General features: G+C 63.6%; 54 protein-coding genes and 1 tRNA gene (2 of these 55 cut by a window edge). 26 read left to right on the top strand and 29 right to left on the bottom strand.

Going from position 1 to position 55,621, the window contains the following annotated elements:
• Positions 1 to 2,358 carry the 3' portion of an error-prone DNA polymerase gene (locus NKJ40_RS14070; protein WP_352466532.1) on the top strand. The gene continues 951 nt to the left of window position 1, outside the view, so 2,358 of the gene's 3,309 nt are visible here — the last part of the coding sequence; its start codon lies beyond the left edge, outside the window; its stop codon occupies positions 2,356 to 2,358.
• Positions 2,359 to 2,447: 89 nt separating this feature from the next.
• Here NKJ40_RS14070 and NKJ40_RS14075 read toward each other — a convergent pair whose 3' ends face one another.
• From NKJ40_RS14075 to NKJ40_RS14090, 4 genes are all read right to left on the bottom strand, one after another.
• Positions 2,448 to 2,687, bottom strand: coding sequence for a Trm112 family protein (locus NKJ40_RS14075; protein WP_292665009.1), 240 nt, complete (start codon positions 2,685 to 2,687; stop codon positions 2,448 to 2,450).
• Between the two features lie 82 nt (positions 2,688 to 2,769).
• Positions 2,770 to 3,441: an LON peptidase substrate-binding domain-containing protein gene (locus tag NKJ40_RS14080; protein WP_292665010.1), complete on the bottom strand. Its 672-nt coding sequence runs from the start codon at positions 3,439 to 3,441 to the stop codon at positions 2,770 to 2,772.
• Positions 3,442 to 3,604: 163 nt separating this feature from the next.
• Positions 3,605 to 4,597 (bottom strand): thioredoxin, encoded by a 993-nt coding sequence (trxA, locus tag NKJ40_RS14085; RefSeq protein ID WP_352466533.1) that lies wholly within the window; start codon positions 4,595 to 4,597, stop codon positions 3,605 to 3,607.
• A gap of 85 nt (positions 4,598 to 4,682) precedes the next feature.
• Positions 4,683 to 5,180 carry a prolyl-tRNA synthetase associated domain-containing protein gene (locus NKJ40_RS14090; protein ID WP_352466534.1) on the bottom strand — a complete coding sequence of 166 codons (498 nt, stop codon included), beginning with the start codon at positions 5,178 to 5,180 and terminating at the stop codon, positions 4,683 to 4,685.
• Positions 5,181 to 5,411: 231 nt separating this feature from the next.
• Here NKJ40_RS14090 and NKJ40_RS14095 point away from each other — a divergent pair.
• The 3 genes from NKJ40_RS14095 to NKJ40_RS14105 all read left to right on the top strand — a co-directional run bounded on the left by NKJ40_RS14095 (position 5,412) and on the right by NKJ40_RS14105 (position 7,640).
• Positions 5,412 to 5,486: transfer RNA gene (locus NKJ40_RS14095), tRNA-Gly, on the top strand.
• A 385-nt stretch (positions 5,487 to 5,871) separates the two neighbouring features.
• Positions 5,872 to 6,210: a hypothetical protein gene (locus tag NKJ40_RS14100; protein WP_292665306.1), complete on the top strand. Its 339-nt coding sequence runs from the start codon at positions 5,872 to 5,874 to the stop codon at positions 6,208 to 6,210.
• A 191-nt stretch (positions 6,211 to 6,401) separates the two neighbouring features.
• Complete coding sequence (locus NKJ40_RS14105; protein ID WP_352466535.1) at positions 6,402 to 7,640, top strand: M24 family metallopeptidase; 1,239 nt, start codon at positions 6,402 to 6,404, stop codon at positions 7,638 to 7,640.
• A gap of 9 nt (positions 7,641 to 7,649) precedes the next feature.
• Here the strand turns inward: NKJ40_RS14105 and NKJ40_RS14110 are convergent, their stop codons facing one another.
• The gene (locus NKJ40_RS14110; protein WP_352466536.1) at positions 7,650 to 8,522 is read right to left on the bottom strand and encodes a helix-turn-helix domain-containing protein; all 873 of its coding nucleotides are present in this window, start codon (positions 8,520 to 8,522) and stop codon (positions 7,650 to 7,652) included.
• 106 nt (positions 8,523 to 8,628) lie between these two features.
• Here NKJ40_RS14110 and NKJ40_RS14115 point away from each other — a divergent pair, with 106 nt between their 5' ends.
• The 6 genes from NKJ40_RS14115 to NKJ40_RS14140 all read left to right on the top strand — a co-directional run bounded on the left by NKJ40_RS14115 (position 8,629) and on the right by NKJ40_RS14140 (position 16,967).
• Positions 8,629 to 9,900 carry an extracellular solute-binding protein gene (locus NKJ40_RS14115; RefSeq protein ID WP_352466537.1) on the top strand — a complete coding sequence of 424 codons (1,272 nt, stop codon included), beginning with the start codon at positions 8,629 to 8,631 and terminating at the stop codon, positions 9,898 to 9,900.
• Positions 9,901 to 10,107: 207 nt separating this feature from the next.
• The gene (locus tag NKJ40_RS14120) at positions 10,108 to 10,968 is read left to right on the top strand and encodes a carbohydrate ABC transporter permease (protein ID WP_023720572.1); all 861 of its coding nucleotides are present in this window, start codon (positions 10,108 to 10,110) and stop codon (positions 10,966 to 10,968) included.
• Positions 10,965 to 11,831: a carbohydrate ABC transporter permease gene (locus NKJ40_RS14125; RefSeq protein ID WP_352466538.1), complete on the top strand. Its 867-nt coding sequence runs from the start codon at positions 10,965 to 10,967 to the stop codon at positions 11,829 to 11,831. The genes NKJ40_RS14120 and NKJ40_RS14125 overlap by 4 nt, the downstream gene beginning before the upstream one ends.
• Before the next feature lie 8 nt (positions 11,832 to 11,839).
• Positions 11,840 to 12,937 (top strand): ABC transporter ATP-binding protein, encoded by a 1,098-nt coding sequence (locus NKJ40_RS14130; protein WP_352466539.1) that lies wholly within the window; start codon positions 11,840 to 11,842, stop codon positions 12,935 to 12,937.
• 56 nt (positions 12,938 to 12,993) lie between these two features.
• Positions 12,994 to 15,027 (top strand): aldo/keto reductase, encoded by a 2,034-nt coding sequence (locus tag NKJ40_RS14135; RefSeq protein WP_352466540.1) that lies wholly within the window; start codon positions 12,994 to 12,996, stop codon positions 15,025 to 15,027.
• A gap of 140 nt (positions 15,028 to 15,167) precedes the next feature.
• Positions 15,168 to 16,967 (top strand): NAD(P)-binding domain-containing protein, encoded by a 1,800-nt coding sequence (locus NKJ40_RS14140; RefSeq protein ID WP_352466541.1) that lies wholly within the window; start codon positions 15,168 to 15,170, stop codon positions 16,965 to 16,967.
• Positions 16,968 to 17,102: 135 nt separating this feature from the next.
• Here the strand turns inward: NKJ40_RS14140 and NKJ40_RS14145 are convergent, their stop codons facing one another.
• The 3 genes from NKJ40_RS14145 to NKJ40_RS14155 form a co-directional block, all read right to left on the bottom strand.
• Positions 17,103 to 18,332 carry an amidohydrolase/deacetylase family metallohydrolase gene (locus tag NKJ40_RS14145; RefSeq protein WP_352466542.1) on the bottom strand — a complete coding sequence of 410 codons (1,230 nt, stop codon included), beginning with the start codon at positions 18,330 to 18,332 and terminating at the stop codon, positions 17,103 to 17,105.
• Between the two features lie 22 nt (positions 18,333 to 18,354).
• Positions 18,355 to 18,720 carry a RidA family protein gene (locus NKJ40_RS14150; RefSeq protein WP_352466543.1) on the bottom strand — a complete coding sequence of 122 codons (366 nt, stop codon included), beginning with the start codon at positions 18,718 to 18,720 and terminating at the stop codon, positions 18,355 to 18,357.
• A 349-nt stretch (positions 18,721 to 19,069) separates the two neighbouring features.
• The gene (locus NKJ40_RS14155) at positions 19,070 to 19,498 is read right to left on the bottom strand and encodes an Lrp/AsnC family transcriptional regulator (protein ID WP_352466544.1); all 429 of its coding nucleotides are present in this window, start codon (positions 19,496 to 19,498) and stop codon (positions 19,070 to 19,072) included.
• A 124-nt stretch (positions 19,499 to 19,622) separates the two neighbouring features.
• Here NKJ40_RS14155 and NKJ40_RS14160 point away from each other — a divergent pair, with 124 nt between their 5' ends.
• A complete protein-coding gene (locus tag NKJ40_RS14160) occupies positions 19,623 to 20,726 on the top strand; it encodes a saccharopine dehydrogenase family protein (protein WP_352466545.1) in 1,104 nt (367 codons plus the stop codon).
• A 166-nt stretch (positions 20,727 to 20,892) separates the two neighbouring features.
• On the opposite strand, the gene lpdA is transcribed toward NKJ40_RS14160, so the two are convergent.
• From lpdA to NKJ40_RS14180, 4 genes are all read right to left on the bottom strand, one after another.
• Positions 20,893 to 22,287 carry a dihydrolipoyl dehydrogenase gene (gene lpdA / locus NKJ40_RS14165; RefSeq protein WP_352466546.1) on the bottom strand — a complete coding sequence of 465 codons (1,395 nt, stop codon included), beginning with the start codon at positions 22,285 to 22,287 and terminating at the stop codon, positions 20,893 to 20,895.
• Between the two features lie 264 nt (positions 22,288 to 22,551).
• Entirely contained in the window at positions 22,552 to 23,919 is a 1,368-nt protein-coding gene (locus NKJ40_RS14170; protein ID WP_352466547.1) for a dihydrolipoamide acetyltransferase family protein, read from the bottom strand.
• 11 nt (positions 23,920 to 23,930) lie between these two features.
• Positions 23,931 to 24,944, bottom strand: a complete 1,014-nt coding sequence (locus tag NKJ40_RS14175; protein WP_352466548.1) for an alpha-ketoacid dehydrogenase subunit beta — start codon at positions 24,942 to 24,944, stop codon at positions 23,931 to 23,933.
• A gap of 2 nt (positions 24,945 to 24,946) precedes the next feature.
• Positions 24,947 to 26,179, bottom strand: a complete 1,233-nt coding sequence (locus tag NKJ40_RS14180; RefSeq protein ID WP_352466549.1) for a 3-methyl-2-oxobutanoate dehydrogenase (2-methylpropanoyl-transferring) subunit alpha — start codon at positions 26,177 to 26,179, stop codon at positions 24,947 to 24,949.
• Between the two features lie 458 nt (positions 26,180 to 26,637).
• On the opposite strand from NKJ40_RS14180, the gene holA reads away from it, so the two are divergent.
• On the top strand, positions 26,638 to 27,681 hold the full coding sequence (gene holA / locus NKJ40_RS14185) for a DNA polymerase III subunit delta (RefSeq protein ID WP_352466550.1): 1,044 nt from the start codon (positions 26,638 to 26,640) through the stop codon (positions 27,679 to 27,681).
• Between the two features lie 401 nt (positions 27,682 to 28,082).
• Here the strand turns inward: holA and NKJ40_RS14190 are convergent, their stop codons facing one another.
• The 5 genes from NKJ40_RS14190 to mnmE all read right to left on the bottom strand — a co-directional run bounded on the left by NKJ40_RS14190 (position 28,083) and on the right by mnmE (position 34,028).
• Positions 28,083 to 28,964 (bottom strand): ParB/RepB/Spo0J family partition protein, encoded by an 882-nt coding sequence (locus NKJ40_RS14190; protein WP_292659678.1) that lies wholly within the window; start codon positions 28,962 to 28,964, stop codon positions 28,083 to 28,085.
• A gap of 40 nt (positions 28,965 to 29,004) precedes the next feature.
• Entirely contained in the window at positions 29,005 to 29,805 is an 801-nt protein-coding gene (locus NKJ40_RS14195) for a ParA family protein (protein ID WP_352466551.1), read from the bottom strand.
• 33 nt (positions 29,806 to 29,838) lie between these two features.
• Positions 29,839 to 30,480, bottom strand: a complete 642-nt coding sequence (gene rsmG, locus NKJ40_RS14200; protein ID WP_352466553.1) for a 16S rRNA (guanine(527)-N(7))-methyltransferase RsmG — start codon at positions 30,478 to 30,480, stop codon at positions 29,839 to 29,841.
• A complete protein-coding gene (gene mnmG / locus NKJ40_RS14205; protein WP_352466554.1) occupies positions 30,477 to 32,366 on the bottom strand; it encodes a tRNA uridine-5-carboxymethylaminomethyl(34) synthesis enzyme MnmG in 1,890 nt (629 codons plus the stop codon). Before mnmG ends, rsmG begins: the two co-directional genes overlap by 4 nt.
• 333 nt (positions 32,367 to 32,699) lie before the next feature.
• Positions 32,700 to 34,028, bottom strand: a complete 1,329-nt coding sequence (gene mnmE / locus NKJ40_RS14210) for a tRNA uridine-5-carboxymethylaminomethyl(34) synthesis GTPase MnmE (RefSeq protein ID WP_352466555.1) — start codon at positions 34,026 to 34,028, stop codon at positions 32,700 to 32,702.
• A gap of 59 nt (positions 34,029 to 34,087) precedes the next feature.
• Between mnmE and NKJ40_RS14215 the strand changes: the two genes are divergently transcribed.
• Positions 34,088 to 36,106, top strand: a complete 2,019-nt coding sequence (locus NKJ40_RS14215; RefSeq protein WP_352466556.1) for a thioredoxin domain-containing protein — start codon at positions 34,088 to 34,090, stop codon at positions 36,104 to 36,106.
• Positions 36,107 to 36,272: 166 nt separating this feature from the next.
• Here the strand turns inward: NKJ40_RS14215 and rho are convergent, their stop codons facing one another.
• The 3 genes from rho to hemE all read right to left on the bottom strand — a co-directional run bounded on the left by rho (position 36,273) and on the right by hemE (position 39,281).
• Positions 36,273 to 37,538, bottom strand: coding sequence for a transcription termination factor Rho (gene rho, locus NKJ40_RS14220; RefSeq protein ID WP_023675925.1), 1,266 nt, complete (start codon positions 37,536 to 37,538; stop codon positions 36,273 to 36,275).
• 166 nt (positions 37,539 to 37,704) lie between these two features.
• Positions 37,705 to 38,250, bottom strand: coding sequence for a protoporphyrinogen oxidase HemJ (gene hemJ, locus NKJ40_RS14225; protein WP_502903708.1), 546 nt, complete (start codon positions 38,248 to 38,250; stop codon positions 37,705 to 37,707).
• Positions 38,251 to 38,252: 2 nt separating this feature from the next.
• Complete coding sequence (gene hemE / locus NKJ40_RS14230) at positions 38,253 to 39,281, bottom strand: uroporphyrinogen decarboxylase (RefSeq protein ID WP_352466557.1); 1,029 nt, start codon at positions 39,279 to 39,281, stop codon at positions 38,253 to 38,255.
• A 401-nt stretch (positions 39,282 to 39,682) separates the two neighbouring features.
• Between hemE and NKJ40_RS14235 the strand changes: the two genes are divergently transcribed.
• The 5 genes from NKJ40_RS14235 (at position 39,683) to dnaQ (ending at position 43,511) form a co-directional block, all read left to right on the top strand.
• Entirely contained in the window at positions 39,683 to 40,501 is an 819-nt protein-coding gene (locus NKJ40_RS14235) for a pyruvate, water dikinase regulatory protein (protein ID WP_292659665.1), read from the top strand.
• Positions 40,502 to 40,672: 171 nt separating this feature from the next.
• A complete protein-coding gene (locus NKJ40_RS14240; RefSeq protein WP_352466558.1) occupies positions 40,673 to 41,272 on the top strand; it encodes a Maf-like protein in 600 nt (199 codons plus the stop codon).
• Positions 41,265 to 42,107, top strand: a complete 843-nt coding sequence (locus tag NKJ40_RS14245; RefSeq protein ID WP_352466559.1) for a shikimate dehydrogenase — start codon at positions 41,265 to 41,267, stop codon at positions 42,105 to 42,107. The genes NKJ40_RS14240 and NKJ40_RS14245 overlap by 8 nt, the downstream gene beginning before the upstream one ends.
• Complete coding sequence (gene coaE, locus NKJ40_RS14250) at positions 42,104 to 42,706, top strand: dephospho-CoA kinase (protein WP_352466560.1); 603 nt, start codon at positions 42,104 to 42,106, stop codon at positions 42,704 to 42,706. The genes NKJ40_RS14245 and coaE overlap by 4 nt, the downstream gene beginning before the upstream one ends.
• Before the next feature lie 85 nt (positions 42,707 to 42,791).
• Positions 42,792 to 43,511, top strand: coding sequence for a DNA polymerase III subunit epsilon (gene dnaQ / locus NKJ40_RS14255; RefSeq protein ID WP_352466561.1), 720 nt, complete (start codon positions 42,792 to 42,794; stop codon positions 43,509 to 43,511).
• Between the two features lie 287 nt (positions 43,512 to 43,798).
• Here dnaQ and secB read toward each other — a convergent pair whose 3' ends face one another.
• Positions 43,799 to 44,299, bottom strand: coding sequence for a protein-export chaperone SecB (gene secB / locus NKJ40_RS14260; RefSeq protein ID WP_254817954.1), 501 nt, complete (start codon positions 44,297 to 44,299; stop codon positions 43,799 to 43,801).
• Between the two features lie 113 nt (positions 44,300 to 44,412).
• Positions 44,413 to 44,904, bottom strand: a complete 492-nt coding sequence (locus NKJ40_RS14265) for an FxsA family protein (RefSeq protein ID WP_352466562.1) — start codon at positions 44,902 to 44,904, stop codon at positions 44,413 to 44,415.
• Between the two features lie 198 nt (positions 44,905 to 45,102).
• Between NKJ40_RS14265 and NKJ40_RS14270 the strand changes: the two genes are divergently transcribed.
• From NKJ40_RS14270 to NKJ40_RS14285, 4 genes are read left to right on the top strand one after another with little or no spacing between them, the layout of a single operon-like run.
• Positions 45,103 to 45,810, top strand: a complete 708-nt coding sequence (locus NKJ40_RS14270; RefSeq protein WP_292659652.1) for a Tim44/TimA family putative adaptor protein — start codon at positions 45,103 to 45,105, stop codon at positions 45,808 to 45,810.
• A 23-nt stretch (positions 45,811 to 45,833) separates the two neighbouring features.
• A complete protein-coding gene (mltA, locus tag NKJ40_RS14275; RefSeq protein WP_352466563.1) occupies positions 45,834 to 46,940 on the top strand; it encodes a murein transglycosylase A in 1,107 nt (368 codons plus the stop codon).
• Positions 46,937 to 47,470, top strand: a complete 534-nt coding sequence (locus tag NKJ40_RS14280; protein ID WP_352466565.1) for a Smr/MutS family protein — start codon at positions 46,937 to 46,939, stop codon at positions 47,468 to 47,470. Before mltA ends, NKJ40_RS14280 begins: the two co-directional genes overlap by 4 nt.
• 24 nt (positions 47,471 to 47,494) lie before the next feature.
• A complete protein-coding gene (locus NKJ40_RS14285; RefSeq protein ID WP_352466566.1) occupies positions 47,495 to 47,863 on the top strand; it encodes a helix-turn-helix domain-containing protein in 369 nt (122 codons plus the stop codon).
• 9 nt (positions 47,864 to 47,872) lie between these two features.
• Here NKJ40_RS14285 and NKJ40_RS14290 read toward each other — a convergent pair whose 3' ends face one another.
• From NKJ40_RS14290 to NKJ40_RS14300, 3 genes are all read right to left on the bottom strand, one after another.
• Positions 47,873 to 48,490, bottom strand: a complete 618-nt coding sequence (locus tag NKJ40_RS14290) for a transglutaminase-like cysteine peptidase (RefSeq protein ID WP_292659644.1) — start codon at positions 48,488 to 48,490, stop codon at positions 47,873 to 47,875.
• Between the two features lie 212 nt (positions 48,491 to 48,702).
• Entirely contained in the window at positions 48,703 to 49,980 is a 1,278-nt protein-coding gene (locus NKJ40_RS14295) for a polyhydroxyalkanoate depolymerase (RefSeq protein WP_352466567.1), read from the bottom strand.
• Between the two features lie 246 nt (positions 49,981 to 50,226).
• On the bottom strand, positions 50,227 to 50,586 hold the full coding sequence (locus tag NKJ40_RS14300; RefSeq protein WP_352466568.1) for a septal ring lytic transglycosylase RlpA family protein: 360 nt from the start codon (positions 50,584 to 50,586) through the stop codon (positions 50,227 to 50,229).
• A gap of 305 nt (positions 50,587 to 50,891) precedes the next feature.
• Here NKJ40_RS14300 and NKJ40_RS14305 point away from each other — a divergent pair, with 305 nt between their 5' ends.
• A complete protein-coding gene (locus NKJ40_RS14305) occupies positions 50,892 to 51,077 on the top strand; it encodes a hypothetical protein (protein ID WP_352466569.1) in 186 nt (61 codons plus the stop codon).
• A 59-nt stretch (positions 51,078 to 51,136) separates the two neighbouring features.
• Here NKJ40_RS14305 and NKJ40_RS14310 read toward each other — a convergent pair whose 3' ends face one another.
• From NKJ40_RS14310 to tauA, 4 genes are all read right to left on the bottom strand, one after another.
• A complete protein-coding gene (locus NKJ40_RS14310; RefSeq protein ID WP_352466570.1) occupies positions 51,137 to 51,325 on the bottom strand; it encodes a hypothetical protein in 189 nt (62 codons plus the stop codon).
• Positions 51,326 to 51,344: 19 nt separating this feature from the next.
• Positions 51,345 to 52,211, bottom strand: coding sequence for an ABC transporter permease subunit (locus NKJ40_RS14315; RefSeq protein ID WP_352466571.1), 867 nt, complete (start codon positions 52,209 to 52,211; stop codon positions 51,345 to 51,347).
• Positions 52,208 to 52,981: a taurine ABC transporter ATP-binding protein gene (locus tag NKJ40_RS14320; protein WP_352466572.1), complete on the bottom strand. Its 774-nt coding sequence runs from the start codon at positions 52,979 to 52,981 to the stop codon at positions 52,208 to 52,210. Before NKJ40_RS14320 ends, NKJ40_RS14315 begins: the two co-directional genes overlap by 4 nt.
• 108 nt (positions 52,982 to 53,089) lie before the next feature.
• A complete protein-coding gene (gene tauA / locus NKJ40_RS14325; protein ID WP_352466573.1) occupies positions 53,090 to 54,103 on the bottom strand; it encodes a taurine ABC transporter substrate-binding protein in 1,014 nt (337 codons plus the stop codon).
• A gap of 97 nt (positions 54,104 to 54,200) precedes the next feature.
• On the opposite strand from tauA, the gene NKJ40_RS14330 reads away from it, so the two are divergent.
• The 3 genes from NKJ40_RS14330 to NKJ40_RS14340 form a co-directional block, all read left to right on the top strand.
• Positions 54,201 to 54,641: a hypothetical protein gene (locus tag NKJ40_RS14330; RefSeq protein WP_352466574.1), complete on the top strand. Its 441-nt coding sequence runs from the start codon at positions 54,201 to 54,203 to the stop codon at positions 54,639 to 54,641.
• Between the two features lie 147 nt (positions 54,642 to 54,788).
• Positions 54,789 to 55,241, top strand: coding sequence for an RrF2 family transcriptional regulator (locus NKJ40_RS14335; protein WP_352466575.1), 453 nt, complete (start codon positions 54,789 to 54,791; stop codon positions 55,239 to 55,241).
• Positions 55,242 to 55,290: 49 nt separating this feature from the next.
• Positions 55,291 to 55,621, top strand: partial view of an FAD/NAD(P)-binding protein gene (locus NKJ40_RS14340; RefSeq protein ID WP_352466576.1) — the 5' portion only. 1,016 nt of this gene lie beyond the right edge of the window; 331 of the gene's 1,347 nt are visible here — the first part of the coding sequence; it begins with the start codon at positions 55,291 to 55,293; its stop codon lies off the right edge, out of view.

The following is a 55,621-nucleotide window of genomic DNA, read 5'->3' on the forward strand; positions in this document are numbered from 1 at the left end:
CTGAACTACGCGCGCTATTTCCTGACCGTCTACGACATTGTCAAATTCGCCCGCAGCCAGAACATTCTCTGCCAGGGGCGCGGCTCTGCCGCCAACTCGATCGTCTGCTTCTGCATCGGCATCACCGAAGTCGGCCCGGACAAGATCGACACGCTTTTCGAGCGCTTCATTTCCGAGGAAAGAAACGAGCCGCCCGACATCGACGTCGATTTCGAGCATGAAAAGCGCGAGGAGGTCATCCAGTACATCTATTCCAAATACAGCACCAAGCGCACCGCGCTGGCCGCCGCCGTCGTCAGCTACCGAGGCCGCTCGGCGATGCGCGAAGTGGCCAAGGCGATGGGCCTGTCGGACGACGTCCGGAGCGCACTGTCCAGCTCGATCTGGGGCTGGTCAACCTCGGAGCTCGGCGAAAAGGAGACAAAGGCCGGCGGCCTCGATCAGACCGATCCATCGACAAGGCATGTGATCGAATGCGCCAACGAGATCATGGGCTTTCCCCGTCATTTGTCGCAACATGTCGGCGGTTTCGTCATCACCAGGGACCGACTCGACGAGATCGTGCCCATCGTCAAGACGGCGATGGACGAGCGCAAGATGGTCGAGTGGGACAAGGACGACCTCGACGCGGTGAAAATCCTTAAAGTGGACGTGCTGGCGCTCGGCATGCTGACCTGCCTGCAGCGCGCCTTCACCCTGCTCCAGGATCATTATCCGGAGGCGCGGGACGCGTATGGCCGGCCTTATGTGCTGGCCACTCTGCCGGCCGAGGACAAACATGTCTACGACATGATCTGCCGCGCCGACACGATCGGCGTCTTCCAGATCGAATCCCGCGCGCAGATGTCGATGCTGCCGCGGCTGCGGCCGAAAAGCTTTTACGACCTCGTCATCGAGGTGGCGATCGTGCGGCCCGGCCCGATCCAGGGCGACATGGTCCACCCCTATCTGCGCCGCCGGCAAGGCAAGGAAAAACCCGAATATCCCAAGCCGGAACTGGAAAAAATACTCGGCAGGACGCTGGGCGTGCCGTTGTTCCAGGAGCAGGCGATGAAGATCGCCATCGTCGCCGGCGGCTTCAGGCCGGGCGAGGCCGATGAACTGCGCCGCGCCATGGCGACATTCAAGCGCACTGGCACCATCGGCAATTATCGCAAGAGAATGGTCGACGGCATGGTCGCCAAGGGCTACGAAAAAGACTTCGCCGAACGCTGCTTCAAGCAGATCGAGGGTTTTGGCGAGTATGGCTTTCCCGAAAGCCACGCCGCCTCCTTCGCCCTGCTGGTCTATGCCTCCTGCTGGTTCAAGACCTTCTATCCCGACGTGTTCTGCGCCGCGATCCTGAATTCCCAGCCGATGGGATTTTACCAGCCGGCCCAGCTTGTCCGCGACGCGCATGACCACGGCGTCGAGATCCGCGAGGTCGACGTCAATTTTTCCGGCTGGGATTGCGCCTTGGAGCAATCGCCTTTCGATCCGGATCGTATCCTTGATCGCCATGCCCAGATGCGCGGCGTCATCCGGACCAGCCATGCCGTCCGGCTTGGCTTTCGCCAGGTCAAGGGCCTGTCGAAGGAGCGCATGGAAGCGTTTGTGTCGAGGCGCGGCGCCGGCTATGCATCCGTACGCGACGTCTGGCTGCGCTCGGGCCTCAACGTCGACGAGATCGAGAAACTGGCGCAGGCCGATGCTTTCCGCTCGCTTGGATTGAACCGTCGCGACGCTCTGTGGGCGGTCCGCGCGCTCGACGGCAAGAGTGCCGCCGAAAAGCTGCCGCTGTTCGACCAGCCGGCGATCCGCTTGCGCGATCTCGAGCCAGAAACCAGGCTCCCGACAATGCCGCTCGGCGAGCACGTCGTCCACGATTACCGCTCGCTCGGCCTGTCGCTGAAGGCGCACCCGGTCGCCTTCCTGCGTCAAAGGCTCGATCGGTCCGGCGTTACGCCCAATGCGCGCCTCGGCCAGGTGCGGGACGGCCGGCGCGTTTCGGTCGCCGGCCTCGTGCTGGTGCGGCAGCGGCCGGGCAATGGCAAGGCGATTTTCCTGACGCTGGAAGACGAGAATGCGGTCGCCAACATCATTTTCTGGGAAAGGACTTTCGACCGCTTCCGCCCCATCGTCATGGGCGCGCGTCTCATCCGCGTCACCGGCAAGCTGCAATCGGAATCGGACGTCATCCATATCGTCGCCGAGAAGGTCGAGGATCTGACGCCGTGGCTGTCGGTGCTGCTGGAAGAGGCAAGACCTGCGGACGAGCCTTCGAGCAGTGCGAACGAGGTTCCGCCGGGCAGCATCGCGCAAACGGAACTATTGGGAAAGGCAGAGAAGGTCATGCCCAAGGGGCGCAATTTTCAATAGGCCTCATCCTTCGTCAGAGCGCTGCTGCGGTGCTGAACTTTGATGCCGGCGGGACAGAGGGGGGTGCGAAAGATCGCTACAGACCGGCCTTATCCCGAGCCACCCAGGCGCGGCGGCGGTGGCATGGCATCATCTATGGCGATGACACGCGCCTCCGAGGGCAGCATGATCGGAATGCCGTCCCGCACCGGATAGGCAAGCTTTGCCACCCGCGAGATAAGCTCGCCGCGCTCCGGATCCCAGGCAAGCGGCCCCTTGGTCAGCGGGCAGGCCAGCAGTTCCAGCAGCTTGGGATCGACAGTCCTGTTCCCGTCACGTCCATCCGCCATTCGATCCATCCTTCCACAAGGCAATCGGTTAAGGTTTCGAGCGCGGACGTCCTTCTCCCCTTGTGGGAGAAGGAGGGCCAACCTACTGCAAACTCGAACCGAAATCCTCATTGTCGCGCGCCAGCGCCATTTCGGTGATGGCGATCAGCGTTTCGGCGCGTGTCTTCAGATCGGCCGCTTCGAGCAGCGCCTGTTTCTCGGCCGGCCCGTAAGGCGCCATCATCGACAGCGCGTTGACCAGCATGGCGTTTTCGGCGCGGCTGACGCTTTCCCAGTCGGCCTCCAGATCGTTGGCCTGCAGATAGGCGCGAAACGCTTTGAGCAGCGCCGGCCGGTCGATCTCGGCTTCTGCCTGGTCGTCGTCGAGATCGGTGAGAAAGGGTGCCAACCGGCACTGGCGGAACGGCGTCTTGACCGTGAGTTCCTGGACAATGCGGAACCGGCACACGCCCTGCAGCGAAATCAGGTAACGGCCGTCGCCGCTCTCGGACAGCGCAATGATGCGCCCGGCACAGCCGACATTGCAGAGCCCCGGCTCGCCGTCTGGACGCAGCGCGCCGTCGAGGCTGGGCTGGATCATGCCGATCAGCCGCGGCCCGGCAATCGCCTCGTCGACCATCTGCAGATAGCGCGGCTCGAAGATGTTGAGCGGCATGCGGCCTCCAGGCAGCAGCAATGCGCCCTCAAGCGGAAAGATCGGCATGGTCGACGGCAAGTCCGCAGCGAGCCGGTAATGCGCGTTTCCCGCCTGCACCTCAATCCTCCGATCGCTTTGTCAGGAAGCGCACCAAATCCGTCTCCTCCTGGCCGGCACAAGGCGCAACACCGGAAACCTGAAATCGAACGCCGTCCGGAAACCTAATCTGGCGCAGCCGCCGCCCACCGCAAGCCCGCGCGACAAAACAGTCTGCGCCGGCTCAGGAAAACAGCAGCGACGACAGTTTGCGCCGTGCCGACAGGGTTGCTTCGTCGGTCATGCCCCATGCCTCGAAGAGCTGCAGCAACTGGGTTCTGGCGCCGTCGTCGTTCCACGAGCGGTCGGCCTTGATGATCGCCAGCAGATTGTCGGCCGCCGCCATGCGATCACCCTTGGCGTTCTGGATCATGGCAAGCTCGAACCGTGCCTGGTGATCCCCGGGATTTTCGGCCAGCCGCCGTTCCAATTCCGCCGGATTGCCGAGTGCCGCGGCTTGTGCTGCGAGCGCCATCTTGGCGCGCAGCGCGGCGAGCTGGGGCGCATCCTTCTTCGCTTCCGGCGCCCGCGCCAGCACCGCCTCGGCACCTTCGGCATCGCCGGCCTCAAACAGCAGATCGCCCAAGCCGGCGATCGCCTCGATCGTTTCCGGCGCCTGTTCCAGGATGGCATCGTAAATGTCGGCCGCTGTCTGCACATCCCCGGCGTCGCGCGCCTCGGCAGCCGCGGCCAGCGCTTCGGTCACTTGCGGCGCGCCACCGTTCTTGCCGCCGACCTTCTGGATGAATTGCGTGATCTGGCTCTCGGGAATGGCGCCCATGAAGCCGTCGACCGGCTGGCCGTCCTTGAAGGCAATGACCGCCGGTATCGACTGGATGCCAAGCTGGCCTGCGATCGATGGATGGTCGTCGATGTTCATCTTGACCAGCCTGACCTTGCCGCCGGCGGCTTTCACCGCCTTCTCCAGCAGCGGCGTCAATTGCTTGCAGGGGCCGCACCATGGCGCCCAGAAATCGACCAGCACCGGTTGGCGGCGCGATTCCTGGATCACGTCGGCGGCAAATCCAGCGGTCGTTGTGTCCTTGATGACGTCGGCCGGCGCCTCCGCAAGCGCGACCTTCTCACGCGCGGCATCGGTGCCGCCATATTGCACAGTGGTGGCATACTGGCCGCCATTGCTGCCAAATGGGCCGCCAAAGGGGTTGCTATCGCTCATCTCATCGCCTTTCAGTCGCGCCGCCGGCCAAGGGACGGGCGCAACATCCTTCTTTAGAACCCGGTTTCAGTCACCCATGTGGCGATCATGCCGAGACTTTCAAGATAACAACATCATGTCCGGTTGCCTCGACGAATTTGACCAAGTCCGCGGCAGCGATGGACGTCGTCGCTTCGTTGGTCAGCGGGTGGGCATTGACCACCGCATGGCCCATCAGCTCCTCGTCCAAAACGACCTTGACCCTTTGCTCGGTATCGTTGATCAGCCCGAACACCGTGACCGCGCCCGGGACGACGCCGAGAAGCTCCATCAGCATCTCCGGCCGGCCGAAAGATACGCGGCCCGCAGCGCCGATCAGATGGTGGATCTGCTTGAGATCGACCACCGCCTCCTCGTCGACGCTGACCAGGAAGAAATTGTCCTTCTTGTCCTTGAGGAACAGGTTCTTGGTGTGGCCGCCGGCAATCTCGCCGCGCAGCGCCTGCGAATCGGCGACCGTGAACAGCGGCGGATGGCGCCGGGTCGATACCTCGATCCCGAGTCCGGCAAGAAAGGTGAAAAGTTCGGCTTCGGTCGTCGGCATCGGTCTTTCTTCTGATGGCCCGCTTTCAACGGCTTGTTCGGCTAACGCCGTTTACGGCCAATGATGCGGCCAAGACAAGCCCGTCGCGCAACGCGGGGGCGATTGCCTTGCGACGTCTCGCAGGATGGCTTGTCCGCATTGCCGGCGAAGCAAAAAGCCTGCGAATTCCCTGTTGCAATCGCCGCGCTCTTCAGCCATATAGGCGCGGCTTGCGGCCCAAAAGCCGCGCGAGCGGGTGTAGCTCAGGGGTAGAGCACAACCTTGCCAAGGTTGGGGTCGAGCGTTCGAATCGCTTCACCCGCTCCAATTTCTCTCAAGGGAAATCAAGCATCGAAAAGCCGCGGTTCGCCGCGGCTTTTTCGCATTTGGGCGGTTGAGGTCGCGGCGATTTCAAGCCTGCTAAAATGGCCGACATAGCCCGATCACCTCGCCCCCGTGGGATCGTACGCCAGCTTTGGCTGCTTAGGCGAAGCGAGTCTGTCGCTTTGCCACCTTGACCAGCACGCGTCTCCTTGCGGGAAGTAAGCTCCTGGGATTTCAGACTTTTGCGCGTCGATCCCGGACCAAGGTCCGTCTTGCAGAATGCTGTGTTTGGACAAAGCTTGTTAGATAGCGGGCTTCCACTCTGGAAAGTCCTGACGCTTTTCATCTGGAACCCATCCTGGCGGGAGGGCGACTCGAAGGAGGAACTATGAAAACGCGCACCTGTTTGTTCGCGACTGTAGCCGCTCTCACCCTTGTCGCGTCTCCGGTCCTCGCTGCTCCCGGCGGCAATGGCAATGGCAACGGCAATGGCGGCAGCAACGGTAACGGCGGAAACTCGGCCGGGGCCGGCTCGCAGGGACACGGAGCCGCCACCTCCGCCGCAGCCAAGGACAAGTCGACGACCGGAGTTGCTCATGCAATGGCGGTCGTTGCAACGACACCGGCCTCACCGCGGGCTACGCTGGCCTTGCAGGCAGCGCTGGATAGGAAGGCCGCGAAAGACGCGGCAGACACTGCCGACGACACTTCCGACGAAACCGAATAAGCTTTCGAAGCCGACAATTGTCGCGTTGAAAAGCCGCGGTTCGCCGCGGCTTTTTCGTTTCCCGTCCTGGCGTCGAACTCTCAAGGTGAACAGCGCTTCCAGAAAAAAGCTGCTCCACCGCGGCACTGAAGCTACGCTGAGGCCAAATGCCGCCGCGTCGGCATCGAATTCGATCGCACTGGAGGGAACCCATGACCGGCTTTGTCGACCGCGAGCGCGCAACAGACCTGATGCAGCGCGCCGGCATCGAGGCGCTGGTGCTTTGCGAGCCCGAGGCGTTCCAGTATGCCACCGGCGCCTGGATCGGCCCGGCCGGCCTGTTCCGGCGCGCCGGCGCCGGCTTCGTCGTCATCCCCAAGCGCGGCGACCTGCCGATCGGCGTCGTGGTGGCGGATTTCCAGGCTGCCCAGCTGCGCGCGGCGGCGCCCGATGCCGTCCTGCGCACGCATCCGATCTGGATCGAATCGGCGTCGCTTGAGCCGGCGACGGCCGACCGGCCCATTGCGCAGCGCATCGAGGCGGGCCTGGTTGGCCGCGCGCCCGGTTTTTCACGTCCGGCGACCTTCGAGCTTGCCCGCTCCGTCCGCGAGCTGAAAATGATCCTCGCCGAATTCGGGCTGGAGCGTGCAACGCTCGGCATCGAGCTGGATTTTGTCCCGGCCAGCGATTTTTCCGCGATGCAGGCGATGTTGACGGGGACTGCCCTGGTCAACGGCTCGCAGATCCTCGACAGGCTGCAGGCAATCAAATCGCAGAGCGAGATCGACCTTCTGCAGCGGGGCATCGTCCTGTCGGAAGCCGGCCTGTCGCGGCTGCAGCAGCATGCAGCGACCGGCATGCGTCAGTCTGAGCTGGTCGCGCTCTACCGGCAAGGCGTCGCCGATGCAGCCTCCGGGTCGTCGCAGCAAATCTCGACGGCGGAATACGTCACGCTGGGCGCTCGCCCCAAAAGCGCCGATGCGGTCGCCGCCGCCGGCGATCCGCTCAAGGCCGACATGGTCTGCAGCGTGAACGGCTATGCCTCCGACATGTCGCGGAATTTCACCTTCGGGCCACCGTCGCCCGAACAGGCCGAATTGCATGCGATAGCCGAACGCGCCTTCGCCGACGGGCTTGCCGCGCTCATGCCCGGAAAGCCGCTCGCCGCCGTGCATCGCGCCGCCAGCGAAAGCCTGGCGCGCCAGGGCCTGCGTTCCTATCGCCGCGGCCATTTCGGCCACAGCGTCGGCCATTCCGTATTTTCGGAGCAATGGCCATTCATCTCGGCCGACAGCGATGTCGTGATCGAAGCCGGCATGGTGCTGGCATTCGAGATCCCGCTCTACATCGACGGTCTCGCCAGCTTCAATCTCGAGGACCAGTTCCTGATCATCGGCAACGGGCCGTCGCCGATGAACCGCTTGCCGAGAAGCCTGGCTACTTTGGGCTAAATCCAGCCGTCACCTGGCGCCCGCCACGCCCCTGCGGAAATCCGACGGCGACATGCCGGCAAGCTTGCGGAATGACTTGTTGAAGGCGCTGAGCGAACCGAAGCCCGATTCCATGGCGACGCGCAGCACATTGGCGTCCTGATGCATCAGCAGCGCCTGCGCGTAGCTGAGGCGCAGCAAATTCACATATTCGTTGAGCGTCATGCCGGTCGATTTCTTGAAGATGCTCATGGCGTACTTGGGATGGATGTCGGCCGCCGCGGCGATGTCGACGCAATCGATCTCGTAGAGGAAATTCTCGGCGATGAAGTCGCACATGCGCCCGACATTGCGCAACGATTGCTGATCGAAGGGACTGCCTATCGCCTGTTCGACCGGGGTTTCGGGCACGAGCCGGTAAGGCTCGAAGCGCACCCGCTCCAGCCGCAGCAAAAGCTCGTTGACGGCATGCTCGGCCTTGACCGGGTCGCCGGAGCGGGCATAGCGGTTCCAGCGTTCGAAATTGTGGTCGTCCGACCGGTCGGTGGCGTCGGTCACCAGCGTCGCCCCCGTCATCAGCCTGTTGCGGACATCGACGGGCAAATGCAGCCGGAAGAAATGCACCAGCGGCAGATGCGCGCCGGCATAGATGGCATCGTCGGAGGCTTCGTCCATCTGGTGCGGCAGGCCGCCCCAGAACAGGCACATGTCGCCCGCAGAGAGGGAAAGCCCGTGTCCGTCCATGCGGTAGTGCACGGCGCCGCGCACGATGAAATTCACCTCAACCTGGGCGTGCCAATGTGGCTTGAGCATCACCAGGGGCTGGGTGTGGAACATCTGCAGCAGCAGCGGCAGGCCCTCCACGCTGCTGGCGCCGGGCTGGTAAAACGGCCTTTCCGGCATCTTACTTTCCGCTCATTTCTTATTCCCTTTGTCGCGGACAAGGCGTTCCCGAGGCCTAGTCTAGCCACGCTCGCAAACAGAGAGCAACTGAAATGGGAGGATTTCGATGCGCATAAAATTGACCTGCGCCGCGCTCGCGCTTGCCTTGGGCTCCAGCCCGGCCTTTGCGCAGTCCGGTGAAATCACGATCTGGAGCTGGAATATCGCCGCTTCGTCGCTGAAGGCCACCATAGCGGGCTTCAACAAGCAGTTTCCCGACATCAAGGTCACGGTCGAGGACCTCGGCAACCAGCCGACCTACGACAAGTCGATCGCCGGCTGTGCCGCCGGCGGCGAGGGGCTGCCGGACATCGTGACGATCGAGAACGGCGAAGCGGAAAACTACTGGAGCCAGTTCCCGGATTGCTTCGTCGACCTGCACACGCTCGGCTACACCGCGGAAGACCAGGCAAAATTCCCCGACTTCAAGCGCACCGAGCTCGAGGTTGACGACAAGGCCTATGCGATGCCGTGGGATTCCGGCCCGGTGGCGATGTTCTACCGCCGCGACTTCTACGAGAAGGCCGGCGTCGATCCGTCCTCGATCAAGACCTGGGACGATTTCATCGCCGCCGCCAAGAAGATCCAGGCCGCCAATCCCGGCGTCACGATGACCAACGCCGATTTCAACGGCGATTCCGAATTCTTCCGCATGATCTCCAACGAGCAGGGCTGCGCCTACTTCTCCGCCGACGGGCAATCGATCACCGTCAACCAGCCCAAATGCGTCGATGCCATGACCAAGATCAAGGAGATGAAGGACGCCGGCATCATTTCCTCTGCCGACTGGAGCACCAAGATCACCAACAACACCGCCGGCAAGGTCGCCACGCAGATGTATGGCGGCTGGTATGAAGGCACCGTGCGCACCGAATCGCCCGATGGGGCAGGCAAATGGGGCGTCTATTTGATGCCGAGCCTGACCGCCGACGGTCCGCGCGCCGCCAATCTCGGCGGCTCCTCGCTCGCCATCACCTCGGTGTCGAAGAACAAGGAAGCCGCCTACGCCTATCTGAAATACACGCTTGCGACGAATGAAGGCCAGATCACCATGCTGAAAGGCTTCGGCCTGGTGCCGTCGCTGATTTCGGCGCTCAACGACCCTTATGTCTCCGAAGGCCTGCCCTATTGGGGCGGCCAAGCCGTGTGGAAGGACATCCTCGGCACCTTGCCGAAGGTCGTACCCAGCCGCGGCACGCCGTTCCAGAGCGACGCCGAAATCATCATCCGCGCGGTGCAGACCAAATATCTGGCCGGCGGCTATCCCGACGCCAAGGCAGCGCTCGACGATGCCGCAAGCCAGATCGCCGCGGCGACCGGCCTGCCGGTCAAGTCGTGATCTGAAGGAGGCGGCTCCGAGCGCACGGCTCCCCTTCTCCCCTTGTGGGAGAAGGGGTCGCCGAAGGCGACGGATGAGGGGTGCTCCAGCTTGGCGCCGGCGGCACTCCGGCCATCACCCCTCAACCGTCTCGGCGCTACGCGCCGACCCACCTTCTCCCACAAGGGGAGAAGGCAAGAGACTTGAAAAGCAGAAAGGAGGAAAACGATGCGCTACCAGAACGCCACGGCGTATCGCTTTCTCGCGCCTTATCTGCTGATCTTCTCGATCTTCTGGCTGTGGCCGATCATCGATTCCTTCCTGATCTCGTTCCAGGCGACGCGCACCGTGCCGTGGCGGTTTGCGCCGACCTTCAACTGGGGCCGGCTGATCGGCGATCCGGCCTTCTTCAATGCCTTGAAGAACACATTGCTTATCCTTGTCATCCAGGTGCCGGTGATGATTTCGCTGGCGATTGTGATGGCGGTGCTTTTGAACTCGCCGCTGCTCAAGGCGCGTGGCCTTTTCCGCTTTGCCTTCTTCGCGCCGGTCGTGGTCGGCGAAGTCGCCTATTCGGCGGTTTTCCGGCTGATGTTCAATCTCGACTACGGCATCATCAACAAATTGCTGAACAGCATCGGCCTGCCCAGTGTCGACTGGTTTACCAACGTCACCCCGGCGATGGCGGTGATCATGATGGCGGTGACGTGGCGCTGGGCCGGCTACAACGCCATCATCCTGCTCGCCGGCCTGCAGTCGATTCCCGAGGATGTTTACGAGGCGGCGACCCTGGACCGGGTCAGCAAGGTCAAACAGTTCTTCTACATCACGCTGCCGCTGCTCAAGCCGATCATCGTGTTCTGCGCCGTGCTGTCGATCATCGGCACCATGCAGCTGTTCACCGAGCCCTTCCTGATCACCGAGCGCGGCGGGCCGGGCGGCGGCACCGAAACGCTCGGGCTGCTGCTTTACCGCCAGGGCTTCCGGTCGCTCAATTTCGGCTACGCTTCGGCCATCGCCTACACCATGGCCGGGCTGGCGATCGCCATTTCGCTGGTACAGATATGGCTGACGAGGGAACCGAAATGACCTCGCGTTCCCCAATAGGCCATTCCCGGGTCAGCCGTTCCCAGGCCAGATTGGGCCGCAGCATCGCACTGCATCTCTTCCTGACGCCGCTGGCGCTGGTCTGGCTGTTTCCGCTGTGGATGATGGTGGTCTTTTCCACGATGCCCGACAACGGCATCTTCAGCCCCGACATCGAGCTTTTGCCGCATGGCAACTTCCTCGACAATGTCGGCAATCTGCAGCGCGGCACCAATTTCATCGGCGCCATCGGCATCTCCGTCTCGGTGGCGGTGACCTATACCTTCCTGTCGGTGATGCTAACCTCGATGGCCGGCTGGGCGCTGGCGCGTTACAACTTCTTCGGCAAGGGCATGGTCGTCGCCATCATCTTCGGCACCATCACGCTGCCCTATGCGGTCGTGCTGATCCCGCAATTCATCATGGTGGCGCGCGACTTTAAGCTCGCCAACACCTGGGTAGCGCTGATCGTGCCGCCGCTGTTCAATTCGCTGGGCGTGCTGTTCATGCGGCAGAGTTTTTCGATGATGCCGCACGAGCTGTTCGACGCCGCCAAGGTCGAGGGCGTCAAGGAATGGCGGATATTCCTGTTCGTCGCCCTGCCTCTGGCGCGGCCGATGCTGGCGGCGCTCGCCATCATCCTCTTCCTTGCCTCCTGGAACAACTATCTCTGGCCGCTGCTGATCAATTCCAAGCCGGGCGCAATGACCGCGCCCGTGGCGCTCGGCACGCTGATCGGTCTCACCAAGGTGTCCTGGGGCGGCATCATGGCGGGCGCGGTGATGCTGACGGCGCCAATGCTCGTCGTGTTCGTGCTTCTGCAGCGCCATTTCGTTGCCGGTATCGCTGCCGGCGCCATCAAGTAAGGATCACCATGGCGGCAGTCACACTCAAAAACGTCATCAAGCGCTTCGGCGTCTTCGAAATCGTCCACGGCGCCAATATCGACATCGATGACGGCGAATTCGTCGTCTTCGTCGGCCCTTCCGGCTGCGGCAAGTCCACGCTGCTCCGGATGATCGCCGGGCTCGAGGACATCAGCGACGGCGAGATCGCCATTGGCGGCAAAGTGGTGAACGACGTCGAGGCGGCCGATCGCGGCATCGCCATGGTGTTCCAGTCCTACGCGCTCTATCCGCACATGACGGTCGAGCAGAATCTGAGCTTCGGCCTGAGAATGACCGGCAACCCCAAGGCAGATACCGAGCGGCGGGTAAAGCGGGCTTCCGAAATCCTGCGCATCGCCGAGCTGATGAAGCGGCGGCCGCGGCAATTGTCGGGCGGCCAGCGCCAGCGCGTCGCCATCGGCCGTGCCATCGTGCGTGAGCCGCAAGTGTTCCTGTTCGACGAACCGCTCAGCAATCTCGACGCCGAGCTCAGGGTGCAGATGCGCGTCGAGATATCGCGCCTTCATAAGGAGCTTGGCGTTACCATGGTCTATGTGACGCACGACCAGACCGAGGCGATGACGCTGGCCGACAGGATCGTCGTGCTCAACGCCGGCAATATCGAGCAGATCGGCGCGCCGCTCGACCTCTACGACGACCCCGCCAACCGCTTCGTTGCCGGCTTCGTCGGCTCGCCGAAGATGAACTTCCTGGCGGCGAAATTGGTTGGCGCCGCCAACGGCGCAGCGGTCGTCGAACTGGTCAACCATCGCGGCGCGCGACTGCGCAAGCCGCTTTCGGATGCCTTGCCTGGGATAGGCGGCGATGTCGTGCTTGGCGTGCGGCCGGAGCATTTCTTCGACGCCGGCCAGGGCGATTGCGACCTTACCCTCAAGGCCGACGTCGCCGAGCACTTGGGATCGGTGAGCTATGTCTATGCCAATTCCGGAACCGGGGGCGGGCGCGAGGAACTGATCATCGAGCGCGAGGCCTCGCGGCATCGCGCGAACGGCGACGACCTGGTGGTGTCGATCAAGGCCGACCGCTCGCTTCTCTTCGACGCCACCGGCGCACGCATTCGCTAACCCATCTTTCTTTTGTCCGATCGCGATTGCTCGCGGCCACCCCACGGAGATTTGACATGACGTCCAAACCAGAAAAAGTTCGCTGGGGCATTCTCGGGCCCGGCAACATCGCCAAGGCCTTTGCCGGCGGCGTCGCCCATTCGCGCACCGGCACATTGGTCGCCTTAGGGGCGCGCAATCCCGGCAAGGCCGGGCTCACCGAGGCTTTCCCCGGCGCCCGCATCCTCGACGGCTACGAGGCTTTGCTTGGCGATCCGGATGTCGACGCGATCTATATTTCGACGCCGCATCCGAGCCATGCCGAATGGGCGATCAAGGCAGCCGAGGCCGGAAAGCATGTGCTTTGCGAAAAGCCGCTTGGCCTGACCGCATTCGAGGCCGACGCCATGATCCATGCCGCGCGCAAGGCCGGCACCTTTCTCGGCGAAGCCTTCATGTACCGGCTGCATCCGCAGACGGCCAAGCTGGTCGAGTTGGTCAAGGCCGGTGCGATCGGCGACATCAAGGTGATCAAATCCAGCTTCGGCTTCGCCATGCCGAGCTTCATGCCGGAGCACCGTCTCTACGCCAAGGATCTCGCCGGCGGCGGCATTCTCGATGTCGGCGGCTATCCCGTCTCGATGGCGCGGCTGATTGCCGGCGCCGCGGCGGGAAAGCCCTTCGCCGAGCCGGACAAAGTGGTCGGCGCTGCGCATTTCGGCCAATCCGGCGTCGACGAATGGGCGTCGGCGCTGTTGCATTTTCCGGGCGGCATCGTCGCGGAAGTGTCCTGCAGCATCTCGCTCGCGCAGGACAATGTCTTGCGTATTCTCGGCAGCAAGGGCCGCATCGAGGTCGCGGATTTCTGGTTTGCCGGCGGCCAGCAAGGCGGCACCGGCGAAATCCGCATCATCCGTCCGGGTGACACCGAGGTGGTCGAGGTCAAGGAGGACGGCTGGCTTTACGCGTTCGAGGTCGACGCCGCCGGCGAGGCCATTCTCGGCGGGAAGCAGGAGTTCGCCTGGCCCGGCATGGGCTGGGCCGACAGTCTCGGCAATCTGCGTGTGCTCGATAAATGGCGAGCCGCAATCGGGCTCGAATACGACATCGAGAAACCGGCAAAGCGCGTCAACACCATCTCCGGACGGAAGTTGCGCTCCGGCGGGACCGCCATCCCCAAGCGCAGCATTCCGGGCCTGCCGCGGCCCGCCTCGTGCCTGGCGCTCGGCTTCGAGGATTTCCGCACCTTTTCGTCGGGCGCCATCCTGCTCGATGCCTATTTCGAGGCCGGCGGCAATCTGTTCGACACCGCCTTCGTCTACGGTTCCGGCTATACCGAGACGCTGCTCGGCCAATGGCTGAAGAACCGTGGCGTGCGCGAGCAGTCGGTGGTCATCGGCAAGGGTGCGCACTCGCCGCTCTGCTATCCCGACGTCATCGGCAAGCAGCTCACCCAGTCGCTCGAGCGGCTGCAGACCGACCATATCGACGTCTATTTCATGCATCGCGACAATCCTGACGTGCCGGTCGACGAATTCGTCGATGCGATGGACCGCGAGGTCAAGGCCGGCCGCATTCGCGGTCCGTTCGGCGGCTCGAACTGGACAATGGAACGCATGGACGAGGCGATTGCCTATGCCGAGCGCAGCGGCAAGCAGAAGCCCGGCGCGCTTTCCAACAATTTCTCATTGGCCGAGATGCTGGAGCCGATCTGGGCAGGCTGCGTCACCTCCTCCAGCGATGAATGGAAGGCCTGGCTTAGCGCTCGGCAGATGCCGAATTTCGCCTGGTCGAGCCAGGGCCGCGGCTTCTTCACCGATCGCGCCGGCCGCGACCGGCGCGACAATGAGGAGTTGGTCCGCGTCTGGTACTCGGACAAGAATTTCGGCCGCCGCGACCGCGCCATCGAGCTCGCCAAACGGTTGGGCAAGAGCCCGATCCACGTCGCGCTCGCCTACGTCCTGGCGCAGCCCTTCCCGTCCGTCCCGCTGATCGGGCCGCGCTCGCTCGATGAACTTGAAGACAGCCTCCAGGCGCTCGACATCTCACTTTCGCCGGCCGATCTTGCATGGCTGGATAGCGGTTCGGATCAGGCCCGCGCGCGGGCCTGACCGCAGCGGCAGTCGCTTCAGCCTTACGCTGCGCCCTTAGCTTCCGGACCGTTTGCGCTGCCCTCACCCTCTCCCGCAAAGAACCGGGACAGGGTAAGAATGAGGGCAGCGCCACCGTCTCTGGAAGTTAGGGAAGACAGATGCTCGACATCGCACCATCGAAACAGGCTGCCACCTGGCTCGGTTCCTTTGCCAGGGCGCTCGAAGCGGGCGACGTCGAGGCCGCAATCAACCTGTTCGTCGAGGACTGCTACTGGCGCGATCTTTTGACCTTCACCTGGAACATCAAGACGATGGAAGGCCGCGCCGCGATCCGCGACATGCTGACGGCGACGCTGGCAACCACGAAGCCTGCCCAGTGGCAGCTCAGCGGCGAAGCGACTTCGGACGAAGGCACCATCGAAGCCTGGTTTTCTTTCGAGACGTCATCGGCATGGGGGCAAGGCATCATGCGCCTCAGGGACGGCAAATGCCGGACGCTGTTTACGGCAATGAGCGATCTCAAGGGGTTTGAGGAGCGCAAGGGCCCGGCGCGGCCTCTGGGCGTCCGCCACAAGGCCGATCCGGAGCGCGAAACCTGGCTGGAGGCGAGGCGCCGCGAGGCGCGTGACCTCGGCGTTAGCCGGCAGCCCTATTGTCTGGTCATCGGCGGCGGCCAGGGCGGCATCATGCTGGGGGCGCGACTCAGGCAATTGGGCGTGCCGGCCATCGTCATCGAGAAGAACGCCCAGGCCGGGGACTCCTGGCGCAATCGCTATCGCACGCTCGTGCTGCACGACCCGGTCTGGTACGACCATCTGCCCTACATCCCGTTCCCGGAAAACTGGCCGGTGTTCACGCCCAAGGACAAGATGGGCGACTGGCTGGAGATGTATACGCGCGTCATGGAGCTCAACTACTGGACCTCCACGCCATGCGTGAGCGCCTCCTATGACGAGACCGAAAAGGTCTGGACGGTCGAGCTCGACCGCGCCGGCGAGCGCATCACGCTGAAGCCCAGGCACATCGTCTTCGCGACCGGCGCCTACGGCCCGCCGAGGCCGATCGACCTGCCGGGCGCCGAGGTCTTCCAAGGCGAAATCCTGCATTCCAGCCAGTATTCCAGCGGCGAGAAATTCCGCGGCAAAAAGGTCGCAGTCATCGGCGCGGCAAGTTCCGGCCATGACGTCGGCGTCGACCTCTGGGAGAGCGGCGCCGAGGTGACCATGGTCCAGCGCTCGCCGACGACGGTGGTCAAGTCGGACACGCTGATGGAGATCGGTTTCGAGATATTCTCGGAAAAGGCCCTGGCCCGCGGCATCACCACGGAGAAGGCCGACATGATCGTCGCCTCGACCCCGTTCGCGCTGCTGCCGCAAGGCCAGCGGGCGCTTTACGACATCATCAAAGCGCGCGACGCGGCCTTCTACGATCGCTTGCGCGGCGCCGGCTTCGCCATCGATTTCGGCGACGACGAGACTGGGCTCCTGATGAAGGCCTACCGCACCGGCTCGGGCTTCTACATCGACGTCGGCGCCTGCGACCTGATCATCGACGGCGAGATCGGCATCCGCAGCGGCGTCGGGATCAAGTCGCTGACGCCGACAGGCATCCTCTTCGACGACGGCACCGAACTGGCAGCCGACGCAATCATCGCCTGCACCGGCTATCTCTCGATGAACGAGACAGTGGCGGCGATCGTTTCGCGCGAAGTCGCCGACAAGGTCGGGCCGTGCTGGGGGATTGGCTCGGGCGTGAAAGGCGACCCCGGGCCGTGGCAAGGCGAATTGCGCAACATGTGGAAGCCGACGGCGCAGGAAGCGCTGTGGTTCCACGGCGGCAATCTGGCGCTGTCGCGCTTCTATTCGAAGTACGTCGCGCTGCAGATCAAGGCGCGCATGGAAGGCATTCCGACGCCGGTCTATGGCGCGCCGGTGCGAAGCTGTGATCTCCCCCCTTGAGGGGGAGATGGCCGGCAGGCCAGAGGGGGTCGCCGCGCGTCGAGCGCCAACCTCCATCCGTTGCAGGAAGGCGAGCCCCGGTCGAACCGACCCCCTCTGTCGCCTTCGGCGACATCTCCCCCTCAAGGGGGGAGATCACCGACGCCCGAAATGCCGGCTCACAACATCGACATGCGTGCCGTGCGGATGGGCTTCGAAGCGCTCGGTTTCGCCGAGATCGTCCACCGCCTCGTTCGGCCACCAGGTGCCGCCGACCACGATGCCGTCCGAGACCAACCTTTGCTCGGCGACCAGCGAGGCGCCGACCGAATCGACAAAGGTGAAGCGCCCCGGGCGCAGCCGCAGCACCGCGACGTCGCCGACCGCACCAATCGCAAGCCTGCCGAGATCGGGCCTGGCGATCGCTTCGGCCGGCCGCTGTGTCGCGGCGCGCAGCACCTCGACAAGCGGCATGCCGAGCGCCAGCAGTTTCGACATGCAGACCAGAATGTCGAAGGCCGGCCCGTCGACACAGTAGAGATGCACGTCGCTGCTGATCACGTCCGGCGCCAGTCCTTCGCTCAGCATCGCTTTGGCCACTTCGAAATCGAACGAGCCCATGCCGTGGCCGATATCGAAGATGACGCCGCGCTCGCGCGCCAGCCGCATGTCTGGCCGCACCGCCCCCGAGGCGAAGACCGGCGCGTTGGGAAACGGCCGGAAGCAGTGGGTGAGGATGTCGCCCTTGCGCAGCCGCGGCAGCACTTCCGAGCGGCCGGGCGGCGGCTCGTCTATATGCGCCATCAGCGGCAGGCCGGCTTTGTCGGCGGCCTCGAGCGCGAGATCGACCGGCGCGATGCCGCTGGTGCCACCGGCGTGGCGACCCGAGCGAACCTTGACGCCGACAACCACGTCCGCGTGCTCGCGCGCCGCCGCCACCGTTTCCCGCGGTTCGCAGAGCCGGAGGTCGCTACACTCGCCGACCGCCACGGTCTGCGAGAAGCCGAAAATGCCGGCAAAGGAAATGTTCACATAGGCCAGGATGCGGACCTTCGAGCGCTCGATGACGTGGCGGCGAAAGCCGAGGAAATTGCCGGCGCCGGCACTTCCGGCATCGATGAAGGTGGTGGTGCCGCTCTTTGCGGCGAGCCGGTCGGCATCGACGCCGAGCGAGGTGCCGCCCCAATAGACATGGCTGTGCAGGTCGATCAGGCCCGGCGCGACGATGGAGCCCGTGGCGTCGATGACGCGCGCGGCACGTTCGAAGGGGATTTCGGCGTCGATCGCGGCGATACGGCCGTCGGCAATCGCCAGATCGCGTTGCGCGTCGAGGCCGGACGCCGGATCGATGAGGCGGCCGCCTTTTATCAGCAGATCGAATTGCATCGCGCCTGTCTCCGCTTGCCCGTCAGGCCGGCCTGTAGGCAACGGCCTCGACCTCGATCTTGATGTCGATCATCAGCCGCGACTCCACTGTCGTGCGCGCCGGCGGGTCTTTCGGGAAATGCCTGGCATAGACGGTGTTGAAAATGCCGAAATCGCGCGCGTCCTCCAGCCAGACCGTCGTCTTGACCACGTCGTCGAGGGTACAGCCGGCCAGCGCCAGTGCCCCCTTGACGTTCGACAGCACCTGCTCGGTCTGTTCGGCGATGCCGCCCTTGACCACCAGCCCGTCGCTGCCGACCGGTACCTGGCCTGAGACATAGACGAAATCGCCGGCCCTGACCGCCGGCGACAACGGCACATGGGATTTTCCAAAACACTGCTTGGGCAAGGGGGCCTCCTCTAGAACTCTTTGCGTGACCGCCCTTATGCCTGCCACAGCGATTTTCATCCAGCGCTTTGCTACAGGAGTGTCAGCTTAGTCACCACGCTCGGTGATTCTTCGCGCCCCCTCTGTCCTGCCGGACATCTCCCCCACAAGAGGGAGATTGGCCATCATCACTGATTTCGCCAACCACCAACCTTGCAAGAGGGGCGCTGTCAGCGAAGCTGCCGATCTCCCCCCAAGTGCGGGAGATGTCCGGCAGGACAGAGGGGGGCGCTGTCCCTCCGGCGCGTAAAAAGGGTTCTGCACAGCAGCGGCACGTCGACTAGGAGCGCTAGGTACTATGCTCCACCGCTCAGCGGTCGATCCGCGTCGACAGGATGATCGACGACGACGTCCGCTCGACCCCGTCCATGGCGCCGATCTGGTCGAGGAGCGTGTCGAGATCCCTGATCGACGGCGCCTCGACGATGACGATCATGTCGAAATTGCCGCTGACCGAGTGCAGCGTGCGAACCGGTGCCAGCGCCTGCAGGCTGCGCACCACCTTGTCGGCAAGCTTGGGGGTGACGGTGAGCAGGACATGCGCCCTGACCAGTCCCTGTTCGTAGTCCGGTGAAAGCCGGACGCCATAGCCGGCAATGATGCGGCGCTGTTCCAGCCGCTCGATCCGGCTTTGCACCGTCGTTCGTGAGACGCCGAGCCGCCGCGCCAGTTCGGCGGTCGAGGCGCGCGCATTGATGCGCAGCAGGGAAAGCAGAGCCTGGTCGGCATCGCTGAGCATTTCGACGAACCTTACCGGCATATTGCACAAAGAGATACTGCGTTTAGTACAATTCCACGCTTCCTTTCAACAGGCAAGCTGCGATTCTAGCCATCAAATTTAACGTTGGTGCGAGGGACCGGTCATGAAAGAAATCATCGTCGTCGGCGCCGGCAAGATGGGCTCGACCATTGCCGAGATGCTGGCTTCCACGGGCGACTACCGTGTCACGCTCGTCGACCGCTCGGCGGCGCAGCTCGGCGCGGCCGAACTGCCTGAAACAGTCCAGACGCTGGAACTCGACATCGAGGCCGCCGGCACCCTCGAAGCCGCCCTGGCCGGCAAGTTCGCGGTGCTCAGCGCCGCGCCCTTCCATCTGACCACGCGCATCGCCGAGGCGGCGGCCAGCGCCGGCGTGCATTATCTCGATCTGACAGAGGACGTCGTCAGCACCAGGCGGGTCAAGGAGCTGGCTCGTTCCGGCAGCAGCGCCTTCATCCCGCAATGCGGCCTGGCGCCGGGCTTCATCTCGATCGTCGCCAACGATCTCGCCAGCCGCTTCGACACACTGGAAAGCGTGCGCATGCGGGTCGGCGCGCTGCCGCAATACCCGTCGAATGCGCTGAACTACAATCTGACCTGGAGCACCGACGGCGTCATCAACGAATATTGCGAGCCTTGTGAGGCGATCGTCGAAGGCGAGCTAATCGAGGTGCCGCCGCTCGAGGAGCGCGAGGAGTTCTCGCTCGACGGCGTCACCTACGAGGCATTCAACACCTCGGGCGGGCTCGGCACGCTGGCCGAAACGCTGAAGGGCAGAGTGCGCACTCTGAACTACCGCACCATCCGCTACCCCGGCCACGCCGCGATCATGAAGGCGCTGCTCAACGACCTCGGCCTGCGCCACCGCCGCGACGTGCTGAAGGACATTTTCGAAAGCGCCCTGCCGGCGACGCTGCAGGACGTGGTTATCGTCTTCGTCACCGTCAGCGGCCGCAAGAATGGCCGCCTGCTGCAAGAGACCTACGCCAACAAGATCTACGCCAAGCGTGTCGGCGAAACGGTGCGCAGCGCCATCCAGATCACCACGGCGTCCGCCATCTGCGCCGTGCTCGACATGCTGGCCGACGGCACCTTGCCGGCAAAGGGCTTCATCAAGCAGGAGGACATCGCGCTCGATGCGTTTCTAGCCAACCGCTTCGGCCGCGCCTATGCGCAGCACGAGATGGTTAGCCGGCTTGCGGGGTGAGCTGCGTAATCTCCCCCTTGAGGGGGAGATGTCGCCGAAGGCGACAGAGGGGGTCGCCTCGCGTAAAGCGCTAACCTCCATCTATCGCAAGGGAGGTCGCATCCAGTCGAACCGACCCCCTCTGGCCTGCCGGCCATTTCCCCCTCAAGGGGGGAGATCACCTGCCTCAGACATGCACCGCCCGCCCCAGCGCCTTCAGCGCCGCCTCCTGAAAACCCTCGCCCTGTGTCGGATGGGCATGGATGGTGCCCGCAATGTCCTCCAGCGTCGCGCCCATCTCCAGCGCCAGCCCAAACGCCGTCGACAGTTCCGACACGCCCTGGCCGACGGCCTGGATGCCGAGCACCAGATGGTTGTCGGCGCGGGCAACGACCCGCACGAAGCCGTCCTCGCCCAACTTCGTCATCGCCCGGCCATTGGCGGTGAAGGGAAACAGTCCGACCTTGATCTCGCCACGGGTCTTGGCCTCCTCCGGCGACAGGCCTGCGGTGACCAGCTCCGGATCGGTGAAGCAGACGGCCGGGATCGCTCGTCTGTCCCAGCTGCGCCTATGGCCGGCGACGATCTCGGCGACCATTTCGCCTTGCGCCATCGCCCGGTGCGCCAGCATCGGCTCGCCGGTGACGTCGCCAATGGCAAAGATACCGCGCATCGAGCTGCGGCACTGGTCGTCGATGCGGATGAAGGGTCCGGCCATGTCGAGGTCGATCTGCTCCAACCCCCAGCCTTCGGTGACCGGCTTCCGACCGACCGTGACCAGGACCTTGTCGGCAGCGATCTTGCCGTTCTTGCCGCCATTCGTCTCGACCAGCAGCCCGTCGCGCTTAGTGGACAGCCCCTTGGCCTTGGCGTTCACGAGCACCTCGATGCCGAGTTCGGCCAGCCGCTTCACCACCGGCCGGGTCAGTTCCGCATCGTATTGCGCCAGCACGCGCGGCAACGCCTCGACCACGGTCACCTTGGCGCCCAGCTTGGCAAAGGCGATGCCGAGTTCCAGCCCGATATAGCCGCCGCCGACCACCGCCAGCTTTTTCGGCACTTCGCTCAGTGCCAATGCTTCTGTCGAAGAGATCACCGGCCCGCCGAACGGCAGCGATGGCAACTCGACCGGCGCCGAGCCGGTTGCGATCACCACCGTTTCGGCGCGGATCACCTGCATGCCGATCTCGGTCTCGACGGCAACGGTCTTGCCGTCGCGGAATGTCGCCCAGCCATGCACCGTCTTCACGCCCGCCTTCTTCAGCAGGCCGGCGACACCGTTGTTCAGCCGGCTAACGATGCCGTCTTTCCAGGCAATGGTCGCGGCGAGATCAAGCGATGGTGCGGCGATCGCAATGCCGAGCGCGCTTTTGCCGCCGGCCATGTACGAGAGCTTCTCGAACTCCTCGGCCGCATGGATCAGCGCCTTGGACGGGATGCAGCCGACATTGAGGCAAGTGCCGCCGGGCTTGCCGGCCTCGACAATCACCGTGTCGATGCCAAGCTGCCCGGCACGGATGGCGCAGACATAGCCACCCGGACCGGCGCCGATGACCAGCAGCTTGCAGGAGATTTCCTTCATGTCGTGCCCCATGCAGCGGCTCGGAAAAGGGCGCTCCGTGGCGATCCTTCGCGCCCCCCTCTGTCCTGCCGGACATCTCCCCCACAAGGGGGGAGATTGGATCTCGCCTCCGCCTTCGCCAATCGCCGCCGTCGCAGGAGCGGGCGGAGCGCGGAAACTGCCAATCTCCCCCCTCGTGGGGGAGATGCCTGGCAAGGCAGAGGGGGGCGCTGTCCCTCCAGCCTCTCGATCGTTCCGCACCACCGCAACATTCTATTCATTACCTCAATCCACAAAAATCAGCGCCGGCGTCTCCAGCAACGCCTTGATCCGCTGGATGAACACCGCCGCGTCCCAGCCGTCGACGACGCGGTGGTCGAAGCTGGAGGACAGGTTCATCATCTTGCGCGGGATGAACTGGGTGCCATCCCATACCGGCCGCACCATCATCTTGTTGACGCCGATGATCGCCACTTCCGGGTGGTTGATCACGGGTGTCGTCGCCACGCCGCCCATGGCGCCGAGCGAGGTGATGGTGATGGTCGAGCCCGAGAGCTCGTCGCGCGTCGCCGTTCCGGACTTTGCCGCTTCGGCCAGCCTGACAACCTCGGCTGCGCAATCCCAGATGTCGCGCGCCTCGGCGTGTCTTACCACCGGCACCATCAGCCCCGAAGGCGTCTGCGCGGCGATGCCGATATGGATGCCGCCATGCTCGTGGACGATGCCGGCTTCATCGTCGAACAGCGCGTTGACATTGGGTTGGTCGGCGATTGCCTTGACCATCGCCCGCATCAGGAACGGCAGCAGCGTCAGCTTCGGCCTGTCCGCGCCCGGCCGCTTCTCCTTGTTGAGCGCGGCGCGCAAATCCTCGAGCGCGGTGACGTCGATCTCCTCGACATAGGTGATGTGCGGGATGCGCGACTTGGCCAGCGTCATCTTCTCGGCGATCTTTCGCCTGAGCCCGACTATCTTGATGTCCTCGACCGCCTCGTTGCGGGCAAGGCCAAGGACTTTCGCGAGCTGCGGTCCGCGTGCCAGGAACGCGTCGATGTCCTCGTGCTGGATGCGGCCGGCCGGGCCGGTTCCCGGGACCTGCCGAAGGTCAATGCCGGCCTCTTTCGCCCTGAGGCGGACGGCCGGCGAGGCCAGTGGCTTTTCGCCCTCGGGGCGCGGCGCGCCGGACGTCGCAGTACCCCCACCCCTAACCCCTCCCCACAAGGGGGAGGGGGATTCTGTCCGCGCCACACCTGCGTTCCCGTTTCTTGGAGCAAGCTCAGGCGAGAGCGAGGGGGGCGGGGCATCGGCTTTGGCGGCCGTGACGCGTCCCCCTCCCCCTTGTGGGGTGGGGTCAGGGGTGGGGGCACGCTTGGCGCCCGCCTCAACGTCCCGTGGCGGCTTGACGTTACCCTCGCCCGCCACCTTCAGCCTGACAATCGGTGAGCCGATCGCCACCGTGTCGCCGATCTCGGCGCCCAACCAGACGATTTCGCCATCGACGGGCGAAGGAATTTCGACCGTCGCCTTGTCGGTCATGACAGCGGCAAGCACTGCATCCTCGCGCACGAGATCGCCGACCTTGACCTGCCATTCGACGAGCTCGGCCTCGGCGACGCCTTCGCCGACATCGGGCAGCTTGATGACATATTCGCCCATCGTCTTCCCCCTTAGGCTTCTATCGTTTCGACGAGCGCGCGGCCTAGCCGGGCCGGACCGGGAAAATAGTCCCACTCCTGCGCATGTGGATAGGGCGTGTCCCAGCCGGTGACCCGCGCCACCGGCGCTTCCAGATGGTAGAAGCAGTTCTCCTGCACCAGCGCCGAAAGTTCGGCGCCGAAGCCGGATGTTAGCGTCGCCTCATGCACGATCACACAGCGCCCGGTCTTGTTGACCGAGGCGACGATCGTCCCGAGATCCAGCGGCAGCAGCGTCCTCAGATCGATGATCTCGGCATCGATGCCGGTCTCCTCGGCGGCCGCCTGGGCGACATAGACCATCGTGCCATAGGCAAGCACGGTGACCGCAGCGCCCGGCCGCCGGATCACCGCCTTGCCGAGCGGCACGGTGTAATGGCCATCGGCGACTTCGCCGAGCTCATGTTTCGACCATGGCGTTACCGGCCGCTCGTGATGACCATCGAAGGGGCCGTTGTAGAGCCGCTTCGGTTCCAGGAAGATCACCGGGTCGGGATCCTCGATCGCCGCGATCAGCAGGCCCTTGGCGTCGTGCGGATTGGACGGAACCACGACTTTCAGCCCAGAGACGTGGGTGAACAGCGCCTCCGGGCTCTGGCTGTGGGTCTGGCCGCCGAAGATACCGCCGCCGGTCGGCATTCTCACGACGATCGGGCAGGTGAAATCACCGTTCGATCGATAGCGCAGCCGCGCCGCCTCCGAGACGATCTGGTCATAGGCCGGATAAACATAGTCGGCAAACTGCACCTCGACGCAAGGCTTCAGCCCGTAGGCCGCCATGCCGATCGCCGCGCCGACAATCCCGGATTCGCTGATCGGCGCATCGAAGCAGCGGCTCTTGCCGTATTTCGCCTGCAGGCCTTGCGTGCAGCGGAAAACGCCGCCGAAGAAACCGACATCCTCGCCGAACACGATGACGCGTTCGTCGCGCGCCATCGACACGTCCATGGCGTCGCGGATCGCCTCGATCATGGTCCGCCGCGGCATGGTCAGACCCCGGCCTGTTGGCGCTGGCGCCGGAGATGCGGCGGCATCTCGGCATAGACGCCCTCGAACATGTCGCGGGCCGAGGGCTTGCCGCCGGCATGCAGCGTGCCATGGCGCTCGGCCTCCCGCTGCGCCGAAATCACCGTGTCGAGGATTTCCGCCTCGGCCTGGGCGTGGCGTTCATCCGACCAGACGCCGCGCTGGATGAGATGGTTCTTCAGCCTGACGATCGGGTCGCCGAGCGGCCAGGCATCGGACTCTGCCTTCGGCCGGTAAGCGGACGGGTCGTCGGAGCTCGAATGGGCGCCGACGCGGTAGGTGACGTATTCGATCAGCGTCGGCCCGAGATTGCTGCGCGCCCGTTCCGCGGCCCATTTGGCCACCGCGTGGACGGCGAGATAGTCGTTGCCGTCGACGCGCAGCGACGGAATGCCGAAGCCGAGCCCGCGCGCGGCGAACGTGCCGGAGCCGCCGCGGGCGATGCCCTGGAACGTCGAAATCGCCCACTGGTTGTTGACGACATTGAGCACGACCGGCGCCTTGTAGGTCGAGGCGAAGACCAGCGCCGAATGGAAGTCGGACTCGGCGGTCGAGCCGTCGCCGATCCAGGCGGCGGCGATCTTTGAATCGTTGCTGATTGCCGAGGCCATCGCCCAGCCGACCGCCTGGATATACTGCGTCGCCAGATTGCCGGAGATCGAGAAGAAGCCGTGCTCCTTCGACGAATACATGATCGGCAATTGCCGCCCTTTCAGCGGATCGGCCTCGTTCGAATAGATCTGGTTCATCATCGTGACCATCGGGTAGCCGTCGGCGATGAGCAGGCCGGCCTGCCGATAGGTCGGAAAATTCATGTCGCCCCGCGACAGCGCCTTGCGGAAGGCGCAGCTCACCGCCTCTTCGCCGAGATGCTGCATGTAGAAAGAGGTCTTGCCCTGGCGCTGCGCCATCTGCATGCGCGCATCGAAGCTGCGGAGCGTCACCATATGACGTAGCCCCTCCAGCAGCTCTTCATCGGAAAGCAGGCCGGCCCATGGCCCGACGGCCTCGCCAGCGCGGTTCAGCACGCGAATGATCGAGAACGCCAGATCGCGGATGGTACGCGGATCGACGTCGATCTCGGGACGCGGCACTGAGCCGGCCTTGGGGATGGTCACGTCTGAAAAATCCGGCGTTCCGCCCGGCCGCACCTCCGGCTCCGGAACATGGAAACGCAACATTCCGGCATCGGCCATGATCTCGATCCTCCACTGTTGCCCGGCGCGATATTTGCACACCGCCAGACCAGTGCCAATTCGCCGGGCGAGGCTTCGCTGCCGCTGGCTACTGCCGGCGGCAGACAGGATGGAGATATGGCGGCGAAATTTCTTGTCGATCTTCCGCGCCGGCGCGCAATTTGGCGAATGGTCCGGGCTGATCTGGCGCACGAGGAGTGAATTTCGGTGACAAGATCGCTAGGTCAAGTTCCTTCGCCCCCCTCTGTCCTGCCGGACATCTCCCCCTCAAGGGGGGAGATTTCGCCCTCATCTCCGCTTTCGCCAATTTCCAATGCTGTAGAAAGAGCCGGCGGCGAAGCTGCCAATCTCCCCCCTTGAGGGGGAGATGTCCGGCAGGACAGAGGGGGGGTGCTGTCCCGCCGGCGTCCGTCAACACCTTGGTTCACCCCGCGCCCGCGTCATGCTAATCAGCGCCCATGGCACAGAAGAAAGCATACGAGGTCGATGCATGGCTCGCGAAGCCGGATCCGCGCGTCTCGATCGTGTTGCTTTACGGTCCCGATCGCGGGCTGGTTGCCGAGCGGGCAAAGGCCTTTGCCGGCAGAACCGGCCTGCCGCTTGACGATCCGTTCTCGGTGGTCAGGCTGGACGGTTCGGAGGTCGATCGCGACGAGGGCCGCCTGCTCGACGAGGCCCGCACCGTGCCGATGTTTTCGGAGCGGCGCCTGCTATGGGTGCGCAATGCCGGCGCCCAGAAGGCGCTTGCCGACGACGTCAAGGCGCTAACGTCAGAGCCCGCGCGCGACGCCATCATCCTCATCGAGGCCGGCGACCTGAAGAAGGGCGTCGGCCTGCGCGCCGTGGTGGAGGCGGCCGACAATGCCATGGCTCTGCCTTGCTATGCCGATGAAGCCAGGGATATCGATACGGTCATCGACGACGAACTGCGCAAGGCCGGCATGTCGATGACACTGGAGGCGCGGCAGGCGCTGCGCCGCAATCTCGGCGGCGACCGGCTGGCCTCGCGCGGCGAGATCGAAAAGCTGGTGCTTTATGCGCATGGCCAGCCCGAAATCGGCCTCGACGACGTCAAGGCGACGTCTGGCGATGTCTCCGGCCTCTCCTTCGATGCGGCGGTCGACGCCCTGCTCGAAGGCAGGATCGCCGACTTCGACACCGCCTTTACCCGCCATTGCCAGTCCGGCGGCCAGCCCTTCCTGGTGCTTTCATCGGCGATGCGGCAGCTGCAGACGATCCAGGCGATGCGTGGCCAGATGGACGCCGGCGGCCGCAATGCCGCTTCGGTCGTTGCCGCGGCGCGCCCGCCGGTTTTTTACTCGCGGCGCAAGCTGGTGGAGAAAGCCCTCGAACGGTGGAGCAGCGAAGCGCTCGGCCGCGCACTCAACCGCCTGCAGACGGCGGTCCTGCAGACCCGCCGGCGGCCGGATCTGTCGGTCGCGCTGGCACGCCAGGCGCTGCTCGGCATTGCCGTGGAGAGCGCAAGGCTGGCGCAGCGGTAAGCGGAGAGCGTGATCTCCCCATTGTGGGGGAGATGTCCGGCAGGACAGAGGGGGGCGCTGTCCCGCCGACCTGTCCATCGGTTCGTTGTCAAACTCTCAGATGGTGCTCGGGTTCTGTTCGGCTAGAAATCGCAGAAGTTGGCGTTCCTTCGCGCCCCCCTCTGCCCTACCGGGCATCTCCCCCACAAGGAGGGAGATTGGCAGCTTCAGCCGCGACACCCTTCTTGCAACGCTGGAGGTTGGCGAAACCGTCGAAGAGAGCGCCCCTCTCCCCGTCACTATACGGGGAGAGGATGCCGGCAGGCAGGTGAGGGGCGGCGCGGACCCCGAACAGGAGCGAATTCTTGTCAGAGCGGCAGCCGATTCACGAGTAGTTTGCCGGCTAAGGTGCTGCGCCCTAACTACTCCCGCTTCAGCCTTCGGCAAAGCTCGTCGAGCTGCTCCAGCGTCCGATAGGCGACGCTGATCACGCCGCCGCGCTGGTTGTGCTCGATCGTGACGATCATGCCGATAGTATTGGTCATCAGCTTTTCCAGCGCCAGCGTGTCGGCATCCTTTTGCGGCGGTGCTGCGGGCTGGCGCTTTGCCGCCGGCGCGCCGACCGGCATCTGCGCCAAAGCTTCGGCCTGGCGCACCGAAAGCCCCTCGTCGATGATCCGCTTGGCAAGCCCGGCCGGGTCGTCGGCCGTCACCAGGGTGCGGGCGTGGCCGGCCGAGAGCGCGCCGTCGACCAGCATGTCGCGAATGACGTCGGGCAGCTTGAGCAGTCTCAGTGTATTGGCGACATGGCTGCGGCTCTTGCCGATCACCTGGCCGAGATCGGCCTGGGTATAGCCGTGGTCGTCGATCAGCTGCTGGTAGCCCAATGCTTCCTCGACCGGGTTGAGGTCGGTGCGCTGGACGTTTTCGATGATCGCAAGCTCTAGCGCCGTGCGATCGTTGACGTCGCGTACAATGATCGGGATTTCGGTCAGCCCGGCGCGTTGCGCCGCGCGCCAGCGACGCTCGCCAGCGATGATCTCGTAGCGGCCCGACTGCGTTTTCGACGGCCGCGCCACCACCGGCTGCACCACGCCATGTTCGCGGATCGACTGGGCGAGGTCGGTCAGGTCGGCGTCGCCAAAATGCCGACGCGGGTTTTTCGGATTGGGGCTGAGAAACTCGATCGGCACCTTGCCGTCGGCCGCCAGCCCGGGCTTTTCCGGAGCCGCCGGGCGATCGATTTCGCCGATCAGCGCCGCCAGTCCCCGTCCCAATCTTTTTCTCGAAGGGTCTTCGTTCATCGTCCGTCCAGATCGTTTCGGTGTCGAATCGGCTTATCGTTCAGGCGGCCCGCAATTTGCGCTCGCGACGGATGACTTCCGAAGCAAGCTGCAGATAGGCCTGGCTGCCCGAGCATTTGAGGTCGTAGAGAATCGCCGGCTTGCCATAGGACGGCGCCTCGGAAACGCGGACATTGCGCGGGATGACGGTTTCATAGACCTTGTCGCCCATATGAGCCCGCACATCCTGCACCACCTGGTTGGCGAGATTGTTGCGCCCGTCGAACATGGTCAGCACGATGCCCTGGATCGTCAGGTCGGGGTTGATCGAACGGCGCACCTGCTCGACCGTCTCCAAAAGCTGGCTCAGGCCCTCCAGCGCGAAAAACTCGCACTGCAGCGGCACCAGCACCGAATCGGCGGCAGCCATCGAATTCAGTGTCAACAGGTTGAGCGAGGGCGGGCAGTCGATCAGCACATAGCCGAATTTGGCCGAGCGCTCGGCCGAAGCCCGTAGCGCGTTGCGCAGCCGCAGAACCCGATCCGGCGCCGAGGCGATTTCCATCTCGATGCCGAGCAGGTCTAGCGTCGACGGCACGATCGACAGGCCTGGAACCGCCGTCGGGATCGCGGCTGCTTCGAGATCGAGCTCGCCGGTCAGCACATCATAGGAGGATACGGTGCGGTCGCGCCGGTCGATGCCAAGCCCGGTGCTGGCATTGCCCTGCGGGTCGAGATCGACGATCAGCACCTGTTCGCCTATGGCTGCCAGCGCGGTGGCCAGATTGATGGCGGTTGTCGTCTTGCCGACGCCGCCCTTCTGGTTGGCGACGGTGATGATTCGGGGGCCGTTCTTCATCATGGGTCTATGCCAGAAATTCATTTGGGTCGCCGGTCACAAGCCAGGGAGCTGTCGCAAGTCGGATACTTCGAGAATGACGCCCTGCGCGTCGGTTGCACTGGCATGTTCTACCAGATCGAAAGACCATCGTTGAGTGCTTTCTGCCACTTCGGCGCGGTAATCCCGGCCTTTGTGAAACAGGCCGCGCGACCCCTTGGTCAGCCACGGTGCCGCCAGGTCGAGCAAGTCGGGCAGCGAGGCGAGTGCCCTGGCTGTGACGATTTGCGGTGCAGGAACAAGAGGATAGCTGTCGTCAATGCGGCGCGCGATGACCTTGGCGGGCAGATTGAACTGTCCGACGACCGCTTGCAGGAACGATGCTTTTTTGCGGTTGCTCTCAACCAGGTCGATGCCAGCGCCTTCCCGCTCGGCAAGCAAAAAGGCCAGCACGAGGCCGGGAAACCCGCCGCCGGAGCCGAGATCGACCCAGCGCTTCGCCTCTGGTTTGATTCGCGCCAGCTGCGAGCTGTCGAGGATGTGGCGGCCCCAGACATCGTCCTGCGTCGATTGCGCGGCCAGATTGATCCGGCGATTCCATTTCTGGAAGACGGCCTCGAACTCGACCAGACGATCGAATGTTTCACGTGAAACCGGGCCCGCTGCCGCTTGCAGGTTTGCCCAGGACGCAGCGCTCACGCGACCCGCTTTCGCGCAGCCGCCTCGGCATTGCGCACATGCGCGACAATAATCGCCAGCGCCGCCGGCGTCATGCCTTCCATGCGTTGCGCGTCGGCAATGGAGCGCGGCTGGCGTGCCAGCATCTTCTGCTTCAACTCGTTCGACAGCCCGGGAACAGAAGCAAAGTCGAGCGACTCGGGAATAAGCCGGCTCTCCTCATGCCTGATCTGCGCTACGTCGGCCTGCTGGCGGTCGAGATAGACAGAATATTTGGCTTCCGTTTCAAGACGCTCTGCCGTTTTGGCGTCGATTGCCGCGAAAGCCGGTTCGATGCGGGCCAGCCAGGCGATATTGACACCGGGATAGGCCAGCAACTCATAGGCCGAGCGACGGACGCCGTCCCGGTTGATCTCGAGCCCATGGCGCGCAGCCTCATTGGGGGTCATGGTGGTGCCGAGGGCGAGCTGCCGCGCCTTCTCAAGGTCTTGCACGGCATTGTTGAACCGCTGCATCCGCTCCGGCGAGGCAATCCCCAGTCTCATCGCCAGCGGCGTCAGCCGCTCATCGGCATTGTCGGCCCGCAAAGACAGCCGGAACTCGGCCCGCGAGGTGAACATGCGGTAGGGTTCGACGATGCCGCGGCTGGTCAAATCGTCGACCATCACGCCGATATAGGCTTCGGTGCGGCTCAGCACGATTTCGTCGCTCGCCGACGCCTTGCGCGCTGCATTCAAGCCGGCAAGCAGCCCTTGCGCGCCGGCCTCCTCATAGCCGGTTGTGCCGTTGATCTGGCCGGCGAGGAAAAGGCCGGCGATCCGCCTGGTTTCCAACGTTGGCTTGAGCTCGCGCGGGTCGACATGGTCATATTCGATGGCATAGCCCGGCTGCAGCATGGTTGCCCGCTCCAGCCCCGGAATGGTCTTCAGGATGTCCAGTTGCACATCTTCCGGCAGCGACGTCGAGATGCCGTTCGGATAGACCGTGTCGTCGTCCAGCCCTTCCGGCTCCAGAAAAATCTGGTGGCCCTCGCGGTCGCCGAACTTGACGATCTTGTCTTCGATCGACGGGCAATAACGCGGCCCGACGCCTTCGATTGACCCCGAATACATGGCCGAGCGGCCGAGATTGGCGCGAATCAGCTCATGCGTGGCATTGGTCGTTCGGGAAATGCCGCAATGGATCTGCGGGTTTTGAATGCGCTCGGTGAGCAGCGAGAACGGCACGGGGTCCTCGTCCGCCGCCTGGCTCTCCAGTGACGCCCAATCGATCGTCCTGCCGTCCAGCCGCGGCGGCGTGCCGGTCTTCAGCCGCCCGAGCTTGAAGCCGGCGCGGCTCATCGTCGCCGACAGACCGATGCTCGCCTGCTCGTTCATGCGGCCGGCGACGATCTTCTTTTCGCCGATATGGATCAGCCCGCGCAAAAAAGTGCCGGTCGTCAGCACCACAGCGCCGCAGGCGAGCCGGCTTCCATCCGCCAACAGCACCGCCGCGATGCGCCCATCGTCGATTTCCCCGTCATCGATTTCGAAATCCAGCACCTCTCCTTCGACAACCTCGAGACCGGCCTGTTGGCGAATCGCCGCTTGCATGGCGAGGCGGTAGAGCTTTCTGTCGGCCTGCGTCCGCGGGCCGCGCACCGCCGGCCCTTTGCGGCGGTTGAGCAGGCGGAACTGGATGCCGGCCGCATCGGCGACGCGCCCCATCAGCCCGTCCATGGCATCGATCTCGCGAACCAGATGGCCCTTGCCGAGGCCGCCAATCGCCGGATTGCAGGACATGACGCCGATCGTGTCGAAGCGCAGCGTCACCAGCGCCGTTCTGGCGCCAGCCCGCGCGGCAGCACCGGCCGCCTCGCACCCAGCATGGCCGCCGCCAACCACAACCACATCATAGTGATTGGTCATTTCAGAATCCCGAATTCAAGTGGACCGACACATGTCCCCGGAGGCACGCGCTGTCAAGGACAGGGGACTGTTCGTTTCACGTGAAACAATGCCATCTGCGTGGGTTGGGAGTTGTTTCACGTGAATCACTGCCCCGGTTCCTTCGCCAGAGGATCCGATTTTGTCCGGAACTTTAGAAGAATGTCCGCGTTGGTTGCCAGCTTTACTTCACCGAAGCGAAGCGGACCGCAGTCCCTGCGATCTGCGGCGCGAGGAACCTAGCAGACGTTGGAGGGACAGCGCCAGCGTTCCGTCTCCATCGCTGTGTGCTCCTTCCCCAATGTTTCACGTGAGTCATTTGCCGATACAGAACTGCGAAAAAATCACATCGAGCATGTCCTCGACATCGACCGCGCCGACGATTCGTCCAAGTCGATCCGCCGCCAGGCGCAGCTCCTCGGCCCGCAGCTCCTGCCCGCGCTCGACCCCCGTGACAGCCGCAACCAGGAACCGTTTCGTCTCATTGAGCAGCTCGACGTGCCGCAGCCGCGACGGCAGTATATCGCCGGCCTTGCCGATCTGCGCTGCGGCACGACGCCCGATCTCGTCCAGCAGTTCGGCCAAACCCGTGCCGTCCCGCGTCGAGATAGCGAAATCATAGTGCGCCGCGGGCGAGGGTGACTTGCCCCTCAGCAGATCAATTTTTGTTCCGACCCTCAGCGCCGGAATGTCGCTCGTCAGCACACCGATCGCCATTGGATCTGCCAGATCCTCCAGCAGCAACAGCAAATCAGCGCTGTGCGCCTTGGTCCTGGCCTTCTCGATGCCAATCGCCTCGATCATGCCAGGCGCCTCGCGCAGACCTGCGGTGTCGGTTACCCTGACCCGCATCCCTTCAAGGTCCAGCACCACCTCGAGCAGGTCGCGCGTCGTGCCCGGCTCATCGGTCACGATCGCCGCTTCGCGCCGCGCCAGGGCGTTGAACAGGCTGGACTTGCCGGCATTCGGCGCGCCGAGGATCACGACTTCGAACCCATCGCGAATGATCTCGGCGGCTCGGAATCCTTCGACATGGTGCTCGATCTCGCCGATCATCGCGCGCACATCCGACCAGACCGTCTCTGCAACGGAACCCGGCACATCGTCTTCGTCGGCAAAATCGATCTCGGCTTCGATCATCGCCCGCGCATGAATGAGCCGACGCCGCCAACTGAGGTAGAGCTCACTCTGCACACCCTCGGCATTCTGCACCGCAAAGCGCCGCTGCGCCTCCGTCTCGGCGTTGACGAGATCCGCCAGCGCCTCGGTCTCGACCAGATCGACCTTGCCGTTGAGAAAGGCGCGGCGGGTGAACTCCCCCGGCTCGGCATGCCTGACGCCGTCGAAGCCGGCGATCGTCTCCAGCATCCTTGCCACGACCGCACGCCCGCCATGGACATGGAACTCGGCGATGTCCTCACCGGTAAAGCTGTTGGGCCCGGCAAAGAAAACGACCAGGCCGCTATCCAGCACCGATCCGTCGGGCGCCCGGAACTTACGATAGATGGCAACGCGGTTCGGCACCGACGACCCGGCAATCGTTTCGATGGCGAATCGACTCTGTGGCCCTGAAATCCGGATCACGGCAATGCCGGCCGGCAGGCGCCCGCTCGACAGCGCCACGATGGAATCTTTTGAAATCATTTGCCCGCTCTGCCGAAGCGCCCTAGCTATGCCTGTTCAATCCGCCATCGAGTAGCGCCGTGACATTGCCTGCACAAAACCTGCTTGCCGAAGAGGCCAGCCCCTATCTGCAGCAGCACAGCGGCAATCCAGTGCACTGGCGGCCATGGTCGCCCGCCGCTCTGACCGAAGCAAAGGCGCTGCAGCGTCCGATCCTGCTCTCTGTCGGCTACGCCGCGTGCCATTGGTGCCACGTCATGGCGCATGAGAGCTTCGAGAACGACGACGTCGCCGCCGTCATGAACCGTCTCTTCGTCAATATCAAGGTCGACCGCGAGGAGCGACCCGACATCGACCAGATCTACATGGCGGCGCTGTCCTCGATGGGCGAGCAGGGCGGCTGGCCGCTGACCATGTTCCTGACGCCGGACGGCAAGCCGTTCTGGGGCGGCACTTACTTTCCGCGGGAGGCCCGCTACGGCCGGCCGGGGTTCGTCCAGGTGCTGGAGGCGGTAGACAAGGCTTGGCGGGAGAAGAAAGAAAGCCTTAACCAAAGTGCCGACGGTTTGACTACGCATGTCGAGACGCGGCTGGCGGGCAGCCATGCCAAGGCCGTGCTCGACCGCGGCATGCTGGCAAAGCTCGCCAACGGCATTGACGGCATGATCGACCGCGATTTGGGCGGCCTGCGCGGCGCGCCGAAATTCCCCAACGCGCCGTTCATGCAGAGCCTCTGGCTGACCTGGCTGCGCGACGGCACCGCATCCCACCGCGACGCCGTTCTCCTCAGCCTCGAAAAGATGCTGGCCGGCGGCATCTACGACCATATTGGCGGCGGCCTCAGCCGCTACTCGACCGACGCCGAATGGCTGGTGCCGCATTTCGAAAAAATGCTCTACGACAATGCCCAGCTCGTCCGGCTATGCAACTGGGTCCATGCGGCGACCGGCAAGGAATCATTCCGGCTGCGAATCGAAGAGACGATTGCCTGGCTGTTGCGCGAAATGCGGGTCGAGGGCGGTGCCTTTGCCGCCAGCCTCGATGCCGATAGCGAGGGCGAGGAGGGGCTGTTCTACACCTGGAGCAGCGATGAGCTCGAAGCAGCCCTCGGCGACGATTCAGCCTTGTTTTTCAAATACTTCACGCTTGCCGACCCGCATGGCTGGGAAGGCAAGCCGATCATCCGCCAGACAGAAGCCCAGCAGACGCAAGGTGTGATCGACCGCCAACAGCTCGTCCCGCTGAAAGAAAAATTGCTCGCGGCGAGGGCACAGCGCATCCGGCCGGGGCGTGACGGCAAGGCCCTGACCGACTGGAACGGCTTGATGATCGCAGCCCTTGCTGAGGCCGGACGGTCGCTTGGCCGATCCGACTGGATCGAAGCGGCGGCAGCGGCCTTTGCCGCAATTGCGGCTGCCGGACGTGACGGCCGCCTGCCGCATTCGATGCTCGGCGCAAAGAAGCAGTTTCCGGCTCTGTCGAGCGACTATGCCGCCATGGCCAACGCCGCCATCTCACTGTTCGAGGCGACCGGCAATCCCGACTATATCGATCGCGCCGGGAACTTCATTGAGCAACTCGATCTCTGGCACCGGGACAGCGACCAGACCGGCTACTATCTGACCGCATCGGACAGCGCGGATGTGCCGATCCGCATCCGCGGCGATGTCGACGAAGCCATTCCTTCCGCTACCGGCCAGATCATCGAAGCTCTGGTCCGATTGTCGTCGCTTTCGGGAAATCTCGATCTCTGGGAAAAAGCCTGGACAGTCGCAGAGCACGCGGGCGGGCGGGCGGAGCACCAGCCCTATGGTCAGGCGGGTATAGTCAATGCCTGCGCCCTGGCGCTGGAGCCGATGAAGCTGGTGATCGTAGATAGACCGGAGAATCCAAGGCTTGTTCCGGTCGCGAATCGAAATCCAGACCCACGTCGGGTGGACATGGTCGTGCCTGTTGGCGCGGCGACGAATCTGCCGGCCTTGCCAGGCGGCGTCCTGCCGCCAACGGCCGAGCCCGGCGCCTGGCTGTGCACGGGGCAGGTTTGCCTGCCGGTGATAATGGAAGCTGAAGAGCTGGAAGGGCTATTGCGGCGAAGATAGGATTCGTCATCCTATGGCGAAGCGACGCAGCGCAGACCGTAGGATCCATGCCGTGACTTTCGCGCGCTGCAACGGCGCAGATTCTGCTCCGCTGCTTTCTCCGGTAGACCTCACGGCATGGATCCTCAAGCCCGAGGATGACGAAGGCAACGGCCAGCCCGCAACCTTACGTATTCATCGAATCGAAGAAATCCGCGTTGGTCTTGGTCTGCTTGAGCTTGTCGATGAGGAACTCGATGGCGTCGGTCGTTCCCATAGGCGCCAGGATGCGGCGCAGCACGAAGATCTTCTGCAGGTCCTGGCGCGGAACCAGCAGGTCTTCCTTGCGGGTGCCGGACTTGAGGATGTCCATGGCCGGATAGATGCGCTTGTCCGCCACCTTGCGGTCGAGCACGATTTCCGAATTGCCGGTGCCTTTGAACTCTTCGAAGATGACCTCGTCCATGCGGCTGCCGGTGTCGATCAGCGCCGTCGCGATGATGGTCAGCGAACCGCCTTCCTCGATATTGCGGGCAGCACCGAAGAAGCGCTTCGGCCGCTGCAGCGCGTTAGCGTCGACACCACCAGTCAACACCTTGCCGGATGACGGCACGACGGTGTTGTAGGCGCGGCCGAGGCGGGTGATCGAATCCAGCAGGATGACGACGTCGCGGCCGTGCTCGACCAGGCGCTTGGCCTTCTCGATGACCATTTCGGCAACCTGGACGTGGCGCACCGCCGGTTCGTCGAAGGTCGAGGAGACGACCTCGCCCTTCACCGAGCGCTGCATGTCGGTGACTTCCTCCGGCCGCTCGTCGATCAGAAGCACGATCAGGTAGCATTCCGGATGGTTGGTGGTAATCGAATGGGCGATGTTCTGCAGCAGCACCGTCTTGCCGGTGCGCGGCTGCGCCACGATCAGCGCGCGCTGGCCCTTGCCGAGCGGCGCCACCAGGTCGATGACGCGCGCCGAAATGTCCTTGGAGGTCGGAACCTCCATTTCCATCTTCAGCCGCGAGGTCGGATAAAGCGGCGTCAGATTGTCGAAATGGATCTTGTGGCGGATTTTTTCCGGGTCGTCGAAATTGATCGTGTTGACCTTGAGCAGCGCGAAATAGCGCTCGCCCTCTTTCGGGCTGCGGATCGGGCCTTCGACCGTATCGCCGGTCTTCAGCGAGAACCGCCGGATCTGCGACGGTGAAATATAGATGTCGTCGGGACCTGGCAAATAGTTGGCATTGGCGGAGCGCAGGAAGCCAAAACCGTCCTGCAGCACTTCGACGACGCCGTCGCCGATGATCTCGATATCCTGGGTCGCCAGCCTCTTCAGGATCGCAAACATCAGCTCCTGCTTGCGCATGACGCTGGCGTTCTCGACCTCGAGCGATTCCGCATAAGCGATCAGCTCTGGTGGCTTCTTGTTCTTGAACTCTGTGAGTTTCATTTCTTGCATCATTAGACGGACTCTGAGTAAGCTTTGGGAAAAATATCGGCGGGATGCGACAAATGCCGGGCGCGGCCGAAGCGATAAATGGGCGGAGCATGACGGGAAGGAAGACCCGTCTTTTATCGTCGGTCGGTTGAAAGAGCAAGCCGCCTTTTGCGGGCAACCGAAGACGTCAGAACGGTTTCACGACAACCAGGACGACGATGACGATCATCAGCAATGTAGGGATCTCATTGACGATCCGCCAGTGCCTTGCCGATTTTTCATTGCGGTCTTCGGCAAATTTCCGGACGGCGCCGGCGAGATAGCCATGCACGGCCGACAGACCAACCACCGCAGCGATCTTGGCATGCAGCCAGCCGCCCTGAAAACCAAAGCCTTTCCAGGCGAGCCACAGGCCGAATGCCCAGGTGATCACCATTGCCGGATTGATGATGCCGCGCAGCAGGCGGCGCTCCATCACTTTGAAGGTCTCCGACTGGACGGAGCCTTTTTCGGCACCGGCATGATAGACTAGCAAGCGCGGCAGATAGAGCATGCCCGCCATCCAGGAGATGACGGCAATCACATGGATCGCCTTCGCCCAGGGATAGAAATCATCGGGCCCGAAGAGAAACAGCAGCCCGGCCAGCAGGAGAAAAATGGCGATCGCAATTGCCGCGCGGCGCATCGCGCCCTTGCCGGTGTTGGTGCCGTTCGCATTGTCTGCGCCCATCATCGTCACGACGCGCTCCGCACCAGCTTGACCATCTGCTCGACATGCGCGAGCGGCGTCTCCGGTGTGATGCCGTGGCCGAGGTTGAAGATCAGCGGCCCGTCGCCCAGCGCCTTCAGGATCGCCCCCACGCCATCGGCAAGCGCCTTGCCGCCGGCCACCAGCCGTAGCGGATCGAGATTGCCCTGCACGGCGCCGTCACGCTGCAATTCCTTTGCCGTCGACAAGGGCACGGTCCAGTCGAGGCCCAGCGCCGTCACTCCGGTCTTCTGGCGATAGCTTCGATAGTGATCTCCGGCACCCTTGGGAAAGCCGATGATCGGAACGTCGGGATGGGCAGCCTTCACTTGCCGGACGATCTCGGCCACCGGCTGGACACAGAACAACTCGAACGACGCTTCGTCGAGCACGCCGGACCACGAATCAAAGATCTGCACCGCGTCGGCGCCGGCATCGATCTGGCGGATCAAATAGGCAGCCGAATGATCGGCGAGCACCATCAGCAGCCGAAGAAAGGCTGCCGGCTCGCGATAGGCGAACAGCCTGGCCGGCGCCTGGTCGGGCGTGCCGTGGCCGGCGATCATATAGGTCGCCACCGTCCAGGGCGCACCGCAGAAGCCGATCAGCGTCGTTTCATCAGGCAGTCTGGCGCGCAACCGCCGCACCGTCTCGTAGACCGGCTCGAGATTCACGTGAAACGTTTCGCCGTCGAGAGCCGCAATTTCCGCAGCCGTGATCGGCGTCAGCAGCGGGCCGCGTCCTTCCTCGAAGCGCACGTCGCGGCCGAGCGCATGCGGCACCACAAGGATATCGGAAAACAGGATGGATGCGTCGAAGCCGAAGCGTTCGATCGGCTGCAGCGTCACTTCGACGGCGAGATCCGGGTCGTAGCAAAGATCGAGGAACGATCCTGCCCGTCTCCTCGTCTCCCGGTATTCCGGCAGATAGCGGCCAGCCTGGCGCATCATCCAGAGCGGCGGCGGAAACGCCGCCTTGCCTCTCAACACGTCCAGCACGATCCGGTCTTGAGGCATTGAGCGCTCGCCTTTCCAGGCTTCCCTATAATTAAATATTCTATTTTTAGGAATCTTATGATTCTAAGAGTCTGTTGGTTGTGATGGTTGTCTCCTGTCCCGCTTTGCCCTCGAAAAGACCAGCCAGCATATTGTCGCGCGCTTCTCCAAAGGGATTGCAGGACTTTGTGGAAAGTCGGGAATTTACGACTGGAGTCAATGCGTTGCCGCCAGGCTGGGGAAATTGCCCCTGTGGATGACGTGAAGGCAAAAAGCTCCGTCCCCGGACTTGTCCCCAACCGCCTGGAGAAGCCGACAGCACATCGAATTGTGGACAAACCGGCATCTGATACAGTCGCTTCGCGGTGGCCGAGTTTTCCGCCCGGCTTATCCACATCGGCCCACAGCCTGGAATGTATCCTGTGAACAAACCGCAGAGCTTCTTTCACCTTCACCTGATTTCCGACGCCACCGGCGAGACGCTGCTGGCCGCCGGCCGCGCGGCTTCCGCGCAATACAAGGACGCGCGCGCCATCGAACATATCTACCCGCTCATCCGCACCGAAAAGCAGGTGACGAAGGTGTTCGAGGACATCGAAGAGGAGCCGGGCATCATCCTCTACACGGTGGTCGACCAGAAGCTTGCCCGTGGCATCGACGAACGCTGCGCGGCGATGGGCCTACCTTGCGTCTCGGTGCTGGAGCCGGTGCTGACGGTGTTCCAGTCCTATCTAGGCACGCCGGCCGGCCGCCGCGTCGGCGCCCAGCATGTGCTGGACGCTGAATATTTTCGCCGCATCGACGCGCTCAATTTCACCATGGAGCATGATGACGGCCAGCTGCCGGCCAATATGGACGATGCCGACATCGTGCTTGTCGGTATCTCCCGCACCTCAAAGACGCCGACCAGCATCTATCTCGCCAATCGCGGCATCAAGACCGCCAACATTCCGATTGTGCTCGGCGTGCCGGTGCCCGAAAGCCTGGTCGATGCCAGGAGGCCGCTGATCGTCGGCCTGGTCGCCACCGCCGAACGCATATCGCAAGTCCGGCAGAACCGCATTCTCGGCACCAGCGCCTATGAGCCGACCGATTATGTCGACCGCGCCGCGATCGCCGAAGAGCTCGCCTATGCCCGCCAGATATGCACGCGGCATGGCTGGCCGATGATCGACGTCAGCCGCCGTTCGATCGAGGAGACGGCGGCGGCGATCGTTGCCCTGCGCGGCAAGACGCGGTAGGGCATGTCGATATTCAGGTGATGCCGGCCTGCGAACGTCGGTTTCCTGCGTTTCCGGTACTCACGGACCCAAATGTCCGCTCCGTTCCGGTTCTCGGAACCCACCATTCTCGACTCGGCCTGACCTGAATCTCAACACACCCTGGGCGGGTGCCGTATAGGGCTGAAAAAAATGGCCGAAAAAATCATCCTTGCCTCGGGCAGTCCGTTCCGCAAGGCGCTGCTCGTCAATGCCGGCGTTACGGTCGAAGCGGTTCCGGCTTCTGTCGACGAACGCGCGCTCGAGGCGCCGCTGCAAAATAGTGGCGTGTCGCCGGAGGATGTCGCCCTGGTGCTCGCCGAAGCCAAGGCCACCGAAGTCAGCGAGCGCAAGCCCGGCGCCCTGGTGCTCGGCTGCGACCAGACGCTGTCGCTCGGCGACGAACTGTTCCACAAGCCGGCCGACATGGAAGGTGCGCGCCGTCATCTGCTGGCGCTGTCGGGCAAGACGCATCAGCTCAACAGCGCCGTCGTGCTGGCCCGTGACGGCCAGGTTCTGTGGCGGCATGTTGGCATCGCCAGCCTGACCATGCGCAAGCTCGATCCGGCCTTCATCGGCCGCCATCTGGCGCGCGTCGGCGCCAAGGCGTTGTCCAGCGTCGGCGCCTACCAGATCGAAGGCGAGGGCATCCAGTTGTTCGAAAAAATCGAAGGCGACTATTTTACCATTGTCGGCCTGCCACTTTTGCCGGTGCTGGCCAAGCTGCGCGAGCTCGGGGCGATCGATGGCTGAGGCCGCGAAAAAGGCGTTTGTCACCGGCCACCCGATCGCGCATTCCAGATCCCCGAAGATCCACGGCTACTGGCTGGCGAAATACGGCATCGACGGCCTCTATCAGGCCATCGACGTTGCACCGGAAGCGTTTGCGGAATTCCTGCGAACGCTGCAGGCACAAGGCTATCGCGGCGGCAACGTCACCATCCCGCACAAGGAAGCCGCCTTCGCTTTGGCCAAGCGGCGCGACGCCGACGCCGAACAGATCGGTGCGGTCAACACACTGTGGTTCGAGGATGGCGAATTGTGGGGCGGCAATACCGATGCCCATGGCTTTGCCGCCAATCTGGACGAGTATGCACCGGGCTGGGCGGCCAACGGCCCCGCCGTGGTGCTCGGTGCCGGCGGCGCCGCTCGCGCGGTTATTCATGCGCTGAAGCAGCGCGGCGTCAGCGACATCCGCATCGTCAACCGGACGCTTGCGAGGGCGCAGGAGCTGCGCGACCGCTTCGGTGCAGGCGTCTCCGCCCACAACATCGCGGCAACCGGCGAATTGCTCGAGGATGCCGGCCTGCTGGTCAACACCTCAGCGCTCGGCATGCATGGCAATGAAGGCCTGTCCGCCGATCCGGGCAGACTGCCGGACCGCGCCATCGTCACCGACATCGTCTACGTGCCGCTGGAGACGCCGCTGCTTGCCGCAGCCAAAGCGCGCAGCCTGAGAACCGTCGATGGGCTCGGCATGCTGCTGCACCAGGCGGTGCCCGGTTTCGAGCGCTGGTTCGGCATCAGGCCGCAGGTCTCCGCCGAGCTGCGGCAAATGATCATTGCCGATATCGGTGCGATAAAATGATCGTGCTCGGCCTCACCGGATCGATCGGGATGGGCAAGTCGACCACAGCCAAGATGTTTGCCGAAGCCGGCGTGCCAGTCCATGATTCCGACGAGGCGGTGCATCGGCTTTATGCCGGCAAGGCCGCGCCGTTGGTCGAGGCGGCCTTTCCCGGCACCACCAGATCCGGTGCGGTCGACCGCGCGGCACTGGCGGAGCGGGTGCTCGGCGACGCCGCCGCGCTGAAACGGCTGGAAGCGATCATCCATCCGCTGGTCCGGGCCGACGCCGATGCGCTCTTGGCTGAAAATCGTGCCGCCGGCGCGCCGCTTGCCGTGCTCGATATACCGCTGCTGTTCGAGACCGGCGGCCGCGATCGCGTCGACAAGGTCGTGGTCGTCACCGCGCCGCCTGAAGTCCAGCGCGCCCGCGTGCTGGCGCGGCCGGGCATGAACGAGGAGAAACTGGCGTCGATCCTGGCCAGGCAGGTTCCCGACGCCGAAAAGCGCCGGCGCGCCGACTTCGTCATCGACACCGGTCAGGGCTTTGACGCCGCTCGCGCGGCCGTCAAGGCCATCATTGCCGAACTAGTCGTGGATAAGACAGCCAGGCCTGGTTAAGAGGCTTGCAGCCCACATTACTTGTTGCCATTTTGTTCCGGGTGTGATTCGGCTAGAATGATGCCGGAACCAGTGGACTGATTCGATGCGTGAGATCATCTTCGATACGGAAACCACCGGCCTCGACACGCGCGAGGACCGCGTCATCGAGCTCGGCGGCGTCGAGTTGGTCAACCGCTTCCCGACCGGCCGAACCTTCCACAAATATATCAACCCGCAAGGCCGCCAGATCCATCACGAGGCGCAGGCCGTGCACGGCATCAGCGCCGCCGATCTTCAGGGCAAGCCGACTTTCATGGAGATCGCCGAGGAGTTCCTCGCCTTCATCGACGGCGCCAAGCTGGTCGCGCACAATGCCGGCTTCGACATCGGCTTCCTCAATCTGGAATTCGGCCGGCTTGGCCATCCGGCCATCGATCCGGGACGGATCGTCGACACGCTGGCACTGGCGCGCCGCAAGCATCCGATGGGCCCCAATTCGCTCGACGCGCTCTGCCGCCGCTACGGCATCGACAACGGCCGCCGCACCAAGCACGGCGCGCTACTCGATTCGGAATTGCTGGCCGAGGTCTATATCGAGCTTATCGGCGGCAAGCAGGCAAGCCTCATCCTCGACAGCATCATGGCGCCAGCGGGCGGGAGGCAGAATGTCGACGACATCGATATTTCGATCGGCGTCAGGCCGATCGCCTTGCCGTCGCGCCTGACCGAGGCAGAGCGCACAGCCCACGCAAGCATGGTTGGCAGCCTCGGCGAAAAAGCGCTTTGGTTGCGCGTCCCCCCGGAAGCGAGTTCCGCGGCATAGTGATTTTGAGCGGAGTGATCCGTCGCACCCCCCTCTGTCCTGCCCTCTTTGCCACCACTTGGCATCTCCCCCTCAAGGGGGAGATTGGGCAGTCCCAGCGCTTCGCTCATTCCTGCGACGATGAAGGTTTGGCGAAGGCTGACGTGAAGTCCGATCTGCCCACTTGAGGGGGAGATGCCAAGCAGTCCCAAAGAGGGCAGGCCAGAGGGGGATACTGTCCCGCCAGCGGGTATACAAAAAACCCGGCGCAAGGCCGGGTTTTTCAAACGCTAGCGAGACAGCCGCGCTCAGCTCACCTTGACCTTGGCGGCAGCCTGGTCTTCGGCCAGCTTCTGCTGGAACATCTGCGCGAAATCGATCGGGTCTAGCATCAGCGGCGGGAAGCCGCCATTGCGTGTTGCCTCGGCAATGATCTGCCGGGCGAACGGAAACAGCAGCCGTGGGCATTCGATGAACAGGATCGGCAGCATGTGCTCCTGCGGGAAGCCGCTGATGGCAAAGACGCCGCCATAGACCAGCTCGACGTTGAACAGCACTTCCTGGTCGAACGACGCTTTTGCGTTCAGCGTCAAATTGACGTCGAACTGCTTGTCCGAAAGCGGGTTGGCGTTGACGTTGACATTGATGGCGATGCCGGGGGCCTTGTCGCGGCCGCGCAACGAGTTCGGTGCGCCGGGGCTTTCGAAGGACAGGTCCTTCACATATTGCGCAAGCACGTTGAGCGAAGGCTGCGCCGCATTTCCGTTACCGTTGGCTGCGCCGGTCGGCGCGTCGTCGTTGCTGGCCATAAGCTGTGGTCCTTTTGCCTGGGCAGCGCTGCTGACCGGATTGAAATTCGGGCGTTCGCTATCATGGCCGGCACGACAAGACAAGTTTGCAAAAGACGCCGGTTGCCTCGCGGCTACTCGTCCTTGAGGCGGCGCCAGGGAGAATCCGGTCCGCGCGTATGATCGTCGGCGCGCGAATAGTCGCCGTCATCGAGATCGATGGTCTTGCCGCGTTGCCTTGCCCGCAAACCACCGCCGAAATCGGTTGCCAGCACGATGCGGCCTTTCAGCATCCGCCAGGCAAGATCGCGCACTGGCGGCAGGAACAGCAGAATGCCGAAAATATCCGAGATGAAGCCGGGGATGATCAAAAGGATCGCGGCCAGCACGATCATGGCGCCATGCGCAAGCTGGGTGCTCGGATCACGCCCGGCGTCCATTTCGGCACGCACCCTGGCCATGACGCCAAAACCCTGGTGTCGAAGGAGCAAGCCGCCGGCTATGCTCGAGGCCAGCACCAGCCCAACCGTCGCCAGCGCGCCGATCTGGCGGCCGACAATGACGAAACCGGCTATCTCCAGCAGCGGAAGCGCGAGAACAAACAGGGGAAGCAGCGAAATACGCAAATCTTGACCGATCGTTTCGATGTTTTGCCGGCCGGCGAGCAATCGCCGCTGGCACCAGAGCTGTTAGATAGGTATGGCTGCCTTTGATTTGAATGATTGCGGCATGCGTTCTATATGCTTTGGATACCGAACGCTATGTGATCGCGGCCCTTGCTTGGCCGCTGGTCCGGCCAAAGCAGGGATTGATTGGCGCAAGATATGGGCTTTTTCGACTTCGGCACGATTTTCTTTCTGATTGCGGCGGTGGTGATCTTCTTCCAGCTGCGCAACGTGCTTGGCCGACGCACGGGCAACGAACGCCCGCCCTTCGATCCATATACGGCAGCGCGCAAAAACGACAAGGATGCCGCCCAGAAACCCGAGAACGTGGTTTCGCTGCCGCGCAAGCGGCTGGCGGGAGAGCCGGCGGCCGACACCTATGTGGCGATCGATGCCTTTGCCAAGCCCGACACCGATCTCAACCGGGGCCTGCGGGCGATCAAGGACAATGATCCGACCTTCGACCCGAAGACCTTCGTCGACGGCGCCAAGATGGCTTATGAGATGATCGTCATGGCCTACGCCGATGGCGACCGCAAAACCTTGAAGAACCTTTTGTCGCGCGAGGTCTATGACGGCTTCGTCGCGGCCATCGGCGACCGTGAGGCGAAAGCCGAGAAGATCCAGTCCTCCTTCGTCGGCATCGACAAGGCCGACATCGTTTCGGCCGAGATGAAGGGCAGCGAGGCGCATATCACGCTGCGCATCGTCAGCGAGCTGATTTCGGCGACCCGCGACAAGGCCGGCGCCGTCATCGACGGCGATCCGGAGACCGTCGCCGAGGTCAAGGACGTCTGGACCTTCGCCCGCGACGCGCGCTCGCGCGATCCGAACTGGAAGCTCGTCGCCACCGAAGAAGAAGACTGAACTGGACGGCGGCGGGGGCTGTCGTGTCGCTTTCTAGAGCCTTCAGCAAAAAATCCTTTGGCGAATTGCCGGGCTGGGGCGAGGACGACCATCTCCCTGCCTTTGACGCCTTTCGCCGCTCGGCCTTTCATATCCTGACCAAACCCTACCGCTCCGGCGCGCTCGGCGTCGATTACAATGGCTTTGCCGATGCCTATGCCGAAGCGCGTACCGTTTCGCCGGCGAATCGGTTGGAGGCCCGAAGCTTTTTCGAGCGCCATTTCGTTCCGGCCCGTATCGATGCCGAAGATGGTGGTCCCGGCCTGGTCACCGGCTTTTATGAGCCGGAGGTCGAAGCCTCGCCGGTGCGCACGGAACGATTTTCGGTGCCGTTGCTGTCTCGCCCGGCCGACCTTGTCGACATCGACGACGGCAATCGTCCTTCCGGCTTGGATCCTTATCTCGCCTTCGCTCGTGCGGCGCCGAACGGCCCGGTCGAATATTTCGACCGCGGCGAGATCGACCGCGGCGCGCTCGCTGGAAAAGGGCTGGAAATCGCCTGGCTCGCCGACAAGGTCGACGCCTTCTTCATTCACGTGCAGGGCGCGGCACGGCTCAACATGACAGACGGCAGGCTTCGCCGCATCACCTATGCCGCCAAATCCGGCCAGCGCTTTACCGGGCCGGGCAAGATCCTGAGCGAGGAAGGTGAGATCCCGCTCGAGAAGGTGACGATGCAGTCGATCCGTGCCTGGTTCAAGGCGCATCCGGAGCGCGTCGACGAGATCCTTTGGCGCAACCGCTCCTACATCTTCTTCCGCGAGATGGGCGTCGACGACCCAGAGCTCGGCCCGATCGCTGCCGCCAAGGTACCGCTGACACCCGGCCGCTCGATCGCCGTCGACCGGCTGCTGCACACATTCGGCACGCCCTTCCATATCGATGCGCCGCCGCTGACCGCCTTCGACGGAAAACCGTTCCGGCGGCTGATGATCGCGCAGGACACCGGCTCGGCGATCACCGGGCCGGCCCGCGGCGATCTGTTTGCCGGGTCGGGCAATGCGGCCGGCGAGATCGCCGGCGTTATCCGCAACGCCGCCGATTTTTATGCGCTGATCCCCCGGTCGCTCGTTTCAGGAGCAGGCCGATGACCCGGCGCATCGACAGGCTGAGCGAGGACGACCGGGTGCTGTGGAACCTGGTGGCGCGCACGGCAAAGCCGCTGAAGGGCAAAATCGCCGTCGACATTCCTGACATTGGGCCGGAGATCGACCAAACCAGGCAGCCGCCGCCGGCACAGGTCGCGGGCAATCCTGCCACGGCCGCAAAGCCGAAGGCGCAGCATGTTTCCCACGCACTCGACGAACCGACGCTGGACAAGCTGTCGAAGGGCCGGCTGCCGATCGAGGGCCGTGTCGACCTGCATGGCCTGACCCAGGACGAAGCCTATTCGCTGCTGTTTTCCTTCCTGCGCCGGGCGCATGCCGGCGGCATCCGCTATGTGCTGGTGATCACCGGCAAGGGTTCCTCGTCGGGCGGCGATGGCGTCTTGCGGCGCGCCGTGCCGTCATGGCTGTCGACACCCGCCTTCCGGCCCCTCGTCTCCAGCCACGACCATGCCGCCCGCAACCATGGCGGCTCGGGCGCGCTCTACGTCCGCTTGCGGCGTGCGCGCTCATGAGGATGTGCCCATGAGGATGTGCTTGTGACCCCGTTCGGCGAAAGGCTCAGGGTGCTGCGAAGCGAGCGCGGCGTCAGCCAGAAAGACATGGCCAAGGCGATCGGCGTCAGCGCAGCCTATCTCTCGGCGCTGGAGCACGGCCGCCGTGGTGCGCCGAGCTGGACCCTGATCCAGAAGATCATCGGCTATTTCAATATCATTTGGGACGACGCCGAGGAACTGGCGCGATTGGCCGAAACCTCGCATCCGCGTGTCAAGCTCGACACGTCGGGCCTTAGCCCCGCGGCGACCGAGCTTGCCAATCTCTTGGCCGACAACATCGAAAAGCTCGACGAAGTGGAGCTTCGCCGCATCATTGCGTCGCTCCGCGCCGCGCTGAACCGGCCGAAATGAGTTGCTTTGTTACTGGACCGAGCCGACCAGAACCTGCTGGCCGCCGCGGATCGAGACCCAGCGGCCGGTATTGTCGATCGCCTGCCGCTTGAGGAAACGATAGCCCGTCTGGTCCCAGGAACGGACCTGGTCGGTCAGATTGTCGAGGATGTAGTCGCCCTTGTCGGTGCGCACCGTTAGCACAGCGTGGCCCTCGCCATCCGGCTTGCGGACGACTGTCATCAGCAGATCTGCAAACGAGACGCCCAGCCGGTTCAGCTCACGGCGCTTTTCCAGGACATAGTCCTCGCAATCGCCGACGCCCTTGTCGGGATAGGCCCAGACCTCGTCCTTGCCGTAGATGTCGAAGTCGCTCTCCGGCTTGACGGCGGCGTTGACCTTTGTCGTGACGCTGAGCAGCTTGCGCCACAGCGAGCCGGTCAGGCTGGCGGGCGACAGATCCTTCGGGCGGATCGAGCATTCGGACGCGTAGCTCTTGCAGAAATCATAATGGCCGATCGGCTGCGAGGTCGGGCCACCTGTTATCATCGGGCTGGCTGCCGAGGCCGAACTGGCCCAACCTGCCGCCACAGTAAGTCCAGCCAGCGCGCACAGGCGCAGCGTTCTCGCCATTGGTGAGGAAATCATTGTCCCCGCTTGTCCCTTGTTATTAACGAAACGTTAAGGGGTATTTACAGTCCGTGTCAATTATGAGGATGGATTGATTTTTGCGGCATGGTTACCCGCGTGGCGCCAACGCGACTATTGTGCAACAGGTCGACCGGCCGCACGGCCCCGCGAACCGATGATTTTGGCATTGACAGACCTGATGCGGATTGACGGGCATCATCGCTGGTCGCCTATTTCTTGCCGGTCCTGACCAGCTTGGGCTTCACCGCAACCTGGTTCTGACGGCCGTAGCTGGTAATGAAATCGACGATGCGCGGCACGATTTCGGAGCGGAAGCGCGAGCCGTTGAACACACCATAATGGCCGACCGCCGGCTGCATGTAATGGGCGTGCCTGTCGGCCGGGATGTTGATGCAAAGGTCGTGCGCGGCCTTGGTCTGGCCGAGGCCGGAGATGTCGTCGTTCTCGCCCTCGACCGTGAACAGGGCGACATTGCGGATCGCCGAAGGGTCGACCGCCACGCCGCGATGCGTCATCGTGCCATTGGGCAAGGCCTGGCGGACAAACACGGTGTCGACGGTCTGCAGGTAGAATTCCGCCGTCAGATCCATCACCGCCAGATATTCGTCGTAGAACTCGCGGTGCTTCTCGGCATTGTCGCCGTCATGCTTCACCAGGTGCATGAAGAAGTCCTTGTGGGCGATGATGTGGCGGTCGAGGTTCATGCTCATGAACCCCGAAAGCTGCAGGAAGCCGGGATAGACCTCGCGGCCGAAGCCCGGCACCGGCCAGGGCGCGCGCATGATGACGTTGTCGCGGAACCAGTCGATGCCCTTTTCCTGGGCCAGCAGATTGACCGCCGTCGGGCTGCGGCGGGTGTCGATCGGGCCGCCCATCAGCGTCATCGTCGAGGGCACGAACGGATCACCCTTGGCTTCCATCAGTGCCACCGCTGCCAGCACCGGTACCGAAGGCTGGCACACCGCCATCACATGGGTGTCGGGGCCTAGCGCATGCAGCATGTCGACGATGTAGTCGATATAGTCGTCAAGATCGAAGCTGCCGTCGGCCAGCGGCACCATGCGGGCGTCGACCCAGTCGGTGATATGCACGTCGGCATAGGGCAGCATCGCCTCCACCGTGCCGCGCAACAGCGTCGCGTAGTGGCCCGACATCGGCGCGACAATCAACAGCTTCGGATCCGGCCGGCGCCCGGCCGGAACTGCGCGCTCGAAACGAACCAGGTTGCAGAATGGCCGCGACCAGACGGTGCGTTCGCTGACCTCGACGTTTTTCCAGTCGACCACGGTCTTGGTCAGGCCGAATTGCGGCTTGCCGTAGCGGCGCGTCGTGCGCTCGAACAGTTCGGCCGTTGCCGCAACCGAGCGGCCCCAGGACGTGTGTGAGACCGGATTGAGCGGATTGGAGTAGAACAGGCGCACCGCATCGGCATAGAGGCGCGCCGGCTGCAAGGCGGCGTGGTTCAGTTCGTAGAGCTGGTAGAACATCGAGAACCCCGCTGCCGACTGCGATCGAAGGGCCGACGAGCAGCGCCGAGCCTTGAATGCCTTGCGGGGAAGTTAGCAACAATCTGCTGCGATGCAATACGTCAACTTGCGTGATTTATGCTCGTTCTTTCGTCCAAGGCGTTGAGAATCCGCCTGGAACGGCAACAGCCGGCTCAATGTGCACCTGCGAAGGCTATCGGGACGATCGTTGGACGAGGTGTCCGGCCGCGGCGACGCGCCGAGCAGTTAGACCCGCGCCATGCAGACAGCGGTATGGCCCGAGCTGATGAAGCCGAGCTGGCTGGCGGCGCCCTTCGACAGATCGAGCATCCGGCCCCTGATAAACGGGCCGCGGTCGTTGATGCGCACGACGACGCTGCGGCCATTGTTGCGGTTGGTCACCTTCAGCTTGGTGCCGAACGGCAGGCTGCGGTGCGCGGCGGTCAGCGCCGACGGGTTCATGCGTTCGCCGGAAGCGGTTCTGGAGTGCAATGAGTACCAAGAGGCACGGCCGCATTGGGCGGCGGCGTTGGCAGTGGACGCGCCGACCATCAGGCCAGCCGCGATCGCGGCCGCGACAAGCGCGGTCTGGTTGCTTTTGTTCATGTGTTGGGGACTGGCTCCGTTGACAGACCCGCAGCGGTTAGGGACGAATGAGGCAGCAAATGCGGCAATGATCTGTCGGTTCCATGGCAATGTTACACGTTTGGAGTCGACGCGAAACAATTTGTCAGAGATTTCCCGCAGAGCGACGCAGCTTCTTTGATGATACTTGCGCCGATCTTCGCGTGTCTTGCGCAAGATCAGAGGTTAGCATCTAAGTAGAAGTTGGTGTGACTGGGTTGCTTCTTTTCGCTGTTCCATTCCGGCCGGAGCCGGGCTGATGATCGACTTGGAAAGGAGTCTTGGCAATGAGATTGATCAAAAATCTGCTGGCCTTGATTGTGCTCGCCATCGGCGTGCTGTGGACGTTGCAAGGCATCGGCTTCATCCGCGGCAGCTTCATGACCGGCCAGTCGCAATGGCTCTATGTCGGCATCGTGACGGTGCTGGTCGGCTTGGGCGGCCTGGCCTGGGCGAACCGTTCGCGCGTTTGAGCAGGCGTCGATCCTCAGGCTCCCGCCAGAGCAGCGCACAGCGGACCCGTGGCGGCCGGTCACCGCGACCAGTATTGCCAGCCCCAGTAGAAACTTTCGTCGCGCGGCGGCAGGCGGTTGCGCTCCGCGTCCAGATGCATCGGCGTCGGCGTTTTGCGTTCGCCGTCAGGCGGCTGTTTGTCTCCGGCCTTGATCAGGCGGAGCCAATGGCCGAAACGCGCAAACAGTACAGCGGTGAAATGGGGCATCGTCACGTCTCCGGTCCGGTCACTCCCGCCCTGCCCACGGGACGAGCACCCGCTCGATCCTGCGGATGATGAATTCAAGCACGAAGGCAATGGCCGCGATCACCAGTATACCCATCACCACCACGTCGGTGACGAGGAACTGGGCAGCGGACTGGATCATGAAGCCGAGCCCGCGCGTCGCTGCCACCAGCTCGGCGGCAACCAGCGTCGACCAACCGGCGCCAAGCGCGATGCGCAGACCGGTCAGAATCGAGGGCAGCGCGCTGGGCAGGATAACGTGCCTGATCACTTGGCGCTGCGTGGCGCCAAGCGAGCGCGCTGCATTGATGCGTTCCTGCGAGACGCCGCGAACACCCGATGCCGTCGACAGCGCGACCGGCGCCAGCATGGCAATGGCAATCACCAGGATCTTGGACGGCTCGCCAATGCCGAACCAGATAATGATCAGCGGCAGATAGGCGAGCGGCGGGATCGGCCGCAGGAATTCGAGCAGCGGATCGAAGATGCCGCGCCCGATCGTGCTGATGCCGATAGCCAGCCCGATGGGAACGCCGACGAAAACGGCCGCGATCAGCGCTGCAAACACCCGCCACAGACTGGCGGCGATATGCTGGAGCAGCGTCGCGTCGACAAAGCCGTCACGGGCGACGACGACAAATTTGTTCCAGACTGCCACAGGCGACGGCAGGAAAACCGGCGACACCAATTGCAGGCGGGCCGAGGCCGTCCACGCCGCCAGCACCATCAGAATGGTGATCGCGCTGACCATGCGGGCCGAAACGCGGCTGCGTCTCGGCCGCGACCGCGACCATGGCACCGACAGCGCATCAGCTCCGTCGTCGACCTTGGAGCGCTGCGGCCGCTCGGTATAGGAGGTAACGGTCATGCTCCCTCCCCTTCGAAGATCGCGTCGGTCAGTTCGCCGCGCGCCGCGGCGAAGGCGGGATCGGCCTTGATGCTGCGAATGGCCTCGCCGGCTGCATAGCGCCGGCTGAAGCCGGCCTCGAAACTCCGCACCACCCGGCCAGGGCCGGGAGCGAGCACAATGATACGGGTGGCGAGAACCAGCGCTTCGTCGATGCCGTGCGTGACCATCAGCACGCCGACCTGGCTTGCCGTCCACAGATCGAGCAGCGTTGTCTGCATGCGTTCGCGTGTCAGCGCGTCGAGTGCGCCCAGCGGTTCGTCGAGCAGCAGGAATTGCGGCTCGGCCGCCAGCGCCCTGGCCAGGCCGACCCGCTGGCGCATGCCGCCGGAAAGCTCCCAGATGCGCTTGTCGCCGGCGCCGTCGAGCTTCACCAGCGCCAGAAGGTTGTCCGCAGTCCGCGCCCGTTCGGCGGCCCTGACACCGCGCAGCCTGAGAGCAAAGGCGACATTTTCCCGCGCGGTCAGCCACGGAAACAGCGCGTCGTTCTGGAACACGACTGCGCGGTCCGAGCCTGGCGCTGTGATCGGCCTGCCGCCAATCGTGGCGCGTCCACGCACAGGCTGGACCAGGCCCGCAGCGACATTGAGCAGCGAGGTCTTGCCGCAGCCGGAGCGGCCGACCAGGACAACGAAGTCGTCCTTGGCGATGTCAATCGACACGCGTTCGACGGCCGGCGCCGGCTGGCCGTCATAGTGAATCGAGACTTGGTCGAGCACGAGATGCGTCATGTGGGGTCGCCGATATTCTGAACCTGCCTGCCCCGAAGCCGTTCCTCGTCAGCGGCTCCGGGGCAGGCATCGCGCGCTCAGGGAAGGGAGGACGCGCGCATTGAGCCACTAATTCGAGGCCAGCGCCTCGCCGACATATTTCGCCGACACGTATTTCGAATAATCCGGCAACACGGCGTCAATCTTGCCCTGCTCCTTGAGGAAGGCCGATGTCGCCTCGACCGCCTTGACCGTGCCGCCACCGAGGAACTTGTCCGAGGCTTGCTCCTCGAGTGTCGGGAAGACATAGCCCCTCAGCAATTGCGGCACGTCTTCGAGCTTGGCCCCGGTGATCCTGGCGATCTTGGCCGCTTGCGGCGAGGACACCGACCATTGATCTGGCTTGGCCAGGAAGTCGGCATAGGCAGCGCCCGTCACTTTGACGAAGTCGCGCACCGCTTCCGGGTTCCTTTCAGCGAAGTCGGTGCGCACGATCCAGGCGTCGAAGGTCGGCGCGCCCCAGGCGGCGACCTGGGAGGAATCCAGCACGACCTTGCCCGTCGTCTTGATCTGGCCGAGTGCCGGATCCCAGACATAGGCGGCGTCGATGTCGCCGCGCGCCCATGCCGCCGCGATCTCCGGTGGCCGCAGATTGAGAATATCGACCGACTTCGGGTCGACACCCTCATGCTTCAGCGCGGCAAGCAGGCTGTAATGCGTCGTCGAAACGAAGGGCACCGCCACCTTCTTGCCGGCAAGGTCGGCGGCCTTCTCGATGCCGGCGCCGTTGCGGGCGACAAGGGCCTCGGATTCGCCGATCAGCCCGACAATGAAGATTGTCTGGATTGGAAGCTCGCGGCTCGCCGCCGCCGCCAGTGGGCTCGAGCCGACATAACCGATGTCGACCGAACCGGAAGCGATGGCGGCGATCACGTCGGCGCCGGAATCGAATTTCCGCCAGTCGATTGCTGCCTTGGTCGCGCTCTCATAGGCGCCGTCGGCCTGCGGCACCTTCGAGGGTTCGACGACCGTCTGGTAGCCGATAGTTATCTTGAGGTCCTGCGCATCGGCTGGGCCGAGAAAGGCGGCGCCAGCCAAGGCCGCCGAGGACAAAAGAACGATACGTCGCGAAATGGTGGACATGAAAGGCTCCTTGGAAATGAGAAAAACCCGGATTGCGTTTCATAGTCACCTAACTCTATCGTTCTTGTAGAGCTAAATCCTTCCAATCGGTTCGGTCTTGTTAGAAAAAGTCATCTGGCTATGGCAGCTGCCCATTCGCACGCTTCTGGGTGATGGCCCAGGTGAGAAACCATCGTCCTTGCCCGGGAACCGCTTCCACGTCGTCCATGCCCGCAGCAAGGATTTCCTGTTTTCGCGCCGGCATCGGCAAATCCATGCTGTGGATAGCCAAGAAATTGGAAACAAGTTCCCTGTGTTCGCCGTTAAGTCTAGTATCCTTATCGACATTGAAGGATTGGAGAGGACGATGAACGACGCCACCCTCCTTGTTGCCGCGCGCGGCATGCCTTGGCCTTCAAATTCAGGGGCGGAAGCTGCTGTCGGCATTCTCGCCGGTCGGGACATTTCTGTCGCCGGCCAGTTTGGCGGTGTGCCATTGGCGGCGGCTTCTGTGCCCCCGAGGGCACAAGCCCCGGCCAAAATGGCCATTGCGGTTTGAAAACGAAGCAAAATCAACGTTTCTCGGCTTGTATATCATGTCACTAGAATTTATCTGTAGTGACAGCTTGGACGCGGCGGGGAGGCACGCCAGGCGTTTCGCAACCGGTGGCCATGCGCCATCGCATGACAGAGAAACGTTCGGGTTATGCTCACGAAAAAAGGTAAATACGGCCTCAAGGCGCTCGTCCATCTGGCGCGCCTGCCGGCTGGACAGCTCGCCTTCGTCAACGACATCGCCACAGGAAACAATATTCCGAAGAAGTTCCTCGATGCCATCCTTGGCGAATTGCGCAATGCCGGGTTCGTCCAGAGCCGCAAGGGCAAGGACGGCGGCTACCGGCTGGCGGGCCCAGCGGACGAGATCAAGGTCGGCCACGTCGTGCGCGTGCTCGACGGGCCGCTTGCCCCCATTCCCTGCGCCAGCCGCACCCAGTATCAGCGCTGCGAAGATTGCAACGAGGCGACATGCCAAGTCCGACATCTGATGCTGGAGGTCCGGCAGGCCATCGCCGAGGTGCTGGACCAGCGCAGCCTCGCCGAAATGCGCGACATCGCCGGCGACGAGGACCTTTCGGCGGCGTTGAAAATCCAGGCCTGAACCAATCTCTCCTGAGCCGGCGACGATCGCCAGGACAGCTGGTGTGCGCATGACCGGGCGCGCCACGCCAAGTTCGATCATCATTGTCGGTGGCGGCGCCAGCGGCGTCGTGCTTGCCGCGCATCTGCTGAAGTCGCCCAATCCCGATCTCCGCGTCAGCCTGATCGAAAAACGCCCGCATTTCGGGCAAGGCATGGCCTATTCAACGCTGCTTTCGGCGCATGTGCTGAATGTCAGCGCGGCGGGCATGAGCGCCTATGCCGACGATCCCGGCAATTTCTCACGCTGGCTGCTTGGGCGCGGCCTGGCGACGCCCGAGCAGGCGCCGGTCTACGCGCCGCGAAGCGTCTACGCCCGCTACCTCAAGGAGCTGCTCGACG

Origin of the sequence: Mesorhizobium sp. M0119 (assembly GCF_040322615.1) — a bacterium.
Lineage (GTDB): Bacteria > Pseudomonadota > Alphaproteobacteria > Rhizobiales > Rhizobiaceae > Mesorhizobium.

What these genes read in the sequence shown, in the direction of transcription:
- NKJ40_RS14115 (WP_352466537.1), top strand. Translation starts at nt 8,629, where the DNA reads ATGCGCATAAAATTGACCTGCGCCGCGCTCGCGCTTGCCTTGGGCTCC.
- NKJ40_RS14120 (WP_023720572.1), top strand. Translation starts at nt 10,108, where the DNA reads ATGCGCTACCAGAACGCCACGGCGTATCGCTTTCTCGCGCCTTATCTG.
- hemE (WP_352466557.1), bottom strand. Translation starts at nt 39,281, where the DNA reads ATGCCTCAAGACCGGATCGTGCTGGACGTGTTGAGAGGCAAGGCGGCG.
- NKJ40_RS14320 (WP_352466572.1), bottom strand. Translation starts at nt 52,981, where the DNA reads ATGACGCATCTCGTGCTCGACCAAGTCTCGATTCACTATGACGGCCAG.
- NKJ40_RS14125 (WP_352466538.1), top strand. Translation starts at nt 10,965, where the DNA reads ATGACCTCGCGTTCCCCAATAGGCCATTCCCGGGTCAGCCGTTCCCAG.
- NKJ40_RS14105 (WP_352466535.1), top strand. Translation starts at nt 6,402, where the DNA reads ATGACCGGCTTTGTCGACCGCGAGCGCGCAACAGACCTGATGCAGCGC.
- NKJ40_RS14075 (WP_292665009.1), bottom strand. Translation starts at nt 2,687, where the DNA reads ATGGCGGATGGACGTGACGGGAACAGGACTGTCGATCCCAAGCTGCTG.
- NKJ40_RS14335 (WP_352466575.1), top strand. Translation starts at nt 54,789, where the DNA reads ATGCTCACGAAAAAAGGTAAATACGGCCTCAAGGCGCTCGTCCATCTG.
- rho (WP_023675925.1), bottom strand. Translation starts at nt 37,538, where the DNA reads ATGCAAGAAATGAAACTCACAGAGTTCAAGAACAAGAAGCCACCAGAG.
- NKJ40_RS14180 (WP_352466549.1), bottom strand. Translation starts at nt 26,179, where the DNA reads ATGGCCGATGCCGGAATGTTGCGTTTCCATGTTCCGGAGCCGGAGGTG.
- NKJ40_RS14315 (WP_352466571.1), bottom strand. Translation starts at nt 52,211, where the DNA reads ATGACCGTTACCTCCTATACCGAGCGGCCGCAGCGCTCCAAGGTCGAC.
- dnaQ (WP_352466561.1), top strand. Translation starts at nt 42,792, where the DNA reads ATGCGTGAGATCATCTTCGATACGGAAACCACCGGCCTCGACACGCGC.
- NKJ40_RS14300 (WP_352466568.1), bottom strand. Translation starts at nt 50,586, where the DNA reads ATGAACAAAAGCAACCAGACCGCGCTTGTCGCGGCCGCGATCGCGGCT.
- NKJ40_RS14240 (WP_352466558.1), top strand. Translation starts at nt 40,673, where the DNA reads ATGGCCGAAAAAATCATCCTTGCCTCGGGCAGTCCGTTCCGCAAGGCG.
- tauA (WP_352466573.1), bottom strand. Translation starts at nt 54,103, where the DNA reads ATGTCCACCATTTCGCGACGTATCGTTCTTTTGTCCTCGGCGGCCTTG.
- NKJ40_RS14110 (WP_352466536.1), bottom strand. Translation starts at nt 8,522, where the DNA reads ATGCCGGAAAGGCCGTTTTACCAGCCCGGCGCCAGCAGCGTGGAGGGC.
- NKJ40_RS14295 (WP_352466567.1), bottom strand. Translation starts at nt 49,980, where the DNA reads ATGTTCTACCAGCTCTACGAACTGAACCACGCCGCCTTGCAGCCGGCG.
- NKJ40_RS14130 (WP_352466539.1), top strand. Translation starts at nt 11,840, where the DNA reads ATGGCGGCAGTCACACTCAAAAACGTCATCAAGCGCTTCGGCGTCTTC.
- NKJ40_RS14290 (WP_292659644.1), bottom strand. Translation starts at nt 48,490, where the DNA reads ATGATTTCCTCACCAATGGCGAGAACGCTGCGCCTGTGCGCGCTGGCT.
- coaE (WP_352466560.1), top strand. Translation starts at nt 42,104, where the DNA reads ATGATCGTGCTCGGCCTCACCGGATCGATCGGGATGGGCAAGTCGACC.
- NKJ40_RS14175 (WP_352466548.1), bottom strand. Translation starts at nt 24,944, where the DNA reads ATGCCGCGGCGGACCATGATCGAGGCGATCCGCGACGCCATGGACGTG.
- NKJ40_RS14160 (WP_352466545.1), top strand. Translation starts at nt 19,623, where the DNA reads ATGAAAGAAATCATCGTCGTCGGCGCCGGCAAGATGGGCTCGACCATT.
- secB (WP_254817954.1), bottom strand. Translation starts at nt 44,299, where the DNA reads ATGGCCAGCAACGACGACGCGCCGACCGGCGCAGCCAACGGTAACGGA.
- NKJ40_RS14245 (WP_352466559.1), top strand. Translation starts at nt 41,265, where the DNA reads ATGGCTGAGGCCGCGAAAAAGGCGTTTGTCACCGGCCACCCGATCGCG.
- mnmG (WP_352466554.1), bottom strand. Translation starts at nt 32,366, where the DNA reads ATGACCAATCACTATGATGTGGTTGTGGTTGGCGGCGGCCATGCTGGG.
- holA (WP_352466550.1), top strand. Translation starts at nt 26,638, where the DNA reads ATGGCACAGAAGAAAGCATACGAGGTCGATGCATGGCTCGCGAAGCCG.
- NKJ40_RS14310 (WP_352466570.1), bottom strand. Translation starts at nt 51,325, where the DNA reads ATGCCCCATTTCACCGCTGTACTGTTTGCGCGTTTCGGCCATTGGCTC.
- NKJ40_RS14195 (WP_352466551.1), bottom strand. Translation starts at nt 29,805, where the DNA reads ATGATGAAGAACGGCCCCCGAATCATCACCGTCGCCAACCAGAAGGGC.
- NKJ40_RS14145 (WP_352466542.1), bottom strand. Translation starts at nt 18,332, where the DNA reads ATGCAATTCGATCTGCTGATAAAAGGCGGCCGCCTCATCGATCCGGCG.
- lpdA (WP_352466546.1), bottom strand. Translation starts at nt 22,287, where the DNA reads ATGAAGGAAATCTCCTGCAAGCTGCTGGTCATCGGCGCCGGTCCGGGT.
- NKJ40_RS14270 (WP_292659652.1), top strand. Translation starts at nt 45,103, where the DNA reads ATGGGCTTTTTCGACTTCGGCACGATTTTCTTTCTGATTGCGGCGGTG.
- hemJ (WP_502903708.1), bottom strand. Translation starts at nt 38,250, where the DNA reads ATGATGGGCGCAGACAATGCGAACGGCACCAACACCGGCAAGGGCGCG.
- NKJ40_RS14190 (WP_292659678.1), bottom strand. Translation starts at nt 28,964, where the DNA reads ATGAACGAAGACCCTTCGAGAAAAAGATTGGGACGGGGACTGGCGGCG.
- NKJ40_RS14135 (WP_352466540.1), top strand. Translation starts at nt 12,994, where the DNA reads ATGACGTCCAAACCAGAAAAAGTTCGCTGGGGCATTCTCGGGCCCGGC.
- NKJ40_RS14140 (WP_352466541.1), top strand. Translation starts at nt 15,168, where the DNA reads ATGCTCGACATCGCACCATCGAAACAGGCTGCCACCTGGCTCGGTTCC.
- mnmE (WP_352466555.1), bottom strand. Translation starts at nt 34,028, where the DNA reads ATGATTTCAAAAGATTCCATCGTGGCGCTGTCGAGCGGGCGCCTGCCG.
- NKJ40_RS14155 (WP_352466544.1), bottom strand. Translation starts at nt 19,498, where the DNA reads ATGCTCAGCGATGCCGACCAGGCTCTGCTTTCCCTGCTGCGCATCAAT.
- trxA (WP_352466533.1), bottom strand. Translation starts at nt 4,597, where the DNA reads ATGAGCGATAGCAACCCCTTTGGCGGCCCATTTGGCAGCAATGGCGGC.
- NKJ40_RS14100 (WP_292665306.1), top strand. Translation starts at nt 5,872, where the DNA reads ATGAAAACGCGCACCTGTTTGTTCGCGACTGTAGCCGCTCTCACCCTT.
- NKJ40_RS14280 (WP_352466565.1), top strand. Translation starts at nt 46,937, where the DNA reads ATGACCCGGCGCATCGACAGGCTGAGCGAGGACGACCGGGTGCTGTGG.
- NKJ40_RS14170 (WP_352466547.1), bottom strand. Translation starts at nt 23,919, where the DNA reads ATGGGCGAATATGTCATCAAGCTGCCCGATGTCGGCGAAGGCGTCGCC.
- NKJ40_RS14305 (WP_352466569.1), top strand. Translation starts at nt 50,892, where the DNA reads ATGAGATTGATCAAAAATCTGCTGGCCTTGATTGTGCTCGCCATCGGC.
- NKJ40_RS14090 (WP_352466534.1), bottom strand. Translation starts at nt 5,180, where the DNA reads ATGCCGACGACCGAAGCCGAACTTTTCACCTTTCTTGCCGGACTCGGG.